Consider the following 57,671-nt stretch of genomic DNA (forward strand, 5'->3'; position numbering starts at 1 on the left):
ATAATTAATGAACAAGCAATTATCTCCATAACATAGGTTGACATTTGAGGGAGATTTAAATTTATTTTACTAAAGCATACATATATAAATGAAATTATTAATGCACATATTATTGGTGTAAATGAAAAAATAAAAAAATAACTCACCGATTCACATATAGCTTTAAACTTATTCAAAACTATTCCTCCTATTAAAAACTAATTTTGTATGATAACAAAACTGATTTTTGACAGAAAGTATGCAGGGGTACTATAGATATTTAAAAACAATCTGTCTATTGAATCAAACAAATTTATGATGTAATAGTATTTATTCATAAGAAATTTCTTTCCGAAAAAAATAATCAGTCGATTGATGTGTGATTAAATTTACTGTAATCAATTCCTGTGCTTTTCAAATTATCAAATTTAGAATATTTGAAATTGTTATTGCAATCGACCATAATAACGGTATCATTGTTTAACAATTCCATTATAACATAATCATTCGAAGAATAACAATCCTTAATTTTATCAGCAAGAAGTTCTTTTGAACCGTTCAGAACATCCTCACCTTCTATCATTCCGCTTGCGTCAACCATATTTTTATCAATGACTTTAACACAATCCTTTTCGCCATCAGCAAGGTTGTGCCAAACAAGAAGCGTATCGTTTATTTTGACTGCATATCCATCACGGTTAACCGAAAAATGTTCTCCTACTTTAAGATTTTTATAAGATTCATAATCATCAATCGAAGGATCACAGGCGGATAATAAAAAAAGGATACATAAAGTACTCACTATTGTACAAACAACTTTTTTAAACATAAAAACACTCATTATCATTTTCAATATATTTCAGTATCTTTTTGACAACACTAAAAATTTTCTTCATAATATTTTAAAAATTCATCAGCCTGTCCGTCTGGATTTGCTGATTTTATGTATTTTGTAATACTGCAATTGCCGTACCAAACCGAGATATATTTTTATTACGGATAAAAAAGCTCTTTAGGCAACAAAAATGTGTAAGGTGCGGTTACTATTGCCATTGTAAGGGATGCAATTATTTTCTGCTTTTTAGAAAGTCCTTTATTGTTAAATGACACACGATAATTAAAAGCAAAAATAAAAATACTGCTAAACAGAATACCGCTGACAATAAACAAAACTCCGTAGACGCTGTCATAACAGGAGTGGTTAGTTGCAAGATATATTCCCGAAAGAATTTGTTTTCCGATATCGTTGCCCTCGTAATATTCCGCACCTGATCCAATAGATATTGCCATTAGATACAGCACACCTAAAAAATCAGAAAGAAATCCAAACAGAAATACGGGAATTATTGATTTCTTATACAATTGCCAAGTGAATTTCTTGTAAATAAAAATTGAAATTATTAAGAGAACTATTGAATCTATTATGAAATTCCCTAAGGCTGATACAATCCAAAGAATGGGAACAAAGAAGAACAGCATAAACGGCGGCAAAATCATATTGTATAATTTAACATCTTTTTTCATAATATCACCTTCTTAATGATTATTTTCAGTTCACTATATACCAATTCGGTTTATGATAACAAATCAGCTTATTGCGAGCTGATCTTGCACAAATAAATTTTTAAGGCAATCTCCCATAGTATACTTCCTATCTGATTTCGATATTTTAAATACAAAGTAATATTATCACCAATGAAATGCAATACAACAACATCAGCAGTATATGCATTACAATTAGTTTGCATTTATAATTTTGGATTGATGTTACTTTTATATTTTGATTTTCCGATTTTATAAAATCAGAAATATTGTATGCCGTATGATACACTATACCTATACCTAAACACACATAAATAAAACAAATGAGGAATGCAGACTTGACACCAAAATATATTAGAAAACTACAGGTAATCGGCGGAATAATTGCATAAACAGTCGGCAAAATCAAAGGCTTTTTCAAGGTATGGTAATACTCCTTTTTATTTTTCTTTTCTGCATATGCAACAGCCTTCATAGGGTTGTCATATTTCCTATCCATAAATTTTGCATACTTTGAAATTTGAATAAAAAAGAGAATTCCGCAGAAAATGGAGCAAGCAATTCCGAACCATACGCACAAAAGAAGTTCGTTTGCTTTTTCTTCATATGTGAGATTATTTACAGATTGACCGATTAAATCGGAATCAAGCAAAATAGGTATAATTGAGCCGATTAGCAAGCACCAAATTGCCGTTATACCGCTTGCAAGCCACTTTTTCATGTTATCCGATGAATACATTTTAAACAGCCAAAACAACATAATTAAAGTTACAGCTATTAAAACAATTGAAACTGAAATTTCAAAAGGGTTATGACTTACAACAAACCTTGACACAAACTGAATCGGCAAACACAGACTTGTCAAAAAGATGTTTTCGGTACAACTCATCAAGTTTACAATAAAATTAATTATCGTAGACATTATAATGAATAACAACAAAAGTAAATGAATTTTTTCTACCGACTTAATATTTTTGTAATTAAAATTTTTCATAGTTAACACCATCATTTTAAAGAATCGTAAATGCGATTGAAATTTGCAATTTCTTTCTCATTATACGGTGAATCGGGGTTGTATTCATACATTGACAAAATCCACTCAATCAGCGTGATATCATTGCTGTTTTTAACAAGGCAATTGTCGAGCAAATATCTAATTACTGTTTCACGATTGTAGAAAAATGTACCTGAATACATTAGATAATCACACAACAGAATTGTATGCTTGGGTGTATTCTCATTTGAAACCACATAAAGAAGATAACAGAACATATCTCGGTTATCAACCGATGAAAATTCTTTTTCAATGTTCTCAAGTGTATATTCAAAGTCGGATTTTTTAAGTTCGTCATATACAAACTGAAAATCTCCGTGTTTGATTTTATTTTTTAATTCTTTAAAATTCGGCATAATATCACCTCATTAAGAGTTCAATTTGTTATATTCATTAATTGCAATATAACTAAACAAATCATTCCCGTTTATAAGACACAAAACGCAATTGGCACAAATGATTAGACACATCACAATTGCTATAATATCAATACCAAAAGCTAAAGTGTGTTTTTTAGTTATGTACTTATTATGCAGTCGAGTTGCAACTAACAAAATTATTGAAATTAACACAACATAATGAATAGCTTTTATCGTACCTAATATTTCATTTGCACCCATAAGTGTAATAATTGTCAGATAAATACTTTGTGATATTAGCAAAACAAATGTAAGAACAGATACAAAAACCGACTCCGTTTTCGGCATTTTTTGACTACCCTCAGACAGTAATTGTTTGCAAACAAATACATCTAAAATCACCACAACGCACAATACTGTTGCAATGCCAATTTTCATTGCAACAGAAATAAAAAACGGATGCAAGAACAATATGAAATCAAAAGCAATACCGCTTATTAATAAAAGAGTATTCAGAATATAATAGCAATTTAATTTGGTTTTCATAACTCTCTCCTTAAACACCAAATTTTGATAAGTCTATATTACAGCAAATATCATTAAGATATTTTATCAGCATATCATACTTCTAAAATCAAAACAGATATTATAATTTTAACAATTTAATTATAACTATAAAAAATCCAATATGCAACAAATTATGCGGCTTTGTCGGCAAATTTGGAATATATAACAAGGAAGAGTGAATAATTTTAGCAGTAATGACCGTTAAAAATCATCATGCTTTCTTACTGTATTTTCATGAATTTCAGCTTATTGCAAGCTGATCAATTAAGTAACCTTTCACCCATGAATTAGCCAATCCTCGAGGCAAAATGTAGTTAATTGTGTAACAATACAAGAAATTCTTTGTTGCAAGCAGTTCGTCACAGTCGCATTTGCCAGCAATTTTAGCAGGTTTATTAGAGCCAACTTCGAGTTTCCATATACCGTTATAGGGGCTTTCAACCGTTTTGCGTATTATTGCCGATTCTGTTTTCTCGGATATGTAGTAAACACAATCGTTATTGGATGTAATAAATTTAACATCGGGATGCTGAATTGTCGGATAATTTACATCTTTATCAAGACATACATTGTTTACGGTTTGGGTTTCATCGCAAAAGAAATAGAAAGTATCTTTGCATACCGTTACATAGCGAATTCCGTTTACATAATTTGCATTTTTACTTTTGAGCAATTTGCAGGATTTCAGGTCATATTTTTTGAAAATATACTGCTTTCCTACTTTGAAGCTGTAACCGTATTCATCTGTTTTATCCTCAAAAATACGCTCCGCAATATAGAGATTGCCATCTGAAATATTTATATAATAAATCTGATTATCAAACTTAATATCCCCTATATTTTCAAGAGTATCAGAGTCTTTCAATATTACGGAATCATTCTTTGTGTAAGCAATAACTTCATTGTTACAAACAAAACTTCGGCAATCGGTGTCTATGATTTTTCGTGTGTTTGTTGTTGTATCAAGACAGCAGAGCTTATTGCCGTTAATATAGAATAAATTATCGTTAATCAGACAACCGTTTGAAGGCAATTTTACGGTTGAATTGTTTTTTGAATCATAAGCCGTAACCTTAGTTTTTCTGTAATCTGCCGCTGCAAGCGTTCCGTCATTATAGGACAGGTAACTGTTGTTAAAATATGAATCCGTGTCGGAATCGTAAACCATATTAAATGAAGGATTATAAAAGAAAAGCAAATATGCAAATACAATGCATGCAACTGTCAATACGGATATTAAAACGAGAGTACATTTCTTTTTCATAAGTAATCCTCCTCTGAAAAAATTACTGTTTCAGCTGCTTATAAAAACGCTTTCAAAACGTTCTTTAGCGTCTGTAAATTTACCTTTGGTAACTATAAAGAAAGCTAAATTTATAATCAAAATAAATACAATTGAAATGATCATTGCAAGGCACAAATTTGCAAGACTAAAGTATGTAATCAAACCAAATAATACTCCCGCCAAAGAAAATAAAACAGCCAAAAAGTAATATATTTTGTTTGATTGCAAAGTCAAATTTACTTTAAGGTTTTCGTCAAGCTGTTTTGTTTGAATTTTTATTAATGGAGCTAATATGCCCTCACGGGAAAGTAGTGATGTAGATGTAACTTTTAAATCAGTAATATTTTTAGGGTTATCACAGTAAAATTCATATCCATTATCGTATGAAGAAGAACTGCAATTAAAAGCAGTATGCTTTTTGAGTTTATCGTAAAATTCAGTTTCGGAAATCTTAATAATATATTCAAATGATTTTTTCATACTTCTCCCTCATTTCCAATCAAAGGCATTTTTTGACAACACAAGTTCTGAGTTATATGTAACTTCTTTCAATACAGGCAGAATTTTATTGTAGTCCTCTGCGTATATAAAAAGTTCGGAATGGCAGGTCGGTTGCAAAATGACCTTACTGTTCGGAAGATACAAATCTATACAAGCGAGATACCTGAAGTTATTTTCTACGATACAGTCTATAATCAAATCATCTTCGGAACATTTGAGTGCGTAGCTTTTATTCTTTTTTATATAACTTCTGAGATTGTTATAGCAATCATAGCTTTTCTTATCCGACCAACTTTCAAACAGACATTCTTTTTGCGAAAATTTATTACCGATTACGATATAATCGTTTAAAGCGGAAACTATCTTTTTAATTGCGTCACTGAATAAATTTGCGACACGGTAAAAATCCGCCTTATCTGATAACGAGGCGTCATTATCAAAACCACCGTCCCAGTATTTTTTATATGTAATGTAATAAATTTCTTTCTGTTTGTAAATTTTTCTTTTAAATTTAATTTTATCTTCGCTGATTTTTATCATTTTACAATATCCTTCCGAACAATAGGGCTTACATAGGAAATATAAACTTACTTTACCTCTTTGCAGTTTTATTATACTATTTTAAAACAATATTTGTCAAGATTTGTATTAGTCATTTTAATACATTAATCCCGATTTTTTAAATAAAAATCGGGGAACAGAAATTATTTTATCTGTTCCCCGAATGTGTTTTATAAAATATTAAATTCAGTAAATTATTCTTTTACAATGTTTTCAAATGTGTGCCAACCGAGAACTGCACATTTTACACGGGCAGGCATATGAGAAATGTCAGACAATGCTCCGCCCTCCTCAAGCTCTTCAATTTCTTCGTCAGTTGCTTTGCCTTGAATCATTTTAAGGAAAATATCTTTCAGATGTTCGGCTTCATCAACTGTTTTGCCGATGATCAAATCAAGCATAATATCGGCTGACGCCTGGGAAATTGCACAGCCGTCACCTGTAAACGAACCGTCTGTAATCACACCGTCTTTGATATTAAGATTAAGCACAATGTCATCACCGCAGCTTGGATTCACACCCTCAAGGCTTGCCGTTGCCGTATCAAGCGGATGTTTGTGCATTGGATGAAGATTGTGATCGGTCAGGATTTCATTGTAAAAGCTTCTGTTATTTTCCATATCCCATTCTCCTTCTGACAGATGACACGCTGTTCAAAAATGCATCAATGTCATCTTTCGTATTGTAGAAATAAATGCTTGCCCTTGTTGTTGACGGAATGCCTAAAAATTCCATCAAAGGCTGTGCGCAATGGTGTCCTGCACGGACTGCAATACCGTCAGCGTCGAGAATACTGCTGACATCATGCGGATGAACTCCGTCAATTGTAAAGCTGATAATTCCGCAATGCTCTTTCGGATTGTTGCTTCCCTGAATATTGATGTGAGGAATTTTCATAAGTCCGTCAAAGGCTCTTTTGGTAAGCTCTTCTTCAATACCGCCAATTGTATCAAAACCAATATTTTGAATATATTCAATTGCGGTTTTCAGCCCCCATGCGCCAGCCGCATTTACCGTTCCTGCCTCGAATTTATGCGGTAATTCGGAATAGATAACCTTGTCCCTTGTAACGGAATCAATCATCTCACCGCCCGTTAAAAACGGCGGCATTTTTTCAAGAAGGCTTTCTTTGCCGTATAATACACCGATTCCGAAGGGTGACATAAGTTTGTGACCGGAAAATGCAAGAAAATCCACATCAAGCGACTGAACATCAACGGGAATGTGCGGAACGCTCTGTGATGCGTCAAGCACAACAACTGCACCGCATTCCTTTGCAAGCTCTGTTATACGCTTTATGGGAGTTTTGCAACCGAGTACATTTGATATGTGAGTTACTGCCACAAGCCTTGTACGCTCCGAAAAAGCCTGTTTCAGCTGTTCTTCGGTAATTGTGCCGTCAGGGTTGCATTCAATGTACTTTACCGCTGCGCCCGTTTTTTCTGCAACAACTCTCCATGGCAACTGGTTGCTGTGGTGTTCCATTACAGTGACAAGAATTTCGTCACCTTTTTTAAGAAAATTCATTCCGTAGCTGTAGGCAACAAGATTGAGGCTTTCGGTTGCATTGCGTGTAAATATTATTTCACGCTCCGACCTTGCATTAATGAACTTTCTGACTGTTTCACGGGATTGCTCATAACATTCTGTAGCTTTGAAACCCAAATCATAAAGTCCACGCAGAGGATTTGCATTGCATTTTTTGTAGAACTCCATTTCCGAATTTATAACCGATTCAGGTCTTTGAGCAGTTGCGGCACTGTCGAGATAGGCTACAGGATTTTCTCGCAAAAGCGGAAAATCTTCCTTAAAGTTTTTCATTTGCATAGCCTGTAACCTCCTCCAGACAGGATTTTGCAAGCGTTTCAAGCTCCTCATCACCGATTTTTGAGCATAAAGCGTCAAGCTTTGCACGAGCCATAAGGTTACAAGCCTCTTCTTCGTCAAGACCTCTGCTTGCAAGATAGAAAAGCACATCATCAGACGGTCTGCCGATTGACGCACCGTGGTTGCCCTCAACATCCTCTTCCGCACAAAGAATGAGCGGTACGGTCTGATTGATTACATCTTCACCTAAAATTAGAACATCTTCGTTCTCGTCACCCTTAGCACCCGATGAACCGAGTTGGAAATCAATTGTACCACGGAATAATTTATGTGCTTTATCTCTCAAAACACCGCCGGCATTCATTGAGCTGACGGTCTTTTTGCCGATATGCTCGGCAACATAGTTCATATCAAGCAACTGCTCGTCCTTGCAATAGTAGCCGACATTGAGGTCAAGATTGCTCTGTCTGCCCAAAAGCGTTGTCTTTGTGCCTGTATAGGTTTCATTTCCGCCGATAAAAAGCTGTAATATCTCTGCGGCTGCATTATCTTCACATTCTGCACCGACATCGTTTATAAAGCGGAAATTTTGCGAAAGGAGATTAAGCTGTACGAGTCTGATTTTTGCGCCTTTTTCAGCTTTAAATTTCGTTCTTACGGCACAAATACCGTTTGCATTCCACGCTGACTGCATTGTCATAAACACGGTAAGCTCTGTGTTTTCGGGAGCGTAAAGTTCTACATCTGCAAAAGCGTTTTCACCGTTTTTGCAATTAAAAAACAGCTTTTCGCTTTTTGTTTTATCAGCCGATATTCTGATTTTTTCAGACTGTGATATTTTTGAGATTTCGTCAATCTCCTCGCCCATACCTGTCTGAATATTTGCAAATGAATCCCAAATTTCCGAATCGGAATTGTTTATATATTTTTCGATTATTTCTTTTTGAACAGGAATACTGTTCCAACCGTCAACGGGAATATTTCGGATTTTTGCCCGATTCACTCCCAATCGGTTCCAAGTGGGTGACGGAAGAAAGTTCACTGTTAAGTCTTTATTATCAACCATAATGTCCTCCTTATCCGATACTGCCCTTCATCTCAAGTTGAATGAGATTGTTCATTTCAACCGCATATTCAAGCGGAAGTTCCTTTGACACATTGTCTGCAAAACCGCTGACTATCATCGCCCTTGCATCCTCTTCACTAAGACCTCTTGACATGAGGTAGAATACAGCCTCATCGCTGATTCTGCCTATTTTCGCCTCATGACCGATATCTGCGTGCGGAGTTCTGATATCCATTACAGGAATAGTATCTGAGCGTGACTTTGAATCAAGCATAAGCGACTGACACGAAACGGCAGATTTTGCATTTTCGGCAGACTTGTTTACAACAACGGAGCTTCTGAATGTGCTGATACCGCCGTCCTTTGAAATTGACCTTGTGTTCATAAACGAAGATGTTTCTTTGCCGATATGAACTACTTTTGCGCCTGTATCAAGGTTCTGTCCCTTGCCTGCAAATGTAATGCCCGTAAACTCCATTCTTGAACGGTCACCTTTTAAAATTGTCATCGGATAAAGGTACGACACATGAGAACCGAATGAACCCGATACCCATTCCATAGTACCGCCATCTTCAACAAGCGCTCTTTTGGTGTTAAGGTTGTACATATTTTTTGACCAGTTCTCAATTGTTGAATATCTGAGTCTTGCATTTTTCTTTACAAAAAGCTCAACGCATCCTGCGTGAAGATTTGCTATGTTATATTTCGGAGCAGAACAACCCTCTATAAAATGCAGGTCTGCACCCTCGTCAACGATAATGAGCGTGTGTTCAAACTGACCTGCACCGGGTGCGTTAAGTCTGAAATATGACTGCAACGGAATTTCTACCGATACTCCCGGCGGAACATATACAAACGAACCTCCTGACCATACTGCACCGTGAAGTGCGGCAAATTTGTGGTCATTCGGACGGACAAGTTTCATAAAATATTTTTTTACCATGTCGGCATATTCGCCCTTTAACGCACTCTCCATATCGGTATATACTACACCCTGTGAGGCAACCTCTTCACGAACATTGTGGTACACAAGCTCGGAATCATACTGCGCTCCGACACCTGCAAGGGACTTTCTCTCTGCCTGAGGAATACCGAGCCTTTCAAATGTATTCTTGATATCTTCGGGGACTTCCGACCATTTTGCGGTCATCCTTGTGTTCGGACGGACATAGGTTGCAATATTGTCCATATTAAGTCCGTCAATGGGCGGTCCCCAGTTTGGAACTTTGAGTTCATTATAAATTTGAAGTGACTGCAAACGGAAATTCTGCATCCACACGGGATCGTTCTTTTCCTTTGAAATTTTTTCTACAATTGAGGCATCAAGACCTGATTTGATACGGTAGGCATCATTTTCTTCGTCTTTGATATCGTAGACACTTCTGTCAACATCATCGACATATGTTCTTTCTTTCATCTTAATACCTCCGTCAGAACTTTTCTGCATAAAGTTCAAGATACTTCTCAAAACCGTGTTCATTGATTTCATCAATCAACGATGCGTCGCCTGTTTTAACTATATGGCCGTTTACCATAATATGGGTATAATCAACTTTGAGAGATTCGAGAATACCTGTGCTGTGTGTGATGATGAGCAATGCACCGTCACGGTTTTTCTGATAGTGTTCAACACCCTTTGAAACTGTGCGAACCGCATCAACATCAAGACCCGAGTCTGTTTCGTCAAGAATTGCAAGCTTTGGATTGAGTAAAAGCATCTGCAAAATTTCTGCTTTTTTCTTTTCACCGCCCGAAAAGCCTACATTTAGATCACGCTCGGAATATGACGGATCCATCTGCAAAAGCTCCATTGCCTGTCTGAGCTCTTTTTTAAAGTCCCAAAGGCGGATTCTTTTGCCACGGTTCTTTTCAAGAGCATTACGAATGAACGATGAAAGTGAAAGCCCCGGAACTTCCAGAGGACTTTGGAATGAAAGAAAAATTCCGTCCTTTGACCTTTTATCGGGTGTTTCATCGTTAATGTTTTTTCCGTTAAAAAGTATTTCGCCTGAATTAAGCGTATATTTAGGACTGCCCATAAGTGCAAATCCGAGCGTTGACTTGCCTGCACCGTTAGGACCCATAAGCACATGCGTTTCACCTTTGTTTATACTAAGATTTATATCGTGCAGAATTTCCTTTTCCTCTACACTTACAGTCAAACCGTTTACATCAAGTAATTTGTCTGCCATTTCATAATCCCACCTTGTTATATTATCAACCCACCAAAGTAGTGGATAATTAAAATATAACCTTTTCAACCCATTTTGTCAATGGGTTGGTATTGCATTTTTATCATTTTTTGTATATAATCAAGGTATATAAGCAAAACAGGCTTACAAAATATGCAAGCCTTGCCAAAAGGGGATAATTTTATGCTGATTTCAAGTAAAGGTCGTTACACGCTGTATGTGCTTGTCGATCTGGCAAAAAACGGGCAGAACAGATACATTCCGCTCAAAGAAATTGCAGAAAGACAGAATATTTCCAAAAAATATATGGAAGGCATACTCAAAACCCTTGTTGACCGCAATCTGCTTGAGGGCGTAAAAGGAAAGGGCGGCGGCTATAAGCTGACCAAAGAACCAAAAGATTATTCACTCGGTGAAATTCTCAGGCTTACGGAGGGCGACCTTGCGTCTGTCCCATGCACTTCAAAAACTCACGAACATTGCAATCATATGGAATCGTGTCCCTCACATCCTATCTGGCAACAGCTTGACAATTTAATCAACAATTACCTTGACAGTGTAACTCTTGCAAATTTACTTAATAATGAATAAAATAAATACGCACAACCTCTTTGCTTTTGTGAAGATAATGTGCTATAATAACAATAGACAGATATAATTTAAGTTATTTTTGCACAAATTAAGCTGTCACTACGAATCTATCAGCAAAAGCAGGTGATTTTATGGCATTCGATACATTTGACGAGGGTATTAATCCTGGTGGAATGAGAAGCAAAAACGAAATTAAAACCTTGATATGTTATTTGTATAACTCTGTAAAGGAAAATATAGACAAAGGAATTGTCATACAGGCAATTCTAAAGCAGGGACTTGCCAATTATTTTGAAACAAGTTCCGCCTTTGACGACCTTGTTACAAACGGTAACCTTGTGCCTGCCGATGATGAACACAAAACATATGCGCTTACGGAAAACGGTGTTGAAATTGCAAAACAGCTTGACAGCATTCTTCCGTACTCTATCAAAGAAAAGGCATACGCTTGTGCGGTTAAGCTCCTTGCCGTAAAGAAAAATGAGATTGAAAACAAGGTCGATATTGTAAAAAGTTCAAACGGATTTACTGTTAAATGTTCTGTATCCGGCGGTGATATGGATTTAATGAAGCTTGATGTTTATGCTCCCGAAATGGAACAGGCTCTTATTCTCAAAAAAAATTTTCTTGACAATCCGAAAAAAGCGTACAAAATTATGCTTGCACTCCTGACCAAAGATAAAGAAACCGTCGGTGAGGCTCTTGAGGAACTTTACGGCATTGTATAAAATTTCATACAAACAATTAAGGGGCTGTCGATGTGACCGCCCCTTCTGTGATTATTCAGAAAAAAAGATTAAGACCGAGCATAAGCGTTACTCCGGGTATTCCTCCTATTATTGATACCAAAAGCGATAAAAGGCTTATGGGCAAAGTTACGCCCGTAAAAGCTCCCGTCAGATTGACCGCAAACAATGTTGCCGCTCCCAAAGTCATTGAAAGCAGAGAGCGTTTGAACGGGTGCTTATTTTTGCCGAGAAAGTGCAAGATTGCGAAAGTTATAAATGTTACAAAAATAATCAGACATATTCCCCACCAAGGCATTTTTAACAACTCCATATAAAAAGTAAAACCGCCAGAGGATTGCCCTGACGGTTAATTTTATGCTGATTATTAAGTTAATATGCTTACAGTATACCGAACTTTGAAAGCACATTAAGTGCAATTACAAAAATTACGAATATTGCAGCAAAAACTTTTGTCCAGCGTGAGAGGAACGCATCAATCGAACGAGCCTTATTCTTTGAGAAATAAGAATCGGCAACACCTGTTACAGCACCGATACCCTGCTGATTACCCTCCTGAAGGATAATTACAACGATAATGGCAACAGATACGATTGCGAGCAATACGCCTAAAACAATGCCCCAAATGCTCATTTTTATCTTCCTTTCATTTAATAAATACGAATAAAACAAATCCTGCTTTAATAACTGTTTTATAATACCACATAAACACAGCTTTTTCAAGAGATATTACAAGATTTTTATTAATTTTTTCAAAATCAAATCAGCGAAAGCTGTTCGTCTTTTGAATCATCGTTCACAGGCAACGCACCTCTTGCAGGAAGTGAACCTGTTCTGTAACGCTTTGGATTTGTAAAAGTACCGTCTTTATAGCGTTCTATGCTGAAAAGTCTGTGACCTTTTTTGGGCTTAAGAACGGCAACACCCTGTGTTGAACGGGTTGTTTTGAGAGCGAGTGCGCCCGTGTGAACAAGGAGCATATTTCCCGATGACGCCTTGAAGAGTACCTCTTCATCCTCAGGCATATAGAGAAGTCCGACAAGCGGAGATTTGTCGGAATATGCGCCAGTGAGCTTTTTACGGTTAGTCTTTGTTGCGTAGGATTCAAGCGGAACTTTTGCGGCCTTGCCGTTTTCAAAAGCAAAGAGCAGCATACCCTTGTAATCTTTTGTAACAACCATTTTCACAGCATTTTCGCCTTCATCAAAGCCAAGCTTTGCGGCAACATAGTCACCGAGTACGCTTGCCTTTGTCTGTGCAAAATCATCAGCCTTTGCCTTATACACCTGACACTTGTCTGTAAAGAACAAAAGGTCGCAGTTGTTTGTGAACTCAAGCTCCTGAATAATTTCGTCACCGTCTTTGAGCTTTTGTTCACCGCTCATTCTGAGCGACTGCGGAGTAATCTTCTTGAAATATCCCTCTTTTGTAAAGAAAAGATTAACAGGATAATCGGGAATTTCGACTGTCTCTTCCTCATACCTTGCAACATCGTCATAGATTATGATACTCTTTCTCGGCTGACCGTATTTCTCGGCAATTGATTTGAGTTCTTTGACAATGATTGTCTTGATTCTTGCCTTGCTTTTTAAAATTTCGTCAAGCTCGGCAATCTCTTTTTCAAGGTCTTCAAGGTCTTTTGTACGCTTTAAAATGTATTCACGGTTAAGATGACGAAGTTTTATTTCGGCAACATATTCAGCCTGTATTTCGTCAATTCCGAATCCAATCATAAGGTTTGGCACAACCTCGGATTCTTCATCGGTTTCACGGACAATCTTTACTGCCTTGTCAATATCGAGAAGAATTTTTTCAAGACCTCTTAAAAGATGAAGCTTGTCAGCTTTTTTGTTGCGGTCAAAATATGTTCTTCTTCTGACGCACTCAATTCTGAAAGCAATCCATTCTTCAAGCAACGCCTTTACACCGAGAACTCTCGGAACACCTGCAATAAGCACATTGAAGTTGCAGGCATAGGAATCTTCGAGTGTTGTAAAGCGGTAAAGCTTTGTCATAAGCTTGTCGGCATCAACGCCACGCTTGAGGTCAATTGTAATTTTAAGTCCGTCAATACCTGTTTCGTCACGAATATCGGAAATTTCCTTGACTTTACCCTGCTTTACAAGGTCGATTACCTTTTCAATGATAACCTCACAAGTTGTTGTGGCAGGAATTGAAAGAATATCTATACAGTTTGCAGACTTGTCATAGACATACTTTGCACGGAGTTTGATACTTCCTCTGCCGGTTTCATAGACTTGATTGATGACATTTTCATCATAGATAATCTGACAACCGCCTGTAAAATCAGGAGCCGGCAGAGTTGACTTTATATCATGGTCGGGATCACGGATAAGTGCCGCTGTTGTTTCGCAGATTTCACGCAGATTGAATGAGCAGATATTTGACGCCATACCAACGGCAATACCTGTGTTTGCGTTTACAAGCACAGACGGAAATGCAACCGGCAAAAGTGACGGTTCTTTCATTGTATTATCGTAGTTATCTACAAAATCTACGGTATCTTTGTCTATATCACGAAACAGCTCGTTGCAGATTGCATCAAGTTTTGCCTCAGTATAACGGGATGCCGCCCACGCCATGTCACGGCTGTAGAATTTACCGAAATTACCTTTTGAATCTACATACGGATGCAAAAGTGCCTCATAGCCCCTTGAAAGACGAACCATTGTGTCATAAATTGCAGAGTCGCCGTGAGGATTGAGCTTCATTGTTGCACCGACAATGTTTGCCGATTTTGTTCTTCCTCCGTTCAGAAGTCCCATTTTGTACATCATATACAGGAGCTTTCTGTGCGACGGCTTGAACCCGTCAATTTCGGGAATTGCACGGGAGAGAATTACGCTCATTGCATACGGCATATAGTTCTCTCTGATAGTGGAAACGATTGGCTGTTCCACTACTTCACCCGCACCGTTGATTACACCGTGAGTTTTTGACGGTGAAGTTCTGCGGGGAGTCTTTGAAGATTTTTTCGCCATTTATTTCCACCTCCAATCAGCTTACATCAAGCTGGTCAATATATTCGTTGCCGTGTTCTACTATATAATCTTTTCTTCCCTGAAGATTGTCACCGAGAAGAACATCAAAAATTTCCGCTGTCTGTTCTGCATCGGCAGGAAGAACCTTGATAAGTCTGCGTGACTCGGGGTTCATTGTGGTAAGGTTCATCATATCGGGTTCGTTTTCACCAAGACCTTTTGAACGCTGAATTGTGAATTTCTCATTGCCGAGCTGTTCAATGAACTTATCCTTTTCAACTTCATCGTATGCAAAATATACATCGTTTTTGGATGTAATTTCATAAAGAGGCGATTCGGCAATAAACACCTTGCCTTCTTCAATGAGTGTAGGTGTAAGTCTGTAAAGCATGGTAAGCAAAAGTGTTCTGATCTGGAAGCCGTCAACATCGGCATCGGTGCAGAGAATAATTTTGCTCCAACGAAGTGCGTTCATATCAAAGCTTGAAAGATTCTTGTTTGCTTTTGACTTAACCTCAACGCCGCAACCGAGAACCTTGAGCAAATCGGTAATGATTTCGCTCTTAAAAATCTTATCGTAGTCGGCTTTCAGGCAGTTAAGTATTTTTCCTCTGATTGGCATAATTGCCTGAAAATCGGGGTTTCTTGCCTGTTTACAGGCACCGAGAGCAGAATCACCCTCTACTATAAACAGTTCACGCTGTTCCGTGTCTTTACTTCTGCAATCGACAAATTTTGCAACACGGTTTGTTATGTCGAGATTGCCCGAAAGCTTTTTCTTTATGTTAAGTCGTGTTTTCTCAGCATTTTCACGGCTGCGCTTATTGATAAGCACCTGTTCGCAGATTTTTTCTGCCTCAAGCGGATTTTCAATAAAATAGACTTCAAGACTCTGACGGAGAAATGCAGTCATAGCGTCCTGAATACCCTTGTTTGTAACCGCCTTTTTGGTTTGGTTTTCATATGATGAAACACTTGAAAAAGACGAAATAACGCACACAAGGCTGTCCTCAACATCGTCATACTTGATTTTGCTTTCGGTTTTGTTATATTTATTATTCTGTTTTAAGTAGCTGTCAATCTGATAAACAAAGGCATTCCGCACCGCCTTATCGGGAGCGCCGCCGTGTTCAAGCCAGCTTGAGTTGTGGTAGTATTCGGTGAGATGCACTTTATTTGAAAATGCAACCGAGATATCCATTTTGCACTTATATTCGGGCTTATCGTCACGGTCACGGGTTTTAACCTCGGTTTCCCAATGCTGAATTGAGCTGAGTCCATTTTCACCGACTACCTCGGCAACATGGTCAACAATACCGTTTACATAGTTATAGCTTGTCGTATCAAAGCTTTTGCCGTTTTGATTGCGGAAAACAAATTCAATTCCTGCGTTGACAATAGCCTGTCTTTTCATTATGTCAAGAAAATATTCGGGCTGAATGTCGATATCCGTAAAGACTTCGAGGTCGGGTTTCCAATGAATTTTTGTACCCGTATCCTTTTTGCTGTACGGCTCTTTTTTGAGCTTGCCGACAATCTCGCCTTTTTCGAAACGGAGAGTGTATCGGTAGCCGTCACGGCGGATATCAACATCCATATACTCGGAGCTGTACTGGGTTGAACAAAGACCGAGACCGTTCATACCAAGGGAAAATTCGTAGCTTTCACCCTCGTTGTTATTATACTTGCCGCCGGCATAGAGTTCGCAGAAAACCAGTTCCCAGTTGTAGCGCTTTTCGTTTTCGTTGTAGTCAACGGGAATTCCTCTGCCGTGATCTTCAACCTCAATTGAGCCGTCGGAATAGCGTGTAACTGTGATTTTTTTACCGTAACCCTCTCTCGCCTCATCTATTGAGTTTGAAAGAATCTCAAACACGGAGTGCTGACAGCCGTCAATACCGTCCGAACCGAAAATTACGGCAGGACGCTTACGGACACGGTCGGCACCCTTTAGCGTTGTGATACTGGTATTATCATAATCGGTGGTTTTCTTTCTTGGCATTTTACTCTTCCTTTATCATTTTTCACCACGCAGTTTTTTGATTTTATCACGCAGATATGCGGCGTGTTCAAATTCAAGCAACTTTGCGGCAGCTTTCATTTCCTTTGTCAGTTTTTCTATCAACTGTTGTTTTTGTGCCTTTGAAAGCTTTTTTGTATTTTTAAATTCACTGTCATCGTGAGTAGAAATTTCAAGTATATCGCTGACCTTTTTGACAATAGTCTTTGGAACGATGCCGTGTTCAACATTATATTTATTCTGAATTTCACGGCGGCGCTGTGTTTCGGTTATTGCAACCTTCATTGACGGCGTTACGCTGTCGGCATACATAATAACCGTACCCTCGCTGTTTCGTGCGGCTCTGCCGGCAATCTGAATAAGCGAACGGGTTGAACGGAGAAATCCCTCTTTGTCGGCATCAAGTACGGCAACAAGAGAAACCTCGGGAATATCAAGTCCTTCACGCAGAAGGTTGATTCCGACAAGAACATCAAATTCTCCGAGTCTTAAATCACGGACAATCTCCATTCTTTCAACGGTGTCAATGTCATGGTGCATATAACGAACCCTGATACCCAGCTTTTCAAGATATGCGGTAAGGTCTTCCGCCATTTTCTTGGTAAGGGTTGTGACAAGTGTTCTTTGATTTTTGGCTGTACGGATATTGATTTCTGACACAAGGTCGTCAAGCTGACCTTCGGTAGGTCTTACCGAAATTTCAGGATCAAGAAGTCCTGTAGGTCTGATAATCTGCTCTGCAACAACAGCTGATTTTTCAAGCTCAAAATCGCCCGGTGTTGCGCTTACATAAACAGCCTGATTTATTTTTGAATAGAATTCGTCAAAGTTGAGCGGACGGTTATCAAGTGCAGACGGAAGTCTGAAGCCGTAGTCAATAAGGCTCTTTTTTCTTGCATAGTCACCCGCAAACATTCCCCGTACCTGTGGAAGCGTTACATGGGACTCATCGACAAAGAGCAGAAAATCATCGGGGAAATAGCTTAAAAGCGTGTACGGCGATGAGCCCGGCGCTCTGCCCGACATTATTCTTGAATAGTTCTCGATACCCGTACAAAATCCGATTTCCTGCAACATTTCCATATCGTACCTTGTACGCTGTTCAAGTCGTTGTGCCTCAAGGAGCTTTCCGTTTTCACGAAAATATGCAAGTCTTTCCTCAAGCTCCCTGTCAATTTCCGCAAGAGCCTTTTTCATCTTATCTCCCGACACAATGTAGTGGGACGCAGGATAGATTGCGGCATGTTTCAGAACAGCTTTGAGTTCACCCGTAAGCGGATTGATTTCGGAAATTCTGTCAATTTCATCTCCGAAAAATTCGACACGGATTATAGAATCGTTTGATGCGGCAGGGAAAATTTCAACCACATCACCACGAACCCTGAATTTATTACGGGTAAAGCTTACATCATTGCGTTCATACTGCAGTTCAACAAGCTTTTTTACAAGCTCATCACGGGACTTTTCCATTCCCGGACGAAGTGAGATTACCATATTTCGGTAGTCAATAGGATCGCCCAGGCTGTATATGCAAGAAACCGAGGCAACAATAATTACATCTCGTCTTTCGGAAAGTGCAAGCGTTGCGCTGTGGCGGAGTTTATCAATCTCGTCATTGATTGAACTGTCTTTTTCAATATAAGTATCCGTCTGTGCAACATATGCCTCAGGCTGATAATAATCGTAGTATGACACAAAATATTCAACCGCATTTTCCGGAAAGAACTCTTTGAACTCACTGCAAAGCTGAGCCGCAAGAGTTTTGTTGTGTGCAAGCACAAGTGTCGGTCTTTGAACCCTCTGAATAACATTTGCCATTGTAAAAGTTTTACCCGAACCCGTTACACCGAGGAGCGTCTGTTCACGGTTGCCTGCATTTATACTGTTTACAAGCTTTTCGATTGTCTGCGGCTGGTCGCCTGTCGGCTGATATTTTGAATGAAGTTTAAATTCCATAATACACATCACATTCCAAATACGGATTTTTTTATTATGTTTCCTGTTACACGGCTCTTTATTACAAAAGTCCTGTAACAGAAAACATATCCGAACAAAATTTCGATTTTAATTATAGAACAGATGTTTTAAATTGTCAAATGTTTCTTTTAAAGAACATTATTACTTTTCATAATAGAAGATATTCCCCGCAAGCCTGCTTTCACGGAGAGAAACATAATCATCATCGGTTATTATAAAATGGTCGATAAGTTCAACTCCGACAGTTGCAAGCGTACTCTTCAAAACTATTGTTGTGTCAAGATCGCTTCCCGAAGGCAGAGCCGTTCCGCTGGGATGATTATGTGCTATAAACGCAGTTTTGGCATTGTGACGAAGTGACAAATCAACAATTTTTCTGACGGGCATATCGGATGAATTGAGCGAACCTTTTGAAATTATATCAAAATAAATCATCTTGCCCTTTGCATCACCGAGCATGAGCGCGACACATTCGTTTGTTCGACCGATAAATTTTGCTTTAAATATTTTACCGAGATTTTCATAGTCGATGATATTATCATGCGACATCTTTGATTCGGTATAAAGCCTTGCCATTTCGGGCAACATTTTGAGCAATGCGGCGGCATTTTCAGACAGACCGAATTCCTTCATAAGCTCGTCAATCGGAGCGTCACACACTCCGCCGACAGTGATATAACGGTCAAGCAGACGATGTGCAAGAGGATTTGTGTCCTTTCTCGGAATAGCATAGTAAAGGAACATTTCAAGAGCCTCGTGCGTTTCAAACACATCAAAGCCGTTTTCTATGAACTTTTTACGCATTCTTTCACGATGACCGCTGTGTTCGTTATCGGTTGTCCGTGCCATATTATCCCCACCGCAAAATAAGTTTTTTCAAACTTTTGGGGCGGATAAAACCGCCCCGACTGATTAATATTAATAATTAAAAGCTGTTATTCCTTTACGCCGTACTGCTCATAGTAAGCGTCAATAGCGGCTTTGAGCTTGTCGTCAATAATAACCTTGCCCTTGTATTCCTTGTTGTAAAGGTGTTCAACAACCTCTGCCATTGTTACGATTGCAGTTGTTTTAAGTCCGTACTTTTCTTCAATCTCGGAAAGTGCGCTCTTTGTACCCTTGCCACGCTCCATACGGTCAACGGAAACAACAAGACCGATTGGGTTTACATCGCCCTGAGCCTTGATAATCGGGAGAGTTTCTTCAATTGAAGTGCCTGCTGTTGTAACATCTTCGATGATAACAACCCTGTCACCGTCATTGATAGGACTGCCGAGAAGAATGCCCTTGTCACCGTGATCCTTAACTTCTTTTCTGTTTGAGCAATAACGGATATCCTGACCGTATTTTTCACTGATTGCGATAGTTGCGGCAACAGAAAGCGGAATGCCCTTGTATGCAGGTCCGAAAAGAACATCAAAATCAAGACCGAACTTGTTGTTGACAGCCTCTGCATAATACTGACCGAGACGGCGGAGCTGAGCGCCTGTTCTGTAGAAACCTGTGTTTACGAAGAAAGGAGTTTTTCTTCCGCTCTTTGTAACAAAATCGCCAAATTTGAGAACCTGACAATCAACCATAAATTCAATGAATTCCTTTTTGTAAGCTTCCATCAATAAAACCTCCGATACAAAATAGCTTTCGGACAAACATCTGTAATATCCGACACTTTTACATAATTCAACATTGTAAATTCTACCACAATATCTCGTTTTTGTAAATGACAGTTACACAGCTGTAATCAATCGTAATGTTATGTTAAAACAGAAAAAGACTTCGCAACAGAGTACGAAGTCTTTTTTGATATAACTTTAATTACCACTGAGAACAAATCTCCCAGTTATCCAAAGATGTTGCAAAATCGCTTTCATTTTCAACGATTCCACCGGTATAGAAATATACGTCTGTATAACCGACAATATATTTTTGTATGGTAGTGCTCTCTTTGACAGTTATGGGAAAGGCATTCCAATTCACTCTTGCTCTCAACTTCTGTGCACAGTTAAAATCAACCACACCTACTATATATTTTTGAACAAGCGTAACATCTAATACATTAACAACTCCGTCACCGTTAACATCACCGAGAACAATATTCTGACAGGTCATTGTATTAAAAACTTCCAATAACTCATAGAAACATTCACTTATGTATTTCTGTTGTTTAATAGTATAATCTTTATCTAAAATTCCCTCGCCATACTCTTTAAGTTCAAAATTCGGATTGTTAACACTAAGGGCATTAAAAAGCTTTTCTCTTTTTTCAACAAATGTATTCCAAATTTCGTCAGAGTACCAGTTATTATCGTTTTTCTCATTAACAGCATAATAGCAAGTATAGCCGGCACCACTTGGTCTTATCCACGGATTCTCATAAAAATCCTTTAATTCATCATATTTATTTTGTAATTCTATACTCTCCGTTTCTTCCGATAAAGATAAAATTTCTTCCGCCAACTTATAACTATGGTCATAATAGTAATATGCATACGGCTTTTTTTCACCGGTAGATGAAATATCCATCTTTACTTTTAACGCATAATTATAAATATACGAATAACTTTGTGACACCGCTGAAACAGAAAAAACGGCGGTGCTTGCAATTAATAATACAGCAAGTAATAAAGCACTTATTTTTTTAATACTCATAACAATTCTCCTTTCAAAAAAGCAAAAAATAAACTCACGACCATACAATAAATCGGTTATAATTTTATTGTATCATTTAAGACAGCGATATCTAATTTCATTTTCATAATATCACTTTCAACAATATTTGTCAATAATTACAAGAAGAAATTATAGAACATTTAAAATTTTATTTAATCAAACAAAATTGTACACCAATTCTTTTGCCGCAAGCGACAAAATTACGCTTGACTTTATAGAACAAGTGTTCTATAATTGAATAAAAACAAATGTTCGAGGTGATGCGTTGTGAATATTAATTGTGCCGTTGACAAAAGCAAATATAAAAAGGACAGGGTTATTCTTCACAGCGACTGTAACGGATTTTATGCGAGCGTTGAGTGTTTGCATCATCCCGAAATCAGAAACAAACCTGTTGCCGTGAGCGGTGATGCGGAAAATCGGCACGGAATTATTCTTGCTAAAAATGAGATTGCGAAAAAGTATAATATAAAAACAGGCGAGGCAATCTGGCAGGCAAAGCAGAAATGTCCCGACCTCATAACCGTTCCTCCACACTTTGATTTGTACAAGCGATTTTCAAAAATGGCGAGGAGAATTTACAGCGAATACACCGACAAAATCGAGCCGTTCGGACTTGACGAAGCATGGCTTGATGTTACCGACAATAAGAATATGAACGGCAAAGAGATTGCACTCGAAATTAATCGCCGTATAAAACAGGAGCTCGGAATAACCGTAAGCATCGGAGTCAGCTTTAATAAAATTTTTGCCAAATTCGGAAGTGACTATAAAAAGCCTGACGCTATAACGGAAATCACACGAGAAAATTACAGAGATATTGTGTGGAACTGTCCTGCAAAAGACCTTTTGTATGTTGGCAGAGCAACGGGCAGAAAGCTTGAATCTATCGGCATTTATACGATTGGAGATATAGCAACTGCCGATGTTACGCTGCTGCGGTCATATCTTGGAAAATGGGGTGACCTAATTTACGGCTTTGCAAACGGATACGACTCTTCCCCTGTTGCCCATATGAACGAAAACAGCGAGGTGAAGTCAATCGGTAACTCAACCACAACTCCGAAAGATATGGTAACCTTTAACGATGTAAAACAGGTTATATTCGTTTTGTGTGACAGCGTTTGCAGAAGAATGCGTGAACAGGGATTTATGGCAAAAACGGTTTGCATTACGATTCGTGACAACGAGCTGATGTCATTTAACCGACAGCACACAACGGAAATCCACACAAATCTTACAAAGGATATAACAAATACGGCTATTGAGCTTTTCAAAAAAAGCTATAAAATGGAAAAGCCGCTGAGAAGTATCGGGGTAAGCGTTACGGATTTTATTCACGATGATCAGCCGCATCAGATGAGCCTTTTGCGTGATGAAAAGCGACTTATTCAGAACGAACAGCTTGACAAAACACTTGACAGATTAAAAAAGCGATTCGGCAATTATGCTGTTCGCCCTGCCGTTTTGCTCGATGACAAGGAGCTTTCGGATTTTAACCCAAAGGAGGATCATACAATTCATCCTGTCGGATATTTATGATAACGATGCATCTTAGGCGAAAAATTAAAGATGTTTCTCTGATTTTAATGGAGGTAACAAGCTATGAAAAAGTATGTTAAAGTTACTGCCACATTTGATTGTGACGGAGATCTTATCCCCGAATATATTGTGTGGGATGACGGAAGGAGATACCGCATTGACAAAATTTCCGATGTGCGGTATGCGGCGTCTCTCAAAGCAGGCGGTGCGGGAATACGCTACACCTGCCATATCCTCGGCAAAGAACGATATCTGTTTTTGGAGGAAAACAGGTGGTTTGTCGATGCCAAACAATAAGCGGAGGATTATATGCATAAGGTCAAAGCAAAGGGAATTTTATCTGCCGCAAACGGCATGAACATTTACAGAGGATGTCAACACGGATGCATTTATTGTGACGCACGCAGTAAATGCTATCAGATGAATCACCGATTTGAAGATATTGAGGTGAAAGAAAATGCCCCGGAATTGCTTGAAAACGCTTTAAAAAGGAAACGCAGAAAATGTATGATTGGTACGGGTGCGATGAGCGATCCGTACATTCCCCTTGAAAAAGAACTGAAACTGACACGAAGATGTCTTGAAATAATCAACCGCTACGGATTTGGTGTAACTGTACAGACAAAGTCGGCATCTGTTATGAGAGATATTGACCTGTTTACGAAAATAAACGATAAAAGCAAGGCTGTGTTACAGATGACGCTTACAACGGCAGACGAAAGCCTTTGCAGAATAATTGAACCGAATGTTTCCGTTACTAAAGAAAGATTTGAAACACTCAAGGCATTTCACGAAAACGGTATTCCGAGTGTTGTGTGGTTTTCTCCGTTTTTACCGTTTATAAATGATACGAAAGAAAATATTGACGGACTTTTAAAGTATTGCATTGACGCAAAGGTTAGTGGAATAATATGCTTTGGCATAGGTCTTACTCTGCGTGACGGTGACAGAGAATATTTTTACAGCCGGCTTGACAAACACTTTCCGAATATGAAAGAACGATACATTTATACATACGGAAATTCATATCAGCTTACAAGCAGTAACAATAATGTTCTGATGAACAGGATTTCAGAAGTTTGCAGAAATCACGGAATTATGTTCGGAGTTGAAAATGTGTTTTCGTATTTGCATAAGTTTGAAAGCAAAACCGAACAGCTAAGTCTGTTTGACGGAATATAGAAAAATGAAAAAGATATACGGCAGAAAATTTTACCGTATATCTTTTGTTTTTTAAGTATTCACTGTTTTACAAATGTTATTTCATAGTCGTTATATTTAAGCACAACAGACGAAATTTTACCGTTCTTTTGTGTGAGTATGGCGGAAGTATTTGTTCCGTCATCAAATGACAAATTGACTTTGTCCGAAGCTGACACGGTATATTTTCCGCTGTGAGTTCCGTCATCCGGACTTCCCGGCGAAAGCCATAAAGTAAAAGTGCCATCATCGGAAAATGACATAGAACCCTGATAAGCGCTGTAATTTGTGTTGTAAACCTCACTCATTTCAACCTCATCACCACTCGCATTCTTAGCACCTTCGGGAACCCATGCAGATGAGGTAAGCTCGGCGGTTACTGACGGTGAAAGCACATTAACGGCAACGATTGCCGCAATGATAAATACGCAGGCGGCAATAACCGATGAAACAATTGCTGTTGTTTTCTTTTTCTTATTCTTCTTTTTTACAGCCCTGTTAGCCTCAAATTTTGCATAGTCAGGCTTTTTAACAGATTTCTTACTCATTTAATCACCGATATTTTACTTAAAGGATACAATAATTCCGCCGTAGTTTACGGTAATTTCAGCAGGAACATCACCGTTCCATTTGGTTACGGCAGCAATAACATTTTTATCGTTGGAATATGTTATTACAACGGAGTCGCCCTCAACTATGTACGCACCTGAATTTGCCGAGGCACTTGTGATTCCGTCAATGAATGTTCCGTCCTCATTAAAAGTAAATCCGCCGCCTGAATAAGCAGAGCCGAAAAGATCTCTCAAAGAATATTCTTCAGAAGAATTTTCATCTTTTGCATAGTACGGAATAAGAGTTGCACTGAATTTTGGCTTTTGCTTCTCTCCGCTGATTGTCGGAACAACAATTTCACTGTCATTTGAAGATGTTTCGGCTGTGTATCCCTGTTCTGTCGGCTCTTGTGAAGCTTCACCCGATTTGGTTGCAGGCTGTGTGGTTTCGGATACAGAGTCGGAAACATTCTGTGTTAAGTTTGTATTACCGATGGTTGTTGAAGCAGCCACAGTCGGTACTGTTGTTGCCGAATTATTATTTTTACCCGAAAGATTCATAAACAGGATAACCGCACCTGCAATTACTGCAACAAGTACAACAACACAAATAATTATTATCAATGATTTTTTTGAACTTTTAACTGCGTGTTTACCGCTCATTTTGCGTTCTTCCTTTCTTCAGCCTCTTTTTTAAGCTTTAAAAGATAACTTCTTTTCATCATTTTTCCGTTATAGAAAATAAATTCATCACCGTCAGCCGATTCATCAATTTCAAGATCCGAATAATCTTCTACGACAGGCTCTTCATCATCACGGAACTGACCTTTGCGTCTGTTCTCCATTTTCTTATCAATTGTTTTGCTCTTTGAATCCTTGTCAACAATCATTGAATACATATTCTTATAAACTGCAGAATTGATTATAAAAGATAAAATTGACGGAACAATGAACAATGCAAGAACAATTGTGAAAATGATGAGCAGTACCGGAGTAAAACTGCACATAAGCACTGTTGCACAAACGAGGAATAAAATAAAAATTCCGAAAACTGCAAACAGATTGTGTTTAAGCTCACCGACTGTCATAAGTGCGCTGTTTTTGTAAATATCCTTCATCTTGATATCAAAAGTAACCGTCATAGGCGGAACATAGAAGAACATAAACAGAAAGAAAATTGCAATTAAAATACAAATAACAAGCGGAACATAAAACATTCCGTTCTTTGAACCGAGTCCGAGATAAAGCACAATTGAGTAGTAGCTGATAAAAACAGCGGCATACATCACAACGCCGTGTATGAGGAATCTAAGCAGATTTTCCTTTATTCCGCCTATGAAATTTGAGAAAACATCAACATTTTCCTCTCCCCTTACCATATGGGAAGTAACCTGAGTTACGCCGGCATAAAACGGAAAAAGCGGAATTATCGTAAGAAAATATATAAACATTGAATTAAGACCCGTAATGGTATTAATCAAAAAGAAAATTCCGAATATTACGGCAAACGGCAATGCAAAAAGCACATTCGTTAGCAAAAGTCGTGGTAAATTGTGAAACAATGACGAGAAAAACCCTGTCAATGCTACAGCGTTCTTTTCCGATGCCATAGCGCCCTCCAAAATTAGAAATTGAACGCTCCCGAAAACAAGCACCACAAAGCCGTGTCCAGCAAGGTTGAACAAAATGTCATTATGAGTGCCGAAACAGATCGGGAACAAAAATCAATCACCTCATTTTTCAAAGAATTTGTTTGATGAGAATGACCGATTAAGCTGAAAAACATCTGTTTTGAAATTTCAAAAGCATATGCCGACAGCTTTACGAGTGCCAGACAGAACAAAAATGTTCCCGGCAACACAACGAGCAGATAAAAACCTGCTCCTTTAAGTGAATATGTAATAATAAGATATGCCGCAGTAAGTCCTGTTCCAAAGCCTTTAAATGCTGAAACAAACGGCAAAAACGGTATTCCCCACGGTGCAAGTCCCAAGAGGAATACAACCGTGAGAAATATAAAATCAGATGCAAAGCAGGCGCAAAATGTGCTGACGGCATTCTGACCGAGCCTTGCATCAAGATTTGTAGTAAACAGAAAATCAAGGGAATCAAGCATTTGCTTATCGGCTTTTGATGCATAAATTGAACCGAAAACAAGTCCGGTAAGAAAAGCCGAAACAAAGATAAGCACCACGGAATATCGCCTTATAAAAAATCTGACATCAGACGGTGAAATTCCCTTTGATCTGCGAAAAAGATAACGCTTTTTAAAAGAAAATACAATGCTTTTCATAAAATACATTCCTCTCATTGGTTGTCCGTTAAAATATATGAGGAATGTATTCATTTTATGTTAAGGCAAAATTATTTGCCAAGCTCCTCTGCCCTCTTTGTACAAGCGTCCATGCCGTCAAGAACAGCCTCATAGAAACCGTGTTCTTTAAGCTTATCCATAGCGGCAATTGTTGTGCCTCCCTTTGAGCAAACCCGGTCTATGAGTGTTTCAACAGGCTCACCGCTGTCACGGAGCATTGCTGCCGAACCCTCAAGAGTTGCACAGACAAGGTTCATGGCCTTGTCATAGTCGATTCCGCAATTCTTTGCGTAATCAGCCATAGCCTTTGCAAAAAGATAAATATAAGCAGGGCTGCTGCCGTTTACCGCAATTATTTCATTCATATGGCTTTCGTCAATATATTCACAAACACCGCTGCCTGCAAACATATTGTAAACGATTGTTTTGTCATCATCGCTGATATTCTCAGACGGACAAAGGGCTGTTGCACCCTTTTTGAGCAAGAGAGGCGTATTAGGCATAACCCTTACAACAGGGCAGTCACACTCAAGACCTTTTCTTACATATGCAATAGATATGCCTGCGGCAATTGATACTACGGTTTTGGCTGTTGTAATGCTGTTTTTGAGGGACTCAAGAACTTCGGGATAATTCTGCGGCTTGACTGCAAGAACAACAATTGAGCTGTTCTTTGCAATTTCATCGGCAGATGTCATTACATTTGCACCCATATTTTTCATAGCGGCACACTTTTCTTCGCTTACATCAAAAACATTGATAAAATCAGCCTTGCCGTCGTTTTGCGCCATAAGACCTTTTATAATGGCTGTTGCCATATTGCCTGCGCCTATGAAACCTATTTTTTTCATTTTAAGACCTTCTTTGCAAAAATTAATATCAGATACCGAAACTCGGGTTTGAGTAACATGAGAAATGGAAGTTGTGATAATTGTGCTGACCGTCACGGTCATAATCGCCGTAGAGGAAGATTTCCGCCTCGTCAACTCTTCTGTACAAAAGTCCCCAATAGCAAGAACCTGCCGCATGGTGATACTGCAAAAGTGCATCAATAAGGTTCTGCTTATTGACATTATTCAAATCTCTTGAACCGCCCGAAGCAGAAACATAGTCCTTGTGGATATATCCTGTTGTGCCGTTTGAAAGCTTAACTTTATACCAGTTTGTGTTATAACGCTTGCCATCAACAAATTTAAGTTTTGTTCCGTAGTTCATACGGGTAACAACGGAGTAGTTAGTTCCTGCACCTCTTCTGAGGTTTACATCTGAACCTGTAACCGTACCCGAAGCACCTGCTTTGATAGTACCGCTTGAACCTGTGTTCAAGAGAACAGACTGGAGTTCGGAATCATTGTAGAACACACCGCTGCCTACATTGTATGCAAAGCACACAAGTGCGTCAAACTGTCGCTGATTGAACTTTATGCCGTTGTTTACAAGGTAGGAATTTGTTGTGGTGGTATATCCGCCCTTGTTCACGGTCTGGCAAAGATAAGCATATGCCTGATTTGAAGTTATGTTGTTGTAGAACTGTTCGCCTGAAATTACAACCTTACCGTAACCGAGTGTAGGATCGGTTGTAATGCTGTCTGCTGTGACTTTTGAGAGAAATCCCTCATAGTTTGCAATAAGCTTGATTACCTCATCACTCGCTCTGCGCTCGGCACAGGCTGTGGTGGTTTTATTGGTTGTTGAGGTTACAAACACCTCGCCCTCACCGCCGCCTGCCGTGGTGTAATACTTTGATTCGGTTTTAAATTTAGAATATGCTTTTACAGACCATTTGCCTGATTTTGAAAGCTTTTGTGTACCTGTCCAGATATAGGAGTTACCGTCTTTAACCTTATTTTTTGCGGTGACCTTATAAGATGTTGAACCGTTTGTAACTACAAAATACACGCCTACCCTGTCTGTGTCGGTAATAGCCTTAAAGCTTACATTTGAATTAAGCGGAGCGGAGTTTGGTGACGCATAGCAGAAACGCACGCTTTCCCTCGGCATAACATGGATAAGACAGGTTGCCGCACCGTATGATGTTGAGGCAGTGATTGTTACATAGCCCTTGCCTACCGTGTCAACAACACCGTTCTTAACTGTTGCGATTTTCGTATTTGAACTTGACCATGTGACACCGCTTGTTCTTGATTTCAAAAGCATTGACTTCTGCCACGGAAGATTTACATTGCTGTTGGATATATTTACAGATGAGCCGGATTTCACGGTAATTTTGCAGGTTGCAGAATGCGAACCGCTTTTCGCAGTAATTGTTGCAGAGCCTGCTTTCTTGGCTGTTACAATACCACGAGAGTCAACGGTTGCAACGCCTGTATTTGAGCTTGACCATGAAACACTTCCCGACGCTGTTGCTGTGATTGCAAATCTGTTGCCTGTGAAAATTGATTTGCTTGATACGGAAAGTTTAACAGATGAACCTGTTGACGGTTTTGTGGTTGTAGGCCGAGTCGTTGTAGGCTGTGTCTGACCGTTCATCTTAACATAGTCTTTCTTTACATAGCCTGTTTTTGAATTTGATTTAAGCTTAATATTATACCAATCATTGTTATAAAGCTTTGTGCTTACAAAAGTAACCTTTGTATTTACTCTCATACAATCAACAACCGAATAGCTTGTACCGGCACCGCTTCTGAGATTTACATAATCGTCTGTTATATAACCGCTTACGGTTGACACTGACGCAGTCGGCTGAGTTACAGGTTTGGTTGCCTTTGTTGTAGGTTGGGTTGCCTTTGTTGCAGGTTGGGTTGAACTGTTCATTTTTACATAGTCTTTTTTTATGTAACCTGTTTTAGCAGTTGAAGTAACCTTAACCTTATACCAGGCGGAGTTGTAGAGTGAAGTGCTAACAAAAGTAAGCTTAGTGTTCTTTCTCAGGCAACCAACAACAGAATAATTTGTGCCTGCTCCGCTTCTGAGATTTACATAATCATCAGAAACATAACCTGTTACGCTTGATGCCGTTGTCGAAGAACTTACGGCAACATATTCCTTTGTAACATAGCCTGTCTTTGAATTTGATTTAAGCTTGATTTTGTACCACTTTGAGTTATAGAGCTTTCCGTCAACAAAAGTAAATTTTGTGTTCTTTGCCATACAGGTTATAACCGAATAATTCGTGCCTGCACCGCTTCTCAGATTTACATACGACGCATTTATATAGCCTGATGCGCCTGCTGATACGCTTGCGGAAACCTCCTCGGTTGATTGAGCCGCATTAGCCGAAAATGCAGTTATTGCAACAGCACCTACCGATACTGCCATAAGAACCACAAGGACTATGCAGACTATACGGACAAACAATTTTTGCTTTTTCATTTAAGTCCACCTTCTCAAAACTTCTTTGAATTATAATTACTTGTGAAAATTACCGAATATTTTTCCTCTTAATCTGCGAACATACTGCATAACAAATACGGTAATTGCATAATCATAGAGCAAAAAGAAAATATTTCCGGCAATCAAAAATGCCCACGGAACATAAAAACCGAAAACGGTAAATTCATCTGTCGGAATTGACAACAGCCATGTTGCGACAAAGAACGAACCGATGGCGGCAACATTAAATACCGCAAACTTGAGTATGTATTGAACTGCCCTGTTTTTGATTTTAAATTCAAAAGCGCCCTTTAAAATCGGATAATAGCCGAAAAGTGCAATGAAATATATAACAGCCTCTTTATCGCCGGCAAGGAGCGTTGAAAGCACGGCAGTTACACAAAACACACCGATTGCCCATCCATAACCGTATTCAACAACTATGCAGGAAATGAGAATTCCTGCAAGACAGGGCAAAGCGTATGTTCCGATTGGAACGAGAGATGTCATCATCATAAAAACGAGTGAGAGCGCCGCAATAATTCCGCAAACCGCAATACGCATTGTCCCCTTTTTGATACCGTTTTTCTTCATATTAACATCCCATTCTGCAACAATCACACAAGCAGTTTGCACACATCATTCCTGCACAAATATCGCAGAAGGATGAACCTGTTGCGTTAGGATTTGTTTGAGTGTAACCGCCGTAGTTGTATGCCCTCTGGCTCTGCATATTGTTAAGAGCGGCTCGGTATTCCGTGTTGTTGGGGTCCATATTGCACGCAGTTGTGAAATATGAAAAAGCCTGTTCAGACCAACCTCTGCGGTATGCAATCATGCCCTTGAGATAATGCCATTCTGCGGTTCTCATTGACTGTGCTGTGTTTTCAAGAATCTGATCGGCCTGATCAAGAAGTCCTCTCTGAATGTAAATTCTTACATTGTAGAACTGTGAGCTTGAAGAATTTGCGTTATAGGACGAACTGCCTGTTGAGCCTGTACCCTTACCCTTCTGACGCATCTGATTAATCATATCGTATGCCTCATTAATCTCCTTCATTTTCTGCTCCGCAACATCCGCAAGAGGACTGTCGGTGTAGTTATCGGGATGATATTTTTTAGCAAGGTTTCTGTACGCTGCTTTTACTTCTTCATCGGTAGCTGTTTCAGACACACCGAGAACCTCATATGGATTATTCATTATTGACCTCCGTATCAAGTTTGCTTGTTACTCTGTTTTGTGATGCAGGGAACCCCAAAAGCATCATATTATCTAAAATTCCCTTAAAATCGGTAAAGTTCAAAAGATTGTAGGCATCATATGCCCTTGCAAGTGACTGATTCAGCACCGCTTTTATAAAATCCGATGATTTTACCTCACCTGTTTTCTTGTTTACAAACGGATTAAATCCGTTTGATTTGATATCTTTTTCTATATCATCTGCGGCATCGACAAGATAAATCCACCTGCCGATATGATAGCCGAATTCATAGAGAACTCTTTTTTGAATTTCATCATGAGCCTCAGCCGACAATACAGCAGCGAGCATTAATGCCGTTGGATGAGCCGACATATCTACAGACGGCTTTTCCGAATGTTCAGCATCATACTGCATTTTCATCATATCAAAAACTGCTTTGTCCATATCGGGATACTTATCTGCCGCCTTTTTCCTCTGATGAGAAAAGAAAGGCTTTATGATTCTGCACAACAGCTTTTTAAAAAATCCGCTGTCCTGAATATCATCAATGATTTTATAATAAACCGATATCATTGAAAATGCGGCAGCCTTTCTGTATGCATCACCGGAATCTGTTGCAAACTTGCATTTTTTAAGAGGATTACAGGTGCATCTGCCGTCTTTAAAGCCTTTGCATGAACGGTTAAGCGACATTAAAAGCATTGCATAAAATGTGCAGTCATAGCTTAGCGTAAATCTTGTAAACACGGAGTAATCCTTACCCATTTGCCTACAAAGACCGCAATACACAGCCTTATAAGCCTCGGATTCACGAACAAGCAGTTCGCTCTTTTGAATCTGCAAATAACCAAACACGGATTTTCTCCTTTATACAATAATACATAATATATTGTACAACAAAACAGAGTTAAAAGCAACAGAATAACGGTATATTCTTTGGATAATCAGCCAAAATGAGCTAATTAACGGGAAATGTTGCAAAAATTTTCTTCTCATATTATAATCATAGTGCAGATGTTCTCTTCTGTTAAGAATTGAATATCAAAAATTATTTGCAAAACTAAAAAGGAATTTGCATATTATGAATGTTTACGATTTTGACAAAACGATTTACTATGGGGACTCAACAGCCGACTTCTATTTATTCTGCCTTAAAAGACATAAAAAAATACTCACTCTTGCCCCATCGCTTTTGGGAGCATTTTTAAAATTCTATGTATTCAAAAAAGGTACAAAAACTGATTTTAAAGAAAAAATGTACAAATTTCTTACCTATTGCGATACTGAAAAGGATGTAAATGATTTCTGGAAGGAATACATAGGAAATATAAAACCGTTTTACCTTGAACAAAAGAAAGATGATGATGTAATTATTTCGGCATCACCCGAATTTTTGCTGAAACCCGTTTGCAAAAGGCTCAAAATAAAAAACCTTATGGCGTCAAAAGTAGATATGCACAGCGGAAAATATTCGGGTGTAAACTGTCACGGCAAGGAAAAGGTAAAACGATTTTATGAGGCTTTTCCTGACGGAAAAATTGACAATTTTTATTCGGACAGTTACAGTGATTCGCCGCTTGCGGAAATTGCAGAAAAAGCTTTTATGGTTGACGGCGACAAGGTTGAAGGTTGGATATTCTTTAAATAATTTTTACGGATCAGAAATCTGTTCCGTATTTTTATTTTTTCGGGTTACCTAAACATTGAGCTGTGTTTGTGTCCGACAAGTGTTTCAGCGGTTTTACCCGTTTAAACAGAAAAGGCTTGATACACAAGGTATCAAGTCTTTTCTATGGTGCGAGTGACGGGACTTGAACCCGTACGTCGTGAAACACACGCCCCTCAAACGTGCCTGTCTGCCTATTCCAGCACACTCGCATTTATTAGATTTTTGTCGGTTTCTCAACTCAACAATCAAGATTATATCATAAGGTATTCAACTTGTCAACACATATTTGAAAGTTTTTTCAATTTTCTTACATAATTTTTTCTCTATCTGCCAAAAACGCATAAAAACTGAAACTTTATGCTTTTACAAAAATGACATCGGGATAGGCTGTATCCCGACATCATCCTATTTTCTGGCAATCAGCCGAGAATTTTTTCTGCAACTTTTGGCAATTCATTGAACGAACTGATTGTATATTCGGGATTTTCCGTTGTACCGAATCCGTATGACGCAAACACGAACGGTATTTCTGCATCTTTTGCGGCAATTTGATCGCCGATTGTATCGCCGAGATACAAAGCCTTATCAATGCCGTTACGCTCCATAACAAGCTTTATATTCTCTCCCTTTGTCAGATTTGTTCTGCCCGACATTTCAAAATCGGAGAAATATTTTTCAAGCTTATGAGCAAACAAAAATGCCTCTATATATCCGCATTGACAATTGCTGATTATGCCGAGAAAATAGTTCTTTGAAAGAATTTCAAGTGTACTTTCAAGATTATCATACAAATGACCGCCCGTTTTACGAAGTGACGGAATCTGTTCAGCGCAACACTCCTTTACAATTGCGACCGAATTTTCAAGCGGAAGCTCAGGCAACATTATTGACGCAATCTGTTCAACCGTCTTTCCCATATAACTGTTCATTTCTTCAAGTGTGATTTGCTTTGTTGTTTCTTTATGTTTTTTAAGTATATCGTTCCACACAGGCAAAATCACATCACAAGTGTGCCACAATGTGCCGTCAAGGTCAAATAAAACTGCTTTTTCCATAAATTCATATCTCCAAATTAAATATGTTTAACGGACTCCCGTTGCCAAAACGATATTATCACAACGGATTTTGCTTGTCAAGGTATGGTGCTGTAGATATGTTGCTTTACTTGTGGGCGTTCGATAAACGCACTTACTGACTACAAAAAAATTATGTGGTAAGAACAAGTCCCGTCATTATTCACTAATACAAATTGATATAACGGTAACTTGCGAGTGACGGTGATTGCTATATGTCAAACTTACAACCTCGCCAATGTGGCTTGTTCATAGTCATACTTTCATCAACGCTCTCCCTAAAAACAGTCCACAGGACTGTTTTATTAACGGTCGCCTTCAAGTCCCGTCATCGCTTGCTTGCATAAAATAGAAAAGACTTGATACGCAAGGTATCAAGTCTTTTCTATGGTGCGAGTGACGGGACTTGAACCCGTACGTCGTGAAACACACGCCCCTCAAACGTGCCTGTCTGCCTATTCCAGCACACTCGCATTTATCTCTCACCTTTTTCGTGAGCAGTATTGATTATACGGTAAAACTGTAATTTTGTCAATACTTTTTTAAAAGTTTTTTAATATTTCTTTCCCCTGCATTGAATTGCAACACAGGGGAAAGATTTTAGATTCTAAATAAATCAGTTTTCCGAACTTGTACCCTTTTTGACCTGCTTTTCAAACTTATCAAGACAGGTATTCCAGTTATCGTATGACGGATCGTTACGCTTATCTTTGAAGAGCTTTGTATCGTCAAGATACTTTCCGATATAATTCGTCATCTTCACAGCACCGTTATAGTTAAGGTGATCACCTTTATCCTTTGTATCCTTTTTCCAATCAATCGGGATATCATCACGGAGAAGATTGGTATCGATATAATCAACACCGAGATCCTTTGAAATTGCTTCCATAGTGTTATGTCGCTGGTAGTTCCAGTTTTTTGTGCTTGGGGTACTTATCAGCACAAGTTTTGTACCGTGCTTTTTACAGAATTTCGCAATTTCTTTGAGATACTTTTTGTTGGTAGATAGTATCGGTGCAGAAACATCGGAATACTTCATATATTTCTTGATAGCCTTATCTGTCGCAGGCTTAGACTTTTTAGTAAAGTAATAACCTTTGTTATTCTCATTCGCAGTATATTCAACTGTAGCCGAAAAATCCTTGAGCTGAAGATTCTTCCAACGGTCATGATATCTGAACACAGGGAAAATCTGCTCTGCCTTATATGTGATTTCATCCTCAAAATAAGATTTTCTGAAAATCGCATTGGTTTCAAGGAATACAATCTTCGGAGTTTGTTTTTCAAAAGTTTTTTTCAAAAATTCCATTGAGTACACAAGCTTTTGAGCCGGAGAAGAAACATCATACGAGGTAATTCCGTAATCCCTCCAGATATTGAGCGGAATGAACGAATGATACACCTCACTGTCACCGATAAATACAGTGTCAATACTGTCTTTAGGTTCGCTGAAAATACCGTTTGCCCTCGGATAATGAATGCCCGCCGCCTTGTCATTTGACTTTGGCTGAAATATGAGTGAGGATACCTGAAGTAATCCGAGAAGTATTGCAACAAACAGGACACAGCTGACAATTCTCTTAATTATTTTCTTCATAATCAGACCTCCTTAGAAGTTCGCATAAATCGGATCAACGGGAACATAGCCCTTGCCGTAAGCACCGAAGATTATGATGAACATAATAAGAGCGTAAACAGCCGCCCATCTTATAACAACATTTCTCTTTGCAATTGCGCCACGCACACATATTCCCTTTTCATTGAGAACGCTGATTACAAAAATAAGAGCAAGCGCAATAAGCACGATCATAACATCATGCATATCAATTTTAAGCTTTTTCATAAGCTCATAGTTAAGGCTTGAAAAGCTGAAATCGGTCACCATTTTTCCAAACATTGAAAGACCTGTTGTAAGTCTTTCTGCTCTGAAAAACATTTCGCCGATAACAACAAGTATGCATGTACGAACTATCTGAAACACTTTGTACGCAAAGCATTCGGAATTGATGTGAAGCTTTTTATTGAATGCGGTAACCGCAGGGGCAATGATGTTGCCCGACAGAATAAGCACAAAGTGGTACATACCGAAGAATATGTAACCCCACGCAGAACCATGCCACAGTCCGTTGCAGAACCATACACAGAACAACGCTATGCTTCCCGCAAGCAACGGACCAAAGTGGTTGCCGAGCTTTTTGCGTGCGGAAGATGTAAGATTTTTCATCGGCTTTGACATGGTGACGGGATAGAAGATATAATCCTTGAACCATGTGCCGAGTGTAATATGCCACCTTTTCCAAAATTCTGAAATTGATTTTGAGAAGAAAGGTCTTTGAAAGTTTTCGGGCATTGTAACGCCGAAAATCTGAGCAACACCCATTACGGCATCCATTGTACCGGAGAAATCGCAATAGAGCTGAATTGTATAGGCAATTGCTCCGAGAGCAATTATTCCGCCCTGATAGTCATCGTAATGGCTGAAAATCTGCTTAATCATAGGATTAAGTCTGTCGGCGATTACGAGCTTTTTCATAAGACCGAAAAGAATACGGACTGCACCGAGTTTTAAGTTTTCAAACTCAATTTGCTTTACATTCCACAGCTGATTGGCTGTCTGACCGTAACGGCAGATAGGACCTTCTACAATCTGCGGAAAGAAAGACATAAACAACGCAAGTCTTAATATGTTGTCATCTGCTTTAATAAGTCCTCTGTAAACATCAAAGAGGTACGATACAGCCTGCAAAGTAAAGAATGAAATACCAATCGGCATTATATAACTCGGAATATCAAACTGAATCGGAATATTCAAAAGCAATAACAGCGAATTTACATTTGTTGTAAAAAACGGTGAGTATTTGATTACAAGCAGACCGCCTATCATAAGTACGGCGGCAAACAACAGAACTCTGCGACTGCGGTGGAGATAAACCTTTTTAAGAGCCTTTTTCTCCTCCTTAGGCACAGCCTTTAGCGCCGCACTTTTTTGCGTTTGAATCCTGTCAAGCCACAAGCCGAAATAATGGACGCCCATTATTATCAGGCATAAATAGGCAATCAACTGACCGCTTATCAGCCAAAAGAAAGCAAAGCTTGCAATAAGCAGAAAATACTTTCTTGCTCTTTGCGGAATGACGGCATACACAACAACTGAAACAGGCAGAAAAATGACAAGAAACGCTACCGAAAAATATGAGGTCAGCGTATCAAGGCTGCCCGCCATCAGTAATGATGGAAGATCCATCTTATTCCTCCTCTTGGAGTCTTTCAATCATACTCCACATTGCCTTTACTGAATTAAAGTTTGCAGGAACAACTTCCACTGCAGGAACTGTCACATCAAAAGCGTCCTCAATCTCAGCAATAAGAGAAATGATTGAAAGAGAGTCAAGATAGTGACCGTCAATAAGGTTTTCGCAGCCTTCGTAATCTACATCCGGTTTAATGTCCTCTAAAATCTCAATAAGTTCATCCATTTTAATTCGTTTCCTTTCTGTAATTGGGTTTGTTTAAATTAAATGTTTCAAAGGAATCACGGACACAAAGATATGTTCCGTCCTCCTTTTTTATGTAAACCGAGGGAATGTCACGACTTAAAAACAAAGAAATTCCCTCTGTCATACAATAAGCGCCTGTATTTTCAAAACAAATTACATCACCGATTTCAATATCAGGCAAAGAAATCTGTTTTGCGATTATATCATTCATTGAACAAAGTGAACCGCAGATATTCCATGATTCGGTACACGGCTCGGTTTCTTTTCCGCAAACCGAAAGGTACGGCTGTTTCATTGCCATATGCTGACCGTAGTACACAATATGGTTCATTCCGCCGTCAACAAGGAGGTAGTTCTCCCCTTTGTTGCACTTTTTATCAACGATATGCGTGTAGTATTTACCGCAGATTGCGGCAATGCTTCGTCCGAGTTCAAGCGTGATTTTCGGCTTTGAAGTCATCTCATTCAAAAGCTGTGCAAATCCGCCGATAAGCTCATCTTCATTTATGGTATCTTCCTTGAAATAGGTTGCAGGGAATCCTGTGCCGTATTCAAGCTCTTCTGCGGAATAATCATATTTCTCTTTGAGAAGAATAAGAAGATTGTCAAGTTTGTCAATTTCTCTCTTGAGTTTTTTAAGAGAGGTTTTCTGTGTTCCTGAAAAGAACTGAATACCGAGTATGTCGAGATATTCAAATTCGTTTCTTTTTGAAATAATTTCTTCGATTTCTTCGGAATTAATTCCGAACTGACTTCCGTTTGTAAGTCTTAAAAGCAAAGAAATTTTCTTTTTATATTTTTCGGATAATTCTCTGAAAAGATTAAACTGTGTAAGTGACTCTACGGTGAATATTCTGTCGCATTTTCCGTTTGCAACCATATTTTCCATAACTTCGGGAGTTTTGTACACACCCGAAATCACCATCATTTTATCAGGAATATCAAGTAAATCGCAGATTTCAGCCTCACCCGGTGAGCAGATTTCAAAGCGGTCAACATCATTTTCAAGTTCTGCCGTAATAAATGTGTTCGCCTTGATTGCATAGCAGATTGCAACATCTTCGGGAAGCATTTTTCTGAGATATGCCACTCTGTCTTTGAGAGTTTTTACATCAAAAACATAGAATGCAGTTTTGTTCTGCTTTAATATTTCGTTCATTTTCTTCTGCCCCCTGCAATTTCAGCAAGCTTTTTACGGTCAATTTTGCCGTTCTTTGTTAGCGGCATTTCATCAACCTTGCGGATAACGCCCGGAATCATAAACGCAGGCAAATCCCTTGACATTGATGCGGCAAGCTCGTCCTTTTCAATTGAGCCTACGAAAAAGCCCTTGAGCCTTGATTTTTTCTCATCAAAAATACAACAGCATTGCTCAACACCGTCAACGGCTGACATCTCACGCTCAATTTCCTCAAGCTCTATGCGATGTCCCATATATTTAATCTGAAAATCCTTTCTTCCGCTGAAAACAAGTTCACCGTTTTCGTTGTATCTTGCAAGGTCACCTGTTCTGTAAATTAATTCGGGATAGTACGGATTAAGCGGATTCTGAACAAAAGCCTTTGCATTCTGTTCGGGATTTGAGTAGTAACCGAGTGCAAGAGCAGTACCTCTCACGCAGATTTCACCGACTTTGCCAACCTCTGAAATTCTGTTATTATTCTCATCAAGAAGAATAACATCTTCGTTGGGGAACGGTTTGCCTATCGGAATACCGTCTGCATAGTCGCAATCGTTGTCGAGAATATGGTATGTGCAGTTACAGGTAATTTCAGTCGGTCCGTAAAGGTTGACATACTTTGCATTTGGAAGATGTGAACGGAAATTTTTAAGCGCCTTGAGCGGCATAATCTCACCGCTGAAAAGAATCTTATTAACGGTTTCGGGAGTTCTGTAGTCAAGCGCATGGAATGTGCTGATAAGGCAGAGAGCCGAAACAGCCCATATCATAACAGTAATCCTGCGTTCACATATGAAATCAATGAGTTCGGCAGGAGCGGAGAACATTCTCCTCGGCACAACAACAAGAGTTGCGCCTGTTTTAACAGCCGAATAGATATCCTTGACGGACACATCAAAATCAAATGGTGCTTGATTTGCTATTACATCGTTATTATCAATGCCGAATATTTCGGTAAAATGGTCAATAAAGTCAATTACACTTCTGTGACACACAACGATTCCCTTTGGAGTGCCTGTTGAACCGGAAGTGAAGTTGATGTAGAGCGGATCTGTGTCAATTTTATGGCTGCGGATTTCGCCAAGCTTTGCATAATCAGGCTCCGATTTTGCCAAATCTTCAAAGGTCACAATTTTTCTTTCAGAGAAATATTCTTTCGCTGTTTCAAGCAAGCTTTCAGAAGTTACAATCACCTTTGGATTGAGTACGGAAACTGTGGTCTGAAGTCTGTTCTGCGGAAGCTCCGTGTTGAGAACAGAATAAAATCCGCCTGCGTACACGGCTGCAAAAAATGCCGCTACCGCATCGGCGCATTTTTCCATATATATGCCTACTGCATCTCCCGATGCGATAAGTTCAGAAAGGGCGGTTCCGACAGATGAGCTGAGTTTTACAAGCTCGGAATATGAATAGGAAACCTTTTCGTCAGTTACCGCACATTTTTCGGGAAAGTATTCGGCTGAGTTTTCAAGATAAGCCAGCACACTGCTGTTCATAGCTGCACCTCATTATATATCTGTATATTAATTATCAAATTATAAATTCGTTAACCAAATATTATATATTGCAAACGCACTACTATAATACCACAAAATTCGTCAAAAAGCATCACAAAAATGTCACAAGTAAGCGATTATTTATATTTTCAGCAATTTGCACAAATAATCAGTCAATAATCGGCAGTTTCACTTCAAATACGGCACCGTCAAGGTAGTTATACGCTGTTACGCTGCCCTTGTGAAGATGTATAATCTCATTTGCAAGCGACAAACCGATGCCCGTTCCGCCGTCACTGCCTTTGTAGAATCTGTCGAAGATATGTTCAATATCATCACGGTTTATACCGTTACCGTCATCCTTGAATCGGATATAAACATATTTCTGATTGGTTTCGCAGGCAACAGTAATTTTCTTTTTTGAATATTTCAGACCGTTTATTATGATATTTCGGAAAGCCCTTGCCATTTGATCTTCATCACATTTCACATAGATTTCTTCATCGGGAAATTCAGGCACAATGCTTATGCCGTTCATCTGCTGAACAGCATCAAGTGACCGAAAACAATCGTAAAGAACCTCTTTTATGTCGAGCTTTACAAGGTCAAGCTTAAAATGTCGTGAATCAATTTTTGAAATTGAAAGAATTTCCTCAACAAGACCTGTCATTCTCTCGGTTTCCTGCATAATTATGCCTGCGGCATTTTGCGGATCTACAACATCCATTTCAATGCCCTCGGCATAGCCTTGAATTGCCATAAGAGGGGTTTTGAGTTCGTGAGAAGAATTCTGAAAGAATCTGCGCTGAGTTTTCTGTGACTCCTCAATTTTAACACCGAGTCTGTAACCGATTATGCTCATCACAACAATTGCGCAAAGAAAAATTGCTGAGATAAGCCAGTTGAGCGAACGGGTATATTTTACGATATGGTCGATATTTATGTACATTAAATACACAGGAGAATCGTTTTCATCGGATTCTGCATCGTCCCAATAATCATAATTCTGCGGTTCTTCATAAACGGTAAATACATAATAGCCGTTATCTGTTTGAAGTGTATATATTTGTTCTTCGGATATATTGTGATTCTTAACCCATTCGGTGAGTTCGTATGTACTTTTTAATGAAGTTGAATTTGAGCCGACAAGGCTGTTGCCCTCGGAGGTATTTTTATCATTAAGGGCGTCTGTTACATCAATATAGTAAATATCCGAGGTGAAATACGAATCCTGATAACCGCTTTCAAACTTTTTTTGAAGAGTTGATTCTTCATTGGAATCTTCTTCATAATAATCCGAAGAATCATCTTCGCTCTCGTCGTTGCTGTTAGAAATATAATGCTGATAATCAATTTCGTATTCAAGAGCGTCTTCTGCCTCACTTACGAAGTGGGACGGCAAAACTATATTTAAAATTCCTGCAAATGCGAAAAAAAGTAAAATCATTGACGACCATACAATAATCAAAATACGGAATTTTATGTGTTTCACTTTTTATCCTCCGCAATGCTTATTCTGTAACCAAAGCCCCATATCGTGCCTATGCTGACATTACTGCCTGCAAGGCTTAACTTTCTGCGTATTCTTCGCAAGGTTTCATCTGTTACACGGGTTTCAACTTCGGTATCGAATCCCCACACACCTTCAAGAATTTCTTCTCTTGAAAATGCCTTTTTCGGTTCTTTTAACATATATGTAAGCATTTTAAGTTCTGTTTTGCTCAAAGAAACAGGCTTGCCTTTGCAATAAAGGCAGTTTTCCTGTGCCGAAAATCTAAGATTGCCGATTTTAATATCCGAAAGCTCCTGACCTGTCACCTTTTTGGTGTTCATATCCATTCTTCTTAAAAGGGATTTTACTCTCATTAAAAGGGTTGTAAGTCTGAACGGCTTTGTCAGGTAATCATCGCCCCCGAGGGTTATTCCCCTTACATAGTCATATTCGGAATCTTTTGCGGTCAGCATAATTATAGGAACATCCGTTATCGTTCTGAGCTGACGGCATATTGTCAAGCCGTCTGTTCCGGGCATCATTATATCAAGAATCACAAGTTCACACGGTTTTTTAAGGAATTCCTCCATAAGCTCGTCACCGGTTTCAAATGCGGTAACGCTGTAACCGTCACACTCAAGAAACTTTGTAATAAGGTCACGAATGTTCTTTTCATCATCCGCAATATAAATTGATGCACCCATAGTAAAAATGCCCTTTCTGAACAGAACCGCAAGTTTTAAGTATAATTTTCATCACAATCACATGTATTATACCAAATTTCAAAGTAAAAATCCACCGAGAAATGAATCTGAATTGTAATAAAAGTGTCACAAAATGTATTAAACAGAGTAATTGCAATGAAAATTTTTTTGAAGTTGACAAAATAAAAAAATTATAGTATAATTTCCGAAATATATAATGGTTTAATTGGAAACGCACATTTCTCCTTAAGGAAATGATAACGAACAACACTTATATGTTTACTAAGTTATCATTTTTATAAAGGAGATTTTTTATGCCAAAAACTAAATTTCAGGAAGTTATTTTTACGATTATCATGGTGTTCTTTATGGTTTATGCCATGATTTGCTACAACACAGCTCTTAATATCGGCGGAATGAAAAACGAAATTTTTCTTTCCGCCTTCAAAGAACTTTCTTTTATGGGGCCGATTGCATTTATTCTTGACTTTTTCATTATCGCTCACATTGCCAAAAAGCTTGCTTTTAAGATTGTAAACCCTGCAAAGGATAATCCTTTCTTCCTTGTACTCGCAATTTCTGCAATTTCGGTTATCTTTATGTGTCCTCTTATGAGCCTTGTTGCCACTCTTATTTTCAAAAATGCGGGTGTTGAGGTTATTTCGGTATGGCTTGAAACTACCGCACTCAACTTCCCTATGGCACTTTGCTGGCAGTTGTTTTTTGCAGGCCCGATTGTCAGATTCATTTTCAGACATATTTTCAGAAGGTCACTTACAGCAGACAACACACATTGATTACACAATTACAAATAAAAATGCTCTGTACCGTTTGATTTGGTACAGAGCATTTTTGTTTTTGCATGATTTTTAATCTTCAAAAAGCGAATTCATCAGATTTTTAATTTTTTCTTTTCTGGCTTTTGTTTCATCGCTGTTCAGAAAATAGCTGTTTTCCTGAAAGTTAATTACATCGCCCTCTTTGATATTTTTCGGCAGGGCTTTAAGTTCAAGATTCACCATATCGCCGTTTTCACACTCAAGAACAGCCTTGTCGCCTTCTATTCTGTCAACAATAAATTTTTTCAAGCTTATTCATCCCTTTTCATTGAAGTTTGTCCCGTTTTGATTGTCACACCTGAACCCTCGGTTGAAATGACAACTGTTCCGTTTTCATCGGTTCTGTATGTTTCAACTCCGAATTCATCAAGCAACTTTAATGTGCTTTTGTGCGGATGTCCGTAGCTGTTATCCTTGCCGAGTGAAATAACCGCATATTTAGGATTTACCTTTTCAAGCAACGCTTTTGTTGTTGATGTTCTGCTTCCGTGATGACCTACTTTAAGAACTTCTGCACTCATATCTGCCGTAACGGTTTCAAGCTCTTTCTTTTCGGCGTCTCCGAGAAACAGAAAGCTGTCGTTTTTGTAAGTTATTTTTAGAATTACAGAGCAATTGTTCAGATTATCCTCGTCAATTGTTACGGGAGCAAGAATATTTATGCTGAAATCGTTGTCATCAATAATATTCATACCCGCTTTGGCTGACTTGACTTTAAGTCCCTTGTCTGCAATTGCCGTGAGCAGATTCTCATAGGTCTTGGTTGTGGTTGTAACCTTAGGCATATAGATTTCGCCGATATTATTATGCTTTACAACATAAGCCATTGAACCGATATGGTCGGCATGAGGGTGAGTTGCAACGAGATAATCAATATTTGTGTATCCGAGATTATTGATATATTCGGTAATACTTTTGCCGTACATATTTTCGCCTGCATCAATCAGCATACACTTTTGATTCGGCAGTTCAATGAATATGCTGTCACCCTGTCCGACATCAAGGTAATGAACCGATAATGTTCCGATTTCTGAAACAGTTGTTTTTCTTTCCGAATCGGAACCGTTCACATTGATATTGATTGAACACGAACAAAGTGCAAGACAGATTACCGCAAACAATGCAGTAAGCTTTAATATTAATTTTGAATTAATTTTAATTTTTAACACCTCACAATTCTGAGTCTTATTGTACAATAAACAAGTCAATATTTCAAGAACAGAAAAAGGAGAGCCTTTGCGACTCTCCCCTTTCGATTATAATTATGCGGTTTTGCCTGTATAAAGCTGATAGTATCTGCCCTTTTGTTCAAGAAGCCGTTCATGTGAACCACGCTCGATGATTCTGCCCTTTTCAAGAACCATAATACAGTCTGAATTCTTGATTGTTGAAAGTCTGTGGGCAATAACAAAGGTTGTTCTGCCGTGCATAAGCTTATCCATGCTGTCCTGAACCATCTTTTCGGTACGGGTATCAATTGAACTTGTAGCCTCATCAAGGATAAGTGCAGGCGGATCTGCAACAGCGGCTCTTGCAATCGCAAGCATCTGGCGCTGTCCCTGACTGAGGTTGCCGCCGTCACCTTTGAGCAGGGTGTTGTAGCCGTCAGGAAGTTTTCTGATAAAGCTGTCTGCGTTGGCAAGCTTTGCCGCTGCGATAACCTCCTCATCTGTTGCGTCAAGTCTGCCGTAACGGATATTTTCCATTACGGTATCCGTGAACAGGTGTGTATCCTGTAAAACTATACCAAGTGAACGGCGAAGGTCGCCTTTTTTGATTTTGTTGATATTGATTCCGTCATAACGGATTTTACCGTCCTGAATATCATAGAATCGGTTAATAAGGTTTGTGATTGTTGTTTTGCCTGCACCTGTTGAACCGACAAACGCAATCTTCTGACCGGGTTCTGCGTACAAATCAATATTGTGAAGAACGATTTTATCATCTGTATAACCGAAGTCAACATCGTCCATAACAAGCGCACCCTTGAGTTCACGATACTCTGTTTCGCCTGTTATGCTGTGAGTATGCTTCCAAGCCCACATACCTGTTTTTTCCTCAGTTTCAACAAGCCTGTCGCCCTCTTTGCGTACATTAACAAGTGTTACATATCCGTCATCAACCTCAGGCTCTTCGTCAAGAAGTTTAAAGATACGGTCTGCACCTGCAAGTGCCATAACAATTGAGTTAAACTGCTGGCTGACCTGATTGATAGGCTGGGTAAAGCTCTTGTTGAATGTGAGAAAGCTTACGAGTTTACCGATTGTAAATCCGAGGAAGTTGTTGAGAGCAAAGATACAACCTACAATTGCACAAAGTACATAGCTGATGTTACCGATTTGTGCGTTAATCGGCATAAGGATATTTGCAAACTTGTTTGCGTTGTATGAACTGTTGAAAAGCCTGTCATTAAGCTCATTGAATTCTTCAATGCTCTTTTTCTCATGGTTAAATACTTTTACAACCTTCTGACCGTTCATCATTTCCTCAATGTAACCGTTAGTCGCACCGAGATCTGCTTGCTGTTTTGCAAAAAACCTTCCGCTTCGTGACGCAAGCTGTTTTGTTACAAAAAGCATTACACCAACCATTACAAGTGTAAGAATTGTAAGGGGAATACTGAGTGTAAACATACTGACAAGAACGGCAATGATTGTAATTCCGCTGTTGAAAAGCTGAGGAATACTCTGGCTGATCATCTGACGGAGGGTGTCAATATCGTTTGTGTAAACACTCATGATATCGCCGTGAGGGTGTGTGTCAAAGTATTTTATCGGAAGGCTTTCCATATGTTCAAATATCTGACAACGCAAATCACGCATTGTACCCTGTGTTACATAAACCATAATTTTTGCGTAGATAAACGCCGACGCCGCACCGATTGCATAGAAAATTGCAACTCTTAAAATTGCTCCGAGCATCGGTCCGAAGTCACGGCTTCCGCTCTGAATCATCGGAGTGATGTAATCGTCAATAAGATTCTGAATAAACAATGAACCCTGAACATTTGCAAGTACGCTGATGAGGATGCAGACGAAAACAATAATCATCTGAAATTTATATTTTTTGAAGATAATACCGAATAGTCTTTTAAGAACCTGACCTGAATTTTCAACCTTTTGTGCAGGTCCTCGGTTTCTTCTTCCCATTGGTCCCGGCATAATTACAGCTCTCCTTTCGCATCAAAATCACCGTTGCCGCTTGTCTGGGCAACATAAATTTCATTGTAAATCGGACTGTTTTTGATAAGTTCTTCGTGAGTACCCACTGCGCTTATCTCACCGTCATCCATTACAATAATCTTGTCTGCGTGTGAAACGCTTGACACACGCTGTGAAATAATCAGCTTTGTAGTATCGGGGATATTCTCGCTGAATGCCTTGCGGATACTTGCGTCTGTTGCGGTATCAACTGCACTTGTCGAATCATCAAGAATAAGAATTTTCGGATTTTTCAGCAAAGCTCTTGCAATGCAAAGACGCTGTTTCTGACCGCCCGAAACATTAGTACCGCCCTGTTCGATTTTTGTGTTGTACTTATCGGGGAAGCTTTCGATAAACGCATCTGCACAGGCAAGCTTGCAGGCATTGACGCATTCTTCCTCTGTAGCATTTTCGTTGCCCCATCTGAGGTTGTCAAGGATTGTACCGCTGAAAAGAACATTCGACTGGAGCACAACCGAAACCTTGTCACGCAGAGTTTCGATATCATAGTCACGAACATCTTTTCCACCGACCTTAACAGAACCTTCGGTTACATCATAAAGTCTTGCAATAAGGTTTACAAGGCTTGTTTTTGAAGAACCCGTACCGCCGATAATACCGATTGTTTCGCCTGATTTGATTTTTAGGTTGATATCGTTGAGAATCGGTTTTTCGGCTTTTGTGTTGTATGAGAATGAAACATTGTCAAACTCAATGCTTCCGTCCTTAACCTCGTAAACAGGGTTTTCGGGATTTGCAAGCGTTGATTTTTCATTAAGCACACCTGCAACACGCTTGCCGCTTGCAAGGCTCATTGTGAGCATTACAAACACCATTGCCACCATAAGAAGATTCATAAGAATGTTCATACAATATGTGAGCATACTTGTAAGTTCACCTGTTGTAAGCTCACTGCTTACGATCATATTTGCGCCAAACCAGCTTACAAGGATGATTGATGCGTATGAAGTAACCATCATAATCGGTGATACTGTTACCATGGAATTTTCAGCCTTAACAAAGAGTCTGTAAACATTGTCGGCTGCCTTGCGGAACTTGCCAACTTCGTGTTTTTCACGAACGAAAGCCTTTACAACTCTGATTGAAGTTACATTTTCCTGAACGCTTGCGTTGAGTTCATCGTACTTTTCAAAAACCTGACTGAAATACTTGTATGTTGCCTTCATAATAAAGGCAAGAACAACAGAAAGTAAAATTGTTGCAATGAGATAAATACAGGCAAGCCTTGCATTGATGATGAATGTCATTGCCATTGCACAGATGAGCGATACAGGCGCTCTGAAACACATTCTTAAAAGCATCTGATATGCATTTTGAAGATTTGTTACATCCGTTGTCATACGGGTAACAAGTCCTGCGGTTGAGTAACGGTCAATGTTGGCAAACGAGAATGACTGGATATTTGCAAACATTGAGCGTCTGAGGTTTCTTGCAAAGCCTGCCGAAGCTTTTGCACCGTAGATACCGCCCATCATACCTGCAAACAAGCCCGTGAGTGCAAGTGCACCCATATAACCGCCCGTTATGAATATGTGCTGCATATCGCCCTTGTTGATACCGTCGTCAATCATTGATGACATAAGAAACGGAATAATTGTTTCAACAATTACTTCGAGTATCATAAAGAACGGTGTAAGAACAGACTCTTTGACGAAACCTTTGATATTTTTTGCCAAAGTTTTTATCATACTTATCTCCTTCCGTTTTAATTTGCATTTTCAAGTCCGCTGAGAATTTTATTTATAAGAAAAAGAAATTGTTTCTTTTCTTCTTTTGTCAGCAGACTGTCAAGCAAAGTTTCGTTTTTGGTTATCATATTTTCGATTTTGTAATGAAGTTCAATACCTGTTTCGGTCAAGACAAGTTTTTTGAGCCTTGCGTCACTTTCAACGCTCTCCCTCGTTATGTAATTTTTCTTTTCCATAAGTTTAAGAATACTTGTAACGGTTGAACGGGCAATTGAAAATGCGTTTTCAATATCTTTTTGATAAACATCTTCATCACGATGATCATAGAGATATGCAATAATCCAGCCGTGCATAAGAGTCAGCTTATCCACACCCTTATCCTTGGCGGAATAGATTAACTTTCTCTGCAAAACCTGATTAAGCACCTTGATTTCGTGACCGATTGAATCATTAAAGCGTTTGTTGCACTTACAGCTTTTTACGCTTTTGTCATCACACATTATTTCACCTCCGAAATCACACTTATGAGATATTGTTCTATATAGAATAGTTCGATACAAAACAATTTGTATCAGTAATTATAGCACCTTCATTTTGAATGTCAAGAGAAATTACAAATAATTATTCAAAGTTTCACATTGCTGTCACAAATCAAAAGCGACAGCTAAAATTGCAGCTGTCGCAGTTAAAATCATATTCACTTTGCACAAATTATGACAATTGTCACTTTTTTAGGATTTCTGTCGCATCACGGATATCGGGGGTTTTATCACCGTTGATATCGCAAACAAAAAGAGCATACTGATTTTCGTCATAATCGTCAAAGGTGAGGTCTTTGATAAGATACTTCTGAATAAGCTCAGCATCCTTTTCATCTGTTTTTCCGTCAATGTTGAGGTCTTTCATATTTTTGGGAACGCAACCGCCGTCAAGCACAAAATCAATACCGCTGTCGTTCATGAGTTCATCGGCTCTGTTTTTGTCAACATCAACAATGTAAAGTCCCAATGTGTCAAAGCATTGATAAACATACTTTGCATTCTTTAAAATCTCGGCTTTCTTTTCTTTTGCCCTGTCATTTGTTATGCTTGCACCTTGAAGGTGTGAGTCAAGCTTTGCAATCATCTCCATTGCGTAATCGTTATCCGTCATTGCACGGTCGAGATCAACACCGTTTGTCATATAGAACCAACCGAGCGAACCCATAACATATAAATTTGTCACATCAAGTCCGCAGTAAACGGCAATTTTCCCGTCCTTGTGCTGACCTTTTTTCATCGACATTTTTGAATAGCCCTTGATTATACTGTAACCGAGCTTCATTCCGTCCTCGCTGATATAGTCAAGGTCAAATGCCGCTGCACTTGTGCATGAAAAGCACGCTCCGCCGATGAGCATTGCAAATACGAGCAATATTGAAATCACCTTTTTAGAAAATTTTCTTTTCATAAAAAACACCTCCATTGGTAGTATCACCGAACGGAAGTGTTTTATTTTGATTTATTTACTTTTATTTGACTTATTATTTTTTCTTTCTTTTCTTATCTGATTAAGCTCTGAACCTTTGGTTTTTACCTTTCTTTTAAATTTTGCAACGGTAAACGCTTTTATCATGTCATGATAGACATAATTAATTTCCGCACAAACCATAAGACAAACCATAAGAAAGTAAAACCAAATCATAATAACGGCAATTCTTGTAAGACCTCCGTACACGGAAAATCCGTTGAAATCCGACACATAAACCGAAATACCGAACGAAAGCACATACCACGAAACCGTGCAGAGAAACGCACCGGGCAACTGTGACTTAAAGCCGTATTCCTTATGCTCGCTGCGTGAGATGTTCGGAAAGTTCCTGTAAATCAGTGCAAACAATACTGTGAGAAACATAAAGATAAGTATATATCTGAGATGATAGATTATTCCGATTATGTCAGGCAATGATTTTAGATGCGGTGAAAGAAAATCATTAATTGTTGAACCGAGGACAATAAGAACAAGTGACGCAAGCAAAATTACAAACAATGCAATTGTGTAGAACATTGCTCTTATTCTTAAAAAGAACCAGTTTCTGTTTTCGTAAGCGTCATAAATTCTGTTGAGTCCGTTTGTGATTGCGTGGATTCCCTGTGCCGCCGACCACAGAGTGACTACAAGCGTTACAAGAGAAATACCCACAGCACTTTCATAGGCAGAGGTCAGAAAGTATGTTAAATCATCGGCAATTTTTGACGAAAACACACTGCTGAGTCCGTGATAAACAAAATCAATCGGAATGTGCAGGTTTTGCAAAAGTGACACAAAGAACATTGAGAGCGGCACAGCCGATAATATGATAAAGAATGCCGACTGTCCGGCAATTGCAAAAATATTATCGTGAACGCATTTGCTTGTTATCGGTTCAAATCTGCCTGTTATTCTTTTGTAAAGTTTTATCGCCTTGTCAACGAATTTTATCCTCAATGTGTCACCTCCCCTATTTCTATATGATAATTATTTTATACCGTTTTTCTTCATCTGCACATTATAAGAAATTCTTGTGAGAAGTTTTTCGGGTGCAAAATGTCTGAAAAACGACACCGCTTTCATTTCAAAGCCGGGTGTGATAATCATTTTGCCCTTCATGGTCATGTCAACGGCATACCTTGCGACAAACTTCGGGTCAAGTCCTCTTATGCAGAATTTTACATCCGCAACATTATTGAAGTTGGTTTTTACGGGACCCGGGCAAAGTACGGAAACCTTGACATTTTTATTATCCCTACGCATTTCCTCATGAATCGCCTGAGTAAGACGGACAACATAATTCTTTGATGCATAGTAGCTTGCAAATGTCGGTCCTGCAAGAAATCCTGCGGCAGAACCTACATTGAGAATATATCCGCTGTTTCTCTCCGCCATATCTTTAAGAAAAAGCTTTGTGAGAATGTGAACCGTTGAAACATTTGTGTGAATGAGTTCAAGCTCTCTTTCAAGCGGAACATCCAAAAATTTTCCGTATGCTCCAAAGCCTGCGTTGTTGACAAGAAAATCAATCTGTTCATTTTCATTCTTAATATGCTCATACAAATCCATACTGTCACTTTCTCGTGAAAAATCAAGCGTAATTACCCTGACATTCACATTTGAAAGTTCCTCTTTCAGCTTGTTAAGCTTATCGGTTGAGCGTGATACAAGAATAAGGTCATAACCGAGTTCTGCAAGATATCTGGCGATTTCTTTACCTATGCCCGAACTTGCGCCTGTAATCAAAGCCTTCATTAGTTTTCATCACCCTTCGGTTTTTGTGCTGTGGCACAAAGCCATGTTGTACCTTCCTTAGTGTATGTGTTTATGTTTTCAAAGCCTGCAGATTCAAGTACGGCTCTGATTTCCTGCGGAGTTACCGACTTGATATTCAGCATATTTTCAACCTTTTCCCACTTGAACGGATCATCGTCTGTTCTGAGCATTTCAAAAAGCAGCATAACCGTTCCGCCCTGTTTGAGAACACGGAAAACTTCTTTTACATCATTTTCCTTATCAGGCCAGAAGTAGTAAGTTTCAACTGCCGTGATATTATCGAATGTATTGTTATCAAAAGGCATATCGGATACTGATGCCTGAAGAATTTTCGCTTTGTTGCAGAGTATATTTTTTGAATTGAGTTTTTCGGAGGATTTTACTGAGAGTTCGGAATAATCGATTCCGTAAACCTTGCCGTTGGCAACAATTGAGCAAAGTCGGTCAACGGTTTTTCCGCCGCCGCAACCTATGTCAAGTACAGTTGCGGTGCGTTCAATATTCATATGTTCAAGTCCCCATGAGGTAAGGCTTGAATGTCCTTTATTCATAGCCTTAATCATCATTTTGCCCCAAAAGCCGTTTGGCTTTTTAGCATTCTCAACCAACTTGTGGTATTTCATAAAAATCACTCCAATCTGAAATTTTCATCTGTTTACTGTCTTATTGTCTATTATTTACTTTTTCTTCCTGTTGAATTAAGTTTTTGAAGCAGAAGTGCAAGGAAAAACGCACCGCCTACTATAACGATGAACCAAACAAATGACATATACAACGGTTGATTCATCACATGCAAAAACGGATATGGACCGTCAACTGCACCGACTATATTAAGTATAATAAGCAGAATCGCATATATTAATGTAGGGATTGTAGCCGTGAAAGCTGATTTTGTGTTAAGGTGAGGTTCTTTTTCAAAAAGCACAAACGATAAAATTGTAAGAATCGGACACAAAGTATGTAAAAAGGTGAAGTCTTTGTTGAAAAGCATATAGAGCCAACCGTTTATGCCCTCTCCACGCATCGGAGAAAGCATGGCAAGAACTACGATAAATGTTACCGAAAGCACAGCCGCCGCCATATATTTGAACATTTGAACCGAGTGCGGAATTTCTTTTCCGCTTTTGAGATATCGCACCTGAAAGCCTGCCATAGCCGCACAGGCAACAAGTGCAAACAGGTTGCTGTCCTCAGTGTAATATACAAGCGGATAGCAGCCTATTTTGAAAAACACGATAATTATTGCGGCAATCTCACAAGCGATAATCGCAAGATTAAATGCCAAAGCTGTTTTTGTTCGTTTTATTTTAAGTGTATTTTGCATTTTAATTCCTTTTCTATATTATTTTGTTAATTTCTTTCAATCAATGCCACGCTCTCTACATGGGAGGTTCCGGAGAACATATCGCAGGGGGTGATTTCTTTGGGGGTGTAGCCGTTTTCTGTGAAGAATTTTAAATCTCTTGCGAGGGTTGCGGGGTCACATGATACATAGACTACACGGCTCGGCGACATTCTTGAAATTGTCTTTACAAGCTCTTCACCGCAGCCTTTTCTCGGTGGGTCAAGGATTACGCAGTCGGGTTTTAAACCCTCTTTTTCAAGCTGAAATGCGGCATCTGAGGCATCTCCGCAGATGAATCGTGCATTTTCAATGCCGTTTGCTTTTGCATTTTCATTTGCATCTTTCACGGCATCTTCAACAATCTCCGCACCGATAAGCTGTTTACAGGAATCCGCCATTGTAAGACCTATTGTACCCGTTCCGCAGTATAAATCAAGCAGAATTTCGTCAGATTTAAGATTTGCATATTCTTTGGCTTTGCCGTAAAGCTTTTCAGCCTGTTTTCTGTTGATCTGCCAGAACGAAAACGGTGAAATTTTAAACTGCAATCCGCAAAGTGTGTCGGTAATATGGTCACTTCCGTAGATTGTTCTGTTTTTTCTGCCGAGAACAACATTGGTTTTTTCTCTGTTTGAATTAATAATCACACTTTTTAACTGCGGAAGTTCGGATTTGAGCATTTTCACGAGTAAATCTTCCTGTTTAAGACCGTTTGCGTTGACAACATAGCACACCATAAGCTCGCCCGAAACCTCGCCGATTCTGATATAAATGTGGCGAAGTCTGCCCTTGCCTGTTGTTTCATCATAAATTTCCGTGTTAGTTTTTGCGATAAAATCTTTTGTAATTTCAATTACCCTTGCAAAAATTTCGGGCTGTAAAATACAGTCGGTGCAATTGATTATGCGGTGGCTGTGGAATGAATAAAAACCCGTCACAACATTTCCGTCACGGTCAAGACCGACAGGATACTGCGCCTTGTTGCGGTATCTTGTGATATTATCCGACGAAATAATCGGCTTGAAAACAACATTATCAAGACCGCCGATGCGTGTTACGGCATCCTCAACTCTTTGCTGTTTTATTTTGCATTCTTCTTCATAAGAAATATGTCGCCATGTGCAACCGCCGCACTTCATAAAGTTTTCGCAGTCGGGAGTAATTCTCGCCTTGGACGGAACGAGAATTTCTTCGATTTTGCCGAAAGCGTAGGTTTTCTTAACCTTTAATATACGCACCTTGAGTTCGTCACCGATTGCAGAACCCTGTACAAAAACGGCAATGCCGTCATCTGTTCTTCCGACTCCGCTGCCCTCGGCAGTTGCCGAAGTTATTGTAAGGTTTACAATATCGTTCTTTTTTAAAGTCATTTTATCACTCTGCCATTTTATGTGTATTTTTAGTTATAATCCTATTCCCCTTTATTTTAGCATTTACTCTACAATTTGGCAACAATTAAAACACAGTATCCGTACAATACACAAAAATTGCACAAATATCAAATTAGGTATTTATTTTTTTGTCCATTCGTCTTATAATATGAGTATTGCAGTTCTGTCACGGCATTGCTCCTTGAATGCAAATCAACCTGTGTTCCGACTTAAATACAGGCAAAGCGGAATGATTTTTCTGACAGACAAATATACTTATCAGGAATGGAGTGGACTATTGTGAATTACGACAGTCTTATGGATAACATAAAAAGAATACATTTTATCGGTATAGGCGGCAGCGGAATGTGTCCGCTGGCTGAGATTCTTCACCACGAGGGTTACGAGCTTTCGGGTTCGGATATGAACGAGGGTGAAACTCTTGACAGAATTAAGGGTTACGGAATTCCCGTATTTATGGGACACGCCGCAGAAAATATCAAGGGTGCAGAGCTTGTTGTTTACTCAGCGGCTATTAAGGAAACTAACCCCGAAAGACAGGCGGCAAAGGAACTCGGTATTCCGTGCATTGAAAGAAGCGTAATGCTCGGTATTGTTACAAGAAGATACAGAAGAAGTATTGCGGTTTCGGGTACACACGGCAAAACAACTACAACAGCTATGCTTTCACAGGTGCTTATCGGCAGCGGTTTTGATCCGTCAGCTATTATCGGAGGAAAACTTCCGTTCATCGGCGGTAACAGCTATGTCGGTCACAGCGATATAATCGTTTGTGAGGCCTGTGAGTATGTTGACACATTCTTACAGCTCAATCCGTTTATTTCGATTATTCTTAATATTGACGCAGATCATCTTGACTACTTCAAGAATCTTGACAACATAAAGAAGTCATTCAACAAATTTGCTCATCAGACAACAGGCTTGCTTGTTATCAACGGTGACGACGAAAACACTCTTGATGCCGTAAAGGATGTTGAGATTGAGAAAATCACCTACGGTTTTGGCGAAAACTGCGATTACAGAGCTGAAAACATCAGCGCAGACAAGGGTGTTCACGAGCAGTTTGACCTTTACTTCAAGGGTGAGAAGCTCACACAGATTAAGCTTATCGTTCCCGGAAAGCACAACATTTATAATGCACTTGCCGCTGCGGCTACTGCACATTATCTTGGCGCTACTCCGAAGGAAATTTCCGAGAATCTTCACAAGTTCGGCGGTGTTCACAGAAGATTTGAAATTCTCGGCACACCTGACGGAATTACTGTTGCCGATGACTTTGCTCATCATCCCACAGAACTTACCGCAACACTCAATGCCGCAATGAAAATGGGCTTTAACAAGGTTTGGGCAATATTCCAGCCGCATACATTTTCAAGAACAGCTATGCTCCTTGACGATTTTGCGGAGGCTCTTAAAATTCCGGATCAGGCAATTATTTCGGCTATTCTCCCTGTTCGTGAAACAAACACATATAACATCTATTCTACTGACCTCGGTGCAAAAGTTCCGGGTTCTGTATGTCTTGACACATTTGAAGAAATTACCGACTATGTTTGCAAGAATGCAAAAGAGGGCGACCTCATTCTCACAATGGGCGGCGGCAATGTCTATATGTGTGCCAATATGATTTACAAACAGCTTAAATATATGGAAGAAAATAAATAAGATTTTTAAACAAACAAAAGAACCGTGCTTTTATGGCACGGTTCTTTTTTCTTTTATTGAATATTAAGCAAAAATGAACAAAGCTCCGTGCGGTTACGGAGCTTTGTTCGTTAAGAGAGAGTTTTTTGTCTACAGCTTTGGCTGTATGAATATTTATATAAAAAGCTAAAAAGCTTGTTGGCTGTTATTGACCGAACATATAGTTCCAGATTGAGTCGCTGTCACTATTATCTGAACTTTTGCTCTGTGATTGTGACGACTTATTCTGTGTGTTTGAATTGCCTGTTGAAGAACTGCCGCTCGGTGAATATTCTGCAAGAGTGAGCTTGAGATTTGCAGTCTTACCTCTTCTTGTAACGGTAAAAGTTACTGTATCTCCAACCTTTGAATCCTTGAGGGCTGTTTCAATGTCTGATTTTGAAGAAACACTTGTACCGTTTACTGCGGTAATCATATCACCTCTCATAAATCCTGCTTTTTCTGCATTAGAACCGCTTGTTACCGAAAGGACATAACAGCCTGTGTTGCTGAGTCCGTAGTAGAATGCGGAATCGTCGGAAGTGATGTCTGTAAGCTCCATACCGAGGTCAACCTTGCCCTTTACATAACCGTATGTTTTGAGATCGTCAATTATATCAAGAACATTGTTAATCGGAATAGCAAATGCAATACCTTCAACCTCTGTTGCACTGTCCTTTGCGTTTACAATACCGATAAGCTCACCGTTTGAGTTAAAGAGTCCGCCGCCTGAGTTACCGGGGCTGATCTGAGCGTTGTGCTGGAGAAGCGTCATACTCTTACCCTCAACCGTTACCTGACGGGCAAGTGCGCTGATAATACCGTCTGTTACTGTACCGCCGAGCTGTCCGAGCGGATTACCGATTGCAACAACATAGTCGCCTACTGCAAGATCTGAGCTGTTGCCCATTGTTGCGGCTGAAAGACCTGTTGCATCTACTTTAAGAAGTGCGATATCGTTGTCCTCATCACTGCCGATTATCTTAGCCTTGTATGAAGTTGCACCGTCACGGAGTGTTACCGT

The 57,671-nt window shown here is 39.1% G+C and carries 57 protein-coding genes, 2 tRNA genes and 1 pseudogene (1 of these 60 running past the window's edge); 8 read left to right on the forward strand and 52 right to left on the reverse strand.

The window, feature by feature from the left end; genetic code table 11:
• Positions 1 to 343 precede the first annotated feature (343 nt).
• The 13 genes and pseudogenes from AC2HW8_RS07855 to sufC form a co-directional block, all read right to left on the reverse strand.
• Positions 344 to 808: a hypothetical protein gene (locus tag AC2HW8_RS07855; RefSeq protein WP_484327390.1), complete on the reverse strand. Its 465-nt coding sequence runs from the start codon at positions 806 to 808 to the stop codon at positions 344 to 346.
• 164 nt (positions 809 to 972) lie between these two features.
• Entirely contained in the window at positions 973 to 1,269 is a 297-nt protein-coding gene (locus AC2HW8_RS07860; protein WP_147337727.1) for a hypothetical protein, read from the reverse strand.
• A 379-nt stretch (positions 1,270 to 1,648) separates the two neighbouring features.
• The gene (locus tag AC2HW8_RS07865) at positions 1,649 to 2,260 is read right to left on the reverse strand and encodes a hypothetical protein (protein ID WP_147337672.1); all 612 of its coding nucleotides are present in this window, start codon (positions 2,258 to 2,260) and stop codon (positions 1,649 to 1,651) included.
• Positions 2,261 to 2,526: 266 nt separating this feature from the next.
• Positions 2,527 to 2,931, reverse strand: a complete 405-nt coding sequence (locus AC2HW8_RS07870; protein WP_215638887.1) for a hypothetical protein — start codon at positions 2,929 to 2,931, stop codon at positions 2,527 to 2,529.
• 12 nt (positions 2,932 to 2,943) lie between these two features.
• Positions 2,944 to 3,480, reverse strand: a complete 537-nt coding sequence (locus AC2HW8_RS07875) for a hypothetical protein (RefSeq protein ID WP_215638886.1) — start codon at positions 3,478 to 3,480, stop codon at positions 2,944 to 2,946.
• 262 nt (positions 3,481 to 3,742) lie between these two features.
• Complete coding sequence (locus AC2HW8_RS07880; protein WP_021883281.1) at positions 3,743 to 4,765, reverse strand: hypothetical protein; 1,023 nt, start codon at positions 4,763 to 4,765, stop codon at positions 3,743 to 3,745.
• A gap of 30 nt (positions 4,766 to 4,795) precedes the next feature.
• Positions 4,796 to 5,266 carry a hypothetical protein gene (locus AC2HW8_RS07885; RefSeq protein WP_021883282.1) on the reverse strand — a complete coding sequence of 157 codons (471 nt, stop codon included), beginning with the start codon at positions 5,264 to 5,266 and terminating at the stop codon, positions 4,796 to 4,798.
• Between the two features lie 9 nt (positions 5,267 to 5,275).
• Positions 5,276 to 5,827: a hypothetical protein gene (locus tag AC2HW8_RS07890; protein ID WP_298764695.1), complete on the reverse strand. Its 552-nt coding sequence runs from the start codon at positions 5,825 to 5,827 to the stop codon at positions 5,276 to 5,278.
• A 215-nt stretch (positions 5,828 to 6,042) separates the two neighbouring features.
• The gene (gene sufU / locus AC2HW8_RS07895) at positions 6,043 to 6,468 is read right to left on the reverse strand and encodes a Fe-S cluster assembly sulfur transfer protein SufU (protein WP_015523703.1); all 426 of its coding nucleotides are present in this window, start codon (positions 6,466 to 6,468) and stop codon (positions 6,043 to 6,045) included.
• On the reverse strand, positions 6,458 to 7,675 hold the full coding sequence (locus AC2HW8_RS07900) for an aminotransferase class V-fold PLP-dependent enzyme (protein ID WP_484327391.1): 1,218 nt from the start codon (positions 7,673 to 7,675) through the stop codon (positions 6,458 to 6,460). Before AC2HW8_RS07900 ends, sufU begins: the two co-directional genes overlap by 11 nt.
• The gene (locus AC2HW8_RS07905; protein WP_484327392.1) at positions 7,656 to 8,741 is read right to left on the reverse strand and encodes a SufB/SufD family protein; all 1,086 of its coding nucleotides are present in this window, start codon (positions 8,739 to 8,741) and stop codon (positions 7,656 to 7,658) included. The genes AC2HW8_RS07900 and AC2HW8_RS07905 overlap by 20 nt, the downstream gene beginning before the upstream one ends.
• Positions 8,742 to 8,751: 10 nt before the next feature.
• Positions 8,752 to 10,209: pseudogene (sufB, locus tag AC2HW8_RS07910) on the reverse strand (Fe-S cluster assembly protein SufB); the annotation flags it as partial.
• On the reverse strand, positions 10,172 to 10,933 hold the full coding sequence (gene sufC / locus AC2HW8_RS07915; protein ID WP_015523699.1) for a Fe-S cluster assembly ATPase SufC: 762 nt from the start codon (positions 10,931 to 10,933) through the stop codon (positions 10,172 to 10,174). The gene sufC and the pseudogene sufB, both read right to left, overlap by 38 nt.
• Positions 10,934 to 11,116: 183 nt before the next feature.
• Here sufC and AC2HW8_RS07920 point away from each other — a divergent pair, with 183 nt between their 5' ends.
• Both AC2HW8_RS07920 and AC2HW8_RS07925 read left to right on the forward strand, forming a co-directional pair.
• A complete protein-coding gene (locus tag AC2HW8_RS07920; RefSeq protein WP_015523698.1) occupies positions 11,117 to 11,524 on the forward strand; it encodes an RrF2 family transcriptional regulator in 408 nt (135 codons plus the stop codon).
• Positions 11,525 to 11,655: 131 nt separating this feature from the next.
• Complete coding sequence (locus AC2HW8_RS07925) at positions 11,656 to 12,252, forward strand: DUF4364 family protein (protein ID WP_117885967.1); 597 nt, start codon at positions 11,656 to 11,658, stop codon at positions 12,250 to 12,252.
• 55 nt (positions 12,253 to 12,307) lie between these two features.
• On the opposite strand, the gene AC2HW8_RS07930 is transcribed toward AC2HW8_RS07925, so the two are convergent.
• The 8 genes from AC2HW8_RS07930 to AC2HW8_RS07965 form a co-directional block, all read right to left on the reverse strand.
• Positions 12,308 to 12,583: a pro-sigmaK processing inhibitor BofA family protein gene (locus AC2HW8_RS07930; protein ID WP_294439472.1), complete on the reverse strand. Its 276-nt coding sequence runs from the start codon at positions 12,581 to 12,583 to the stop codon at positions 12,308 to 12,310.
• A 68-nt stretch (positions 12,584 to 12,651) separates the two neighbouring features.
• The gene (gene secG, locus AC2HW8_RS07935; RefSeq protein WP_015523696.1) at positions 12,652 to 12,903 is read right to left on the reverse strand and encodes a preprotein translocase subunit SecG; all 252 of its coding nucleotides are present in this window, start codon (positions 12,901 to 12,903) and stop codon (positions 12,652 to 12,654) included.
• Between the two features lie 125 nt (positions 12,904 to 13,028).
• Positions 13,029 to 15,272, reverse strand: a complete 2,244-nt coding sequence (locus tag AC2HW8_RS07940) for a DNA gyrase subunit A (RefSeq protein ID WP_015523695.1) — start codon at positions 15,270 to 15,272, stop codon at positions 13,029 to 13,031.
• 16 nt (positions 15,273 to 15,288) lie between these two features.
• Complete coding sequence (locus AC2HW8_RS07945; RefSeq protein WP_482617674.1) at positions 15,289 to 17,274, reverse strand: DNA gyrase/topoisomerase IV subunit B; 1,986 nt, start codon at positions 17,272 to 17,274, stop codon at positions 15,289 to 15,291.
• 15 nt (positions 17,275 to 17,289) lie between these two features.
• Positions 17,290 to 19,248, reverse strand: coding sequence for an excinuclease ABC subunit UvrB (gene uvrB, locus AC2HW8_RS07950; RefSeq protein ID WP_117930638.1), 1,959 nt, complete (start codon positions 19,246 to 19,248; stop codon positions 17,290 to 17,292).
• A gap of 162 nt (positions 19,249 to 19,410) precedes the next feature.
• Positions 19,411 to 20,118 carry a JAB domain-containing protein gene (locus tag AC2HW8_RS07955; protein WP_015523692.1) on the reverse strand — a complete coding sequence of 236 codons (708 nt, stop codon included), beginning with the start codon at positions 20,116 to 20,118 and terminating at the stop codon, positions 19,411 to 19,413.
• A gap of 86 nt (positions 20,119 to 20,204) precedes the next feature.
• Positions 20,205 to 20,882 carry an orotate phosphoribosyltransferase gene (pyrE, locus tag AC2HW8_RS07960; protein ID WP_117520028.1) on the reverse strand — a complete coding sequence of 226 codons (678 nt, stop codon included), beginning with the start codon at positions 20,880 to 20,882 and terminating at the stop codon, positions 20,205 to 20,207.
• 202 nt (positions 20,883 to 21,084) lie between these two features.
• Positions 21,085 to 21,918 carry a dockerin type I repeat-containing protein gene (locus AC2HW8_RS07965; RefSeq protein ID WP_484327393.1) on the reverse strand — a complete coding sequence of 278 codons (834 nt, stop codon included), beginning with the start codon at positions 21,916 to 21,918 and terminating at the stop codon, positions 21,085 to 21,087.
• 288 nt (positions 21,919 to 22,206) lie between these two features.
• Here AC2HW8_RS07965 and dinB point away from each other — a divergent pair, with 288 nt between their 5' ends.
• From dinB to AC2HW8_RS07980, 3 genes are all read left to right on the forward strand, one after another.
• Positions 22,207 to 23,481, forward strand: a complete 1,275-nt coding sequence (gene dinB / locus AC2HW8_RS07970; protein WP_242987892.1) for a DNA polymerase IV — start codon at positions 22,207 to 22,209, stop codon at positions 23,479 to 23,481.
• Between the two features lie 63 nt (positions 23,482 to 23,544).
• Positions 23,545 to 23,778, forward strand: coding sequence for a hypothetical protein (locus AC2HW8_RS07975; RefSeq protein ID WP_015523689.1), 234 nt, complete (start codon positions 23,545 to 23,547; stop codon positions 23,776 to 23,778).
• Positions 23,779 to 23,790: 12 nt separating this feature from the next.
• Positions 23,791 to 24,663: a radical SAM protein gene (locus tag AC2HW8_RS07980; RefSeq protein ID WP_484327394.1), complete on the forward strand. Its 873-nt coding sequence runs from the start codon at positions 23,791 to 23,793 to the stop codon at positions 24,661 to 24,663.
• A gap of 59 nt (positions 24,664 to 24,722) precedes the next feature.
• Here the strand turns inward: AC2HW8_RS07980 and AC2HW8_RS07985 are convergent, their stop codons facing one another.
• The 9 genes from AC2HW8_RS07985 to AC2HW8_RS08025 all read right to left on the reverse strand — a co-directional run bounded on the left by AC2HW8_RS07985 (position 24,723) and on the right by AC2HW8_RS08025 (position 32,936).
• Positions 24,723 to 25,229: a lipocalin family protein gene (locus tag AC2HW8_RS07985; protein WP_117950714.1), complete on the reverse strand. Its 507-nt coding sequence runs from the start codon at positions 25,227 to 25,229 to the stop codon at positions 24,723 to 24,725.
• 15 nt (positions 25,230 to 25,244) lie between these two features.
• Positions 25,245 to 25,895 carry a hypothetical protein gene (locus AC2HW8_RS07990; RefSeq protein WP_303932382.1) on the reverse strand — a complete coding sequence of 217 codons (651 nt, stop codon included), beginning with the start codon at positions 25,893 to 25,895 and terminating at the stop codon, positions 25,245 to 25,247.
• The gene (locus AC2HW8_RS07995) at positions 25,892 to 26,842 is read right to left on the reverse strand and encodes a DUF624 domain-containing protein (protein ID WP_303932383.1); all 951 of its coding nucleotides are present in this window, start codon (positions 26,840 to 26,842) and stop codon (positions 25,892 to 25,894) included. Before AC2HW8_RS07995 ends, AC2HW8_RS07990 begins: the two co-directional genes overlap by 4 nt.
• A 14-nt stretch (positions 26,843 to 26,856) precedes the next feature.
• Positions 26,857 to 27,525, reverse strand: coding sequence for a stage II sporulation protein M (locus AC2HW8_RS08000; protein WP_015523684.1), 669 nt, complete (start codon positions 27,523 to 27,525; stop codon positions 26,857 to 26,859).
• A 71-nt stretch (positions 27,526 to 27,596) separates the two neighbouring features.
• A complete protein-coding gene (gene proC / locus AC2HW8_RS08005) occupies positions 27,597 to 28,397 on the reverse strand; it encodes a pyrroline-5-carboxylate reductase (protein ID WP_015523683.1) in 801 nt (266 codons plus the stop codon).
• A 28-nt stretch (positions 28,398 to 28,425) separates the two neighbouring features.
• A complete protein-coding gene (locus AC2HW8_RS08010) occupies positions 28,426 to 30,879 on the reverse strand; it encodes an SH3 domain-containing protein (RefSeq protein ID WP_484327395.1) in 2,454 nt (817 codons plus the stop codon).
• A 36-nt stretch (positions 30,880 to 30,915) separates the two neighbouring features.
• Entirely contained in the window at positions 30,916 to 31,473 is a 558-nt protein-coding gene (locus AC2HW8_RS08015) for a hypothetical protein (protein ID WP_117912111.1), read from the reverse strand.
• 1 nt (position 31,474) lies between these two features.
• Complete coding sequence (locus AC2HW8_RS08020; RefSeq protein ID WP_015523680.1) at positions 31,475 to 32,080, reverse strand: J domain-containing protein; 606 nt, start codon at positions 32,078 to 32,080, stop codon at positions 31,475 to 31,477.
• On the reverse strand, positions 32,073 to 32,936 hold the full coding sequence (locus AC2HW8_RS08025) for a DUF5685 family protein (protein WP_117970236.1): 864 nt from the start codon (positions 32,934 to 32,936) through the stop codon (positions 32,073 to 32,075). The genes AC2HW8_RS08020 and AC2HW8_RS08025 overlap by 8 nt, the downstream gene beginning before the upstream one ends.
• A gap of 226 nt (positions 32,937 to 33,162) precedes the next feature.
• On the opposite strand from AC2HW8_RS08025, the gene AC2HW8_RS08030 reads away from it, so the two are divergent.
• A complete protein-coding gene (locus AC2HW8_RS08030; RefSeq protein ID WP_298764652.1) occupies positions 33,163 to 33,729 on the forward strand; it encodes an HAD-IB family phosphatase in 567 nt (188 codons plus the stop codon).
• A 145-nt stretch (positions 33,730 to 33,874) separates the two neighbouring features.
• Here the strand turns inward: AC2HW8_RS08030 and AC2HW8_RS08035 are convergent.
• The 10 genes from AC2HW8_RS08035 to AC2HW8_RS08080 all read right to left on the reverse strand — a co-directional run bounded on the left by AC2HW8_RS08035 (position 33,875) and on the right by AC2HW8_RS08080 (position 43,192).
• A tRNA-Leu gene (locus AC2HW8_RS08035) sits at positions 33,875 to 33,959 on the reverse strand.
• A 210-nt stretch (positions 33,960 to 34,169) separates the two neighbouring features.
• Positions 34,170 to 34,805 carry an HAD family hydrolase gene (locus AC2HW8_RS08040; RefSeq protein WP_484327396.1) on the reverse strand — a complete coding sequence of 212 codons (636 nt, stop codon included), beginning with the start codon at positions 34,803 to 34,805 and terminating at the stop codon, positions 34,170 to 34,172.
• Positions 34,806 to 35,211: 406 nt separating this feature from the next.
• Positions 35,212 to 35,296 (reverse strand) — tRNA-Leu (locus AC2HW8_RS08045).
• A 143-nt stretch (positions 35,297 to 35,439) separates the two neighbouring features.
• Entirely contained in the window at positions 35,440 to 36,420 is a 981-nt protein-coding gene (locus AC2HW8_RS08050; protein WP_046431772.1) for a hypothetical protein, read from the reverse strand.
• A 12-nt stretch (positions 36,421 to 36,432) separates the two neighbouring features.
• Complete coding sequence (locus AC2HW8_RS08055; RefSeq protein ID WP_484327397.1) at positions 36,433 to 38,067, reverse strand: MBOAT family O-acyltransferase; 1,635 nt, start codon at positions 38,065 to 38,067, stop codon at positions 36,433 to 36,435.
• Position 38,068: 1 nt separating this feature from the next.
• Positions 38,069 to 38,299, reverse strand: a complete 231-nt coding sequence (locus tag AC2HW8_RS08060) for a phosphopantetheine-binding protein (protein ID WP_015523676.1) — start codon at positions 38,297 to 38,299, stop codon at positions 38,069 to 38,071.
• Between the two features lies 1 nt (position 38,300).
• On the reverse strand, positions 38,301 to 39,479 hold the full coding sequence (locus tag AC2HW8_RS08065) for a diaminopimelate decarboxylase family protein (RefSeq protein WP_117522542.1): 1,179 nt from the start codon (positions 39,477 to 39,479) through the stop codon (positions 38,301 to 38,303).
• On the reverse strand, positions 39,476 to 40,996 hold the full coding sequence (locus tag AC2HW8_RS08070) for an amino acid adenylation domain-containing protein (RefSeq protein ID WP_484327398.1): 1,521 nt from the start codon (positions 40,994 to 40,996) through the stop codon (positions 39,476 to 39,478). The genes AC2HW8_RS08065 and AC2HW8_RS08070 overlap by 4 nt, the downstream gene beginning before the upstream one ends.
• Before the next feature lie 169 nt (positions 40,997 to 41,165).
• The gene (locus AC2HW8_RS08075) at positions 41,166 to 42,488 is read right to left on the reverse strand and encodes a sensor histidine kinase (RefSeq protein WP_118101282.1); all 1,323 of its coding nucleotides are present in this window, start codon (positions 42,486 to 42,488) and stop codon (positions 41,166 to 41,168) included.
• Positions 42,485 to 43,192, reverse strand: a complete 708-nt coding sequence (locus tag AC2HW8_RS08080; protein ID WP_021883310.1) for a response regulator transcription factor — start codon at positions 43,190 to 43,192, stop codon at positions 42,485 to 42,487. Before AC2HW8_RS08080 ends, AC2HW8_RS08075 begins: the two co-directional genes overlap by 4 nt.
• A gap of 314 nt (positions 43,193 to 43,506) precedes the next feature.
• Here AC2HW8_RS08080 and AC2HW8_RS08085 point away from each other — a divergent pair, with 314 nt between their 5' ends.
• A complete protein-coding gene (locus tag AC2HW8_RS08085; protein WP_484327399.1) occupies positions 43,507 to 43,989 on the forward strand; it encodes a DUF2798 domain-containing protein in 483 nt (160 codons plus the stop codon).
• A 72-nt stretch (positions 43,990 to 44,061) separates the two neighbouring features.
• Here the strand turns inward: AC2HW8_RS08085 and AC2HW8_RS08090 are convergent, their stop codons facing one another.
• From AC2HW8_RS08090 to rlmD, 11 genes are all read right to left on the reverse strand, one after another.
• Positions 44,062 to 44,280 carry a DUF3006 domain-containing protein gene (locus AC2HW8_RS08090; RefSeq protein ID WP_021883312.1) on the reverse strand — a complete coding sequence of 73 codons (219 nt, stop codon included), beginning with the start codon at positions 44,278 to 44,280 and terminating at the stop codon, positions 44,062 to 44,064.
• A 2-nt stretch (positions 44,281 to 44,282) separates the two neighbouring features.
• Positions 44,283 to 45,200, reverse strand: a complete 918-nt coding sequence (locus AC2HW8_RS08095; RefSeq protein ID WP_484327400.1) for a ComEC/Rec2 family competence protein — start codon at positions 45,198 to 45,200, stop codon at positions 44,283 to 44,285.
• Between the two features lie 93 nt (positions 45,201 to 45,293).
• Positions 45,294 to 47,192: an ABC transporter ATP-binding protein gene (locus AC2HW8_RS08100; RefSeq protein WP_021883314.1), complete on the reverse strand. Its 1,899-nt coding sequence runs from the start codon at positions 47,190 to 47,192 to the stop codon at positions 45,294 to 45,296.
• Between the two features lie 2 nt (positions 47,193 to 47,194).
• A complete protein-coding gene (locus AC2HW8_RS08105; protein WP_117966637.1) occupies positions 47,195 to 48,943 on the reverse strand; it encodes an ABC transporter ATP-binding protein in 1,749 nt (582 codons plus the stop codon).
• 17 nt (positions 48,944 to 48,960) lie between these two features.
• Entirely contained in the window at positions 48,961 to 49,443 is a 483-nt protein-coding gene (locus AC2HW8_RS08110; protein WP_021883316.1) for a MarR family winged helix-turn-helix transcriptional regulator, read from the reverse strand.
• Between the two features lie 223 nt (positions 49,444 to 49,666).
• Positions 49,667 to 50,392 carry a hypothetical protein gene (locus tag AC2HW8_RS08115; protein WP_484327401.1) on the reverse strand — a complete coding sequence of 242 codons (726 nt, stop codon included), beginning with the start codon at positions 50,390 to 50,392 and terminating at the stop codon, positions 49,667 to 49,669.
• Between the two features lie 51 nt (positions 50,393 to 50,443).
• Positions 50,444 to 51,409 carry a YihY/virulence factor BrkB family protein gene (locus AC2HW8_RS08120; protein WP_117930619.1) on the reverse strand — a complete coding sequence of 322 codons (966 nt, stop codon included), beginning with the start codon at positions 51,407 to 51,409 and terminating at the stop codon, positions 50,444 to 50,446.
• 30 nt (positions 51,410 to 51,439) lie between these two features.
• Complete coding sequence (locus tag AC2HW8_RS08125) at positions 51,440 to 52,207, reverse strand: SDR family NAD(P)-dependent oxidoreductase (RefSeq protein WP_015523667.1); 768 nt, start codon at positions 52,205 to 52,207, stop codon at positions 51,440 to 51,442.
• The gene (locus tag AC2HW8_RS08130; RefSeq protein ID WP_484327402.1) at positions 52,207 to 52,851 is read right to left on the reverse strand and encodes a class I SAM-dependent methyltransferase; all 645 of its coding nucleotides are present in this window, start codon (positions 52,849 to 52,851) and stop codon (positions 52,207 to 52,209) included. Before AC2HW8_RS08130 ends, AC2HW8_RS08125 begins: the two co-directional genes overlap by 1 nt.
• Positions 52,852 to 52,901: 50 nt before the next feature.
• On the reverse strand, positions 52,902 to 53,552 hold the full coding sequence (locus tag AC2HW8_RS08135; RefSeq protein WP_484327403.1) for a hypothetical protein: 651 nt from the start codon (positions 53,550 to 53,552) through the stop codon (positions 52,902 to 52,904).
• Between the two features lie 26 nt (positions 53,553 to 53,578).
• Positions 53,579 to 54,943, reverse strand: a complete 1,365-nt coding sequence (gene rlmD / locus AC2HW8_RS08140; protein WP_021883321.1) for a 23S rRNA (uracil(1939)-C(5))-methyltransferase RlmD — start codon at positions 54,941 to 54,943, stop codon at positions 53,579 to 53,581.
• Positions 54,944 to 55,228: 285 nt separating this feature from the next.
• Here rlmD and murC point away from each other — a divergent pair, with 285 nt between their 5' ends.
• Positions 55,229 to 56,629: a UDP-N-acetylmuramate--L-alanine ligase gene (gene murC / locus AC2HW8_RS08145; protein ID WP_303791580.1), complete on the forward strand. Its 1,401-nt coding sequence runs from the start codon at positions 55,229 to 55,231 to the stop codon at positions 56,627 to 56,629.
• Between the two features lie 184 nt (positions 56,630 to 56,813).
• On the opposite strand, the gene AC2HW8_RS08150 is transcribed toward murC, so the two are convergent.
• Positions 56,814 to 57,671, reverse strand: the 3' portion of a protein-coding gene (locus AC2HW8_RS08150) for a S1C family serine protease (RefSeq protein ID WP_484327404.1). It continues 846 nt past the right edge of the window; the window shows 858 of its 1,704 coding nt (coding positions 847–1,704); its start codon lies off the right edge, out of view — the gene reads right to left on this strand; the stop codon is at positions 56,814 to 56,816.

It is taken from the genome of Ruminococcoides sp., from assembly GCF_057037865.1.

Bases quoted from the DNA above. Each gene is read 5' to 3' on its own strand.
- AC2HW8_RS07855 (WP_484327390.1), bottom strand. From the start codon at position 808: ATGTTTAAAAAAGTTGTTTGTACAATAGTGAGTACTTTATGTATCCTT.
- AC2HW8_RS07860 (WP_147337727.1), bottom strand. From the start codon at position 1,269: ATGGCAATATCTATTGGATCAGGTGCGGAATATTACGAGGGCAACGAT.
- AC2HW8_RS07865 (WP_147337672.1), bottom strand. From the start codon at position 2,260: ATGTATTCATCGGATAACATGAAAAAGTGGCTTGCAAGCGGTATAACG.
- AC2HW8_RS07870 (WP_215638887.1), bottom strand. From the start codon at position 2,931: ATGCCGAATTTTAAAGAATTAAAAAATAAAATCAAACACGGAGATTTT.
- AC2HW8_RS07875 (WP_215638886.1), bottom strand. From the start codon at position 3,480: ATGAAAACCAAATTAAATTGCTATTATATTCTGAATACTCTTTTATTA.
- AC2HW8_RS07880 (WP_021883281.1), bottom strand. From the start codon at position 4,765: ATGAAAAAGAAATGTACTCTCGTTTTAATATCCGTATTGACAGTTGCA.
- AC2HW8_RS07885 (WP_021883282.1), bottom strand. From the start codon at position 5,266: ATGAAAAAATCATTTGAATATATTATTAAGATTTCCGAAACTGAATTT.
- AC2HW8_RS07890 (WP_298764695.1), bottom strand. From the start codon at position 5,827: ATGATAAAAATCAGCGAAGATAAAATTAAATTTAAAAGAAAAATTTAC.
- sufU (WP_015523703.1), bottom strand. From the start codon at position 6,468: ATGGAAAATAACAGAAGCTTTTACAATGAAATCCTGACCGATCACAAT.
- AC2HW8_RS07900 (WP_484327391.1), bottom strand. From the start codon at position 7,675: ATGCAAATGAAAAACTTTAAGGAAGATTTTCCGCTTTTGCGAGAAAAT.
- AC2HW8_RS07905 (WP_484327392.1), bottom strand. From the start codon at position 8,741: ATGGTTGATAATAAAGACTTAACAGTGAACTTTCTTCCGTCACCCACT.
- sufC (WP_015523699.1), bottom strand. From the start codon at position 10,933: ATGGCAGACAAATTACTTGATGTAAACGGTTTGACTGTAAGTGTAGAG.
- AC2HW8_RS07920 (WP_015523698.1), top strand. From the start codon at position 11,117: ATGCTGATTTCAAGTAAAGGTCGTTACACGCTGTATGTGCTTGTCGAT.
- AC2HW8_RS07925 (WP_117885967.1), top strand. From the start codon at position 11,656: ATGGCATTCGATACATTTGACGAGGGTATTAATCCTGGTGGAATGAGA.
- AC2HW8_RS07930 (WP_294439472.1), bottom strand. From the start codon at position 12,583: ATGGAGTTGTTAAAAATGCCTTGGTGGGGAATATGTCTGATTATTTTT.
- secG (WP_015523696.1), bottom strand. From the start codon at position 12,903: ATGAGCATTTGGGGCATTGTTTTAGGCGTATTGCTCGCAATCGTATCT.
- AC2HW8_RS07940 (WP_015523695.1), bottom strand. From the start codon at position 15,272: ATGGCGAAAAAATCTTCAAAGACTCCCCGCAGAACTTCACCGTCAAAA.
- AC2HW8_RS07945 (WP_482617674.1), bottom strand. From the start codon at position 17,274: ATGCCAAGAAAGAAAACCACCGATTATGATAATACCAGTATCACAACG.
- uvrB (WP_117930638.1), bottom strand. From the start codon at position 19,248: ATGGAATTTAAACTTCATTCAAAATATCAGCCGACAGGCGACCAGCCG.
- AC2HW8_RS07955 (WP_015523692.1), bottom strand. From the start codon at position 20,118: ATGGCACGGACAACCGATAACGAACACAGCGGTCATCGTGAAAGAATG.
- pyrE (WP_117520028.1), bottom strand. From the start codon at position 20,882: ATGGAAGCTTACAAAAAGGAATTCATTGAATTTATGGTTGATTGTCAG.
- AC2HW8_RS07965 (WP_484327393.1), bottom strand. From the start codon at position 21,918: ATGAGTATTAAAAAAATAAGTGCTTTATTACTTGCTGTATTATTAATT.
- AC2HW8_RS07975 (WP_015523689.1), top strand. From the start codon at position 23,545: ATGAAAAAGTATGTTAAAGTTACTGCCACATTTGATTGTGACGGAGAT.
- AC2HW8_RS07980 (WP_484327394.1), top strand. From the start codon at position 23,791: ATGCATAAGGTCAAAGCAAAGGGAATTTTATCTGCCGCAAACGGCATG.
- AC2HW8_RS07985 (WP_117950714.1), bottom strand. From the start codon at position 25,229: ATGAGTAAGAAATCTGTTAAAAAGCCTGACTATGCAAAATTTGAGGCT.
- AC2HW8_RS07990 (WP_303932382.1), bottom strand. From the start codon at position 25,895: ATGAGCGGTAAACACGCAGTTAAAAGTTCAAAAAAATCATTGATAATA.
- AC2HW8_RS07995 (WP_303932383.1), bottom strand. From the start codon at position 26,842: ATGGCATCGGAAAAGAACGCTGTAGCATTGACAGGGTTTTTCTCGTCA.
- AC2HW8_RS08000 (WP_015523684.1), bottom strand. From the start codon at position 27,525: ATGAAAAGCATTGTATTTTCTTTTAAAAAGCGTTATCTTTTTCGCAGA.
- proC (WP_015523683.1), bottom strand. From the start codon at position 28,397: ATGAAAAAAATAGGTTTCATAGGCGCAGGCAATATGGCAACAGCCATT.
- AC2HW8_RS08010 (WP_484327395.1), bottom strand. From the start codon at position 30,879: ATGAAAAAGCAAAAATTGTTTGTCCGTATAGTCTGCATAGTCCTTGTG.
- AC2HW8_RS08015 (WP_117912111.1), bottom strand. From the start codon at position 31,473: ATGAAGAAAAACGGTATCAAAAAGGGGACAATGCGTATTGCGGTTTGC.
- AC2HW8_RS08020 (WP_015523680.1), bottom strand. From the start codon at position 32,080: ATGAATAATCCATATGAGGTTCTCGGTGTGTCTGAAACAGCTACCGAT.
- AC2HW8_RS08030 (WP_298764652.1), top strand. From the start codon at position 33,163: ATGAATGTTTACGATTTTGACAAAACGATTTACTATGGGGACTCAACA.
- AC2HW8_RS08040 (WP_484327396.1), bottom strand. From the start codon at position 34,805: ATGGAAAAAGCAGTTTTATTTGACCTTGACGGCACATTGTGGCACACT.
- AC2HW8_RS08050 (WP_046431772.1), bottom strand. From the start codon at position 36,420: ATGAAGAAAATAATTAAGAGAATTGTCAGCTGTGTCCTGTTTGTTGCA.
- AC2HW8_RS08055 (WP_484327397.1), bottom strand. From the start codon at position 38,067: ATGGATCTTCCATCATTACTGATGGCGGGCAGCCTTGATACGCTGACC.
- AC2HW8_RS08060 (WP_015523676.1), bottom strand. From the start codon at position 38,299: ATGGATGAACTTATTGAGATTTTAGAGGACATTAAACCGGATGTAGAT.
- AC2HW8_RS08065 (WP_117522542.1), bottom strand. From the start codon at position 39,479: ATGAACGAAATATTAAAGCAGAACAAAACTGCATTCTATGTTTTTGAT.
- AC2HW8_RS08070 (WP_484327398.1), bottom strand. From the start codon at position 40,996: ATGAACAGCAGTGTGCTGGCTTATCTTGAAAACTCAGCCGAATACTTT.
- AC2HW8_RS08080 (WP_021883310.1), bottom strand. From the start codon at position 43,192: ATGGGTGCATCAATTTATATTGCGGATGATGAAAAGAACATTCGTGAC.
- AC2HW8_RS08085 (WP_484327399.1), top strand. From the start codon at position 43,507: ATGCCAAAAACTAAATTTCAGGAAGTTATTTTTACGATTATCATGGTG.
- AC2HW8_RS08100 (WP_021883314.1), bottom strand. From the start codon at position 47,192: ATGCCGGGACCAATGGGAAGAAGAAACCGAGGACCTGCACAAAAGGTT.
- AC2HW8_RS08105 (WP_117966637.1), bottom strand. From the start codon at position 48,943: ATGATAAAAACTTTGGCAAAAAATATCAAAGGTTTCGTCAAAGAGTCT.
- AC2HW8_RS08110 (WP_021883316.1), bottom strand. From the start codon at position 49,443: ATGTGTGATGACAAAAGCGTAAAAAGCTGTAAGTGCAACAAACGCTTT.
- AC2HW8_RS08115 (WP_484327401.1), bottom strand. From the start codon at position 50,392: ATGAAAAGAAAATTTTCTAAAAAGGTGATTTCAATATTGCTCGTATTT.
- AC2HW8_RS08125 (WP_015523667.1), bottom strand. From the start codon at position 52,207: ATGAAGGCTTTGATTACAGGCGCAAGTTCGGGCATAGGTAAAGAAATC.
- AC2HW8_RS08130 (WP_484327402.1), bottom strand. From the start codon at position 52,851: ATGAAATACCACAAGTTGGTTGAGAATGCTAAAAAGCCAAACGGCTTT.
- AC2HW8_RS08135 (WP_484327403.1), bottom strand. From the start codon at position 53,552: ATGCAAAATACACTTAAAATAAAACGAACAAAAACAGCTTTGGCATTT.
- rlmD (WP_021883321.1), bottom strand. From the start codon at position 54,943: ATGACTTTAAAAAAGAACGATATTGTAAACCTTACAATAACTTCGGCA.
- murC (WP_303791580.1), top strand. From the start codon at position 55,229: ATGGAGTGGACTATTGTGAATTACGACAGTCTTATGGATAACATAAAA.